The 47,381-nt window shown below is 64.5% G+C and carries 52 protein-coding genes and 2 tRNA genes (1 of these 54 cut by a window edge); 15 read left to right on the top strand and 39 right to left on the bottom strand.

Annotated elements, in window-relative coordinates:
• Positions 1 to 91 precede the first annotated feature (91 nt).
• From B6V76_RS16455 to B6V76_RS20275, 15 genes are all read right to left on the bottom strand, one after another.
• On the bottom strand, positions 92 to 568 hold the full coding sequence (locus tag B6V76_RS16455; protein ID WP_088727945.1) for a DUF6538 domain-containing protein: 477 nt from the start codon (positions 566 to 568) through the stop codon (positions 92 to 94).
• A 62-nt stretch (positions 569 to 630) separates the two neighbouring features.
• Positions 631 to 706, bottom strand: a tRNA-Phe gene (locus B6V76_RS16450).
• A 99-nt stretch (positions 707 to 805) separates the two neighbouring features.
• Positions 806 to 997, bottom strand: a complete 192-nt coding sequence (yacG, locus tag B6V76_RS16445) for a DNA gyrase inhibitor YacG (RefSeq protein ID WP_088720315.1) — start codon at positions 995 to 997, stop codon at positions 806 to 808.
• On the bottom strand, positions 994 to 2,046 hold the full coding sequence (locus tag B6V76_RS16440) for a ribonuclease E/G (RefSeq protein WP_088727944.1): 1,053 nt from the start codon (positions 2,044 to 2,046) through the stop codon (positions 994 to 996). The genes yacG and B6V76_RS16440 overlap by 4 nt, the downstream gene beginning before the upstream one ends.
• Entirely contained in the window at positions 2,046 to 2,615 is a 570-nt protein-coding gene (locus B6V76_RS16435) for a Maf family protein (RefSeq protein WP_075775994.1), read from the bottom strand. Before B6V76_RS16435 ends, B6V76_RS16440 begins: the two co-directional genes overlap by 1 nt.
• Positions 2,612 to 2,830, bottom strand: coding sequence for a translation initiation factor IF-1 (infA, locus tag B6V76_RS16430; protein ID WP_010397442.1), 219 nt, complete (start codon positions 2,828 to 2,830; stop codon positions 2,612 to 2,614). The genes B6V76_RS16435 and infA overlap by 4 nt, the downstream gene beginning before the upstream one ends.
• 82 nt (positions 2,831 to 2,912) lie before the next feature.
• Positions 2,913 to 3,806: a carbon-nitrogen hydrolase family protein gene (locus B6V76_RS16425; protein ID WP_088727959.1), complete on the bottom strand. Its 894-nt coding sequence runs from the start codon at positions 3,804 to 3,806 to the stop codon at positions 2,913 to 2,915.
• Positions 3,807 to 3,814: 8 nt separating this feature from the next.
• On the bottom strand, positions 3,815 to 4,396 hold the full coding sequence (locus B6V76_RS16420) for a GNAT family N-acetyltransferase (RefSeq protein WP_088727943.1): 582 nt from the start codon (positions 4,394 to 4,396) through the stop codon (positions 3,815 to 3,817).
• On the bottom strand, positions 4,396 to 4,803 hold the full coding sequence (locus B6V76_RS16415; protein ID WP_075775992.1) for a ketosteroid isomerase-related protein: 408 nt from the start codon (positions 4,801 to 4,803) through the stop codon (positions 4,396 to 4,398). The genes B6V76_RS16420 and B6V76_RS16415 overlap by 1 nt, the downstream gene beginning before the upstream one ends.
• 4 nt (positions 4,804 to 4,807) lie before the next feature.
• Complete coding sequence (locus B6V76_RS16410) at positions 4,808 to 5,260, bottom strand: low molecular weight phosphatase family protein (protein ID WP_075775991.1); 453 nt, start codon at positions 5,258 to 5,260, stop codon at positions 4,808 to 4,810.
• A 5-nt stretch (positions 5,261 to 5,265) separates the two neighbouring features.
• Complete coding sequence (locus tag B6V76_RS16405; protein ID WP_075775990.1) at positions 5,266 to 5,742, bottom strand: UPF0262 family protein; 477 nt, start codon at positions 5,740 to 5,742, stop codon at positions 5,266 to 5,268.
• On the bottom strand, positions 5,742 to 7,055 hold the full coding sequence (hisD, locus tag B6V76_RS16400; RefSeq protein ID WP_088727942.1) for a histidinol dehydrogenase: 1,314 nt from the start codon (positions 7,053 to 7,055) through the stop codon (positions 5,742 to 5,744). The genes B6V76_RS16405 and hisD overlap by 1 nt, the downstream gene beginning before the upstream one ends.
• A 137-nt stretch (positions 7,056 to 7,192) precedes the next feature.
• Positions 7,193 to 7,672, bottom strand: a complete 480-nt coding sequence (locus B6V76_RS16395) for a DUF2948 family protein (protein ID WP_088727941.1) — start codon at positions 7,670 to 7,672, stop codon at positions 7,193 to 7,195.
• A 51-nt stretch (positions 7,673 to 7,723) separates the two neighbouring features.
• Positions 7,724 to 8,992 (bottom strand): UDP-N-acetylglucosamine 1-carboxyvinyltransferase, encoded by a 1,269-nt coding sequence (murA, locus tag B6V76_RS16390; RefSeq protein ID WP_075775987.1) that lies wholly within the window; start codon positions 8,990 to 8,992, stop codon positions 7,724 to 7,726.
• A gap of 1 nt (position 8,993) precedes the next feature.
• Positions 8,994 to 9,116: a hypothetical protein gene (locus tag B6V76_RS20275; protein WP_256365689.1), complete on the bottom strand. Its 123-nt coding sequence runs from the start codon at positions 9,114 to 9,116 to the stop codon at positions 8,994 to 8,996.
• Positions 9,117 to 9,282: 166 nt separating this feature from the next.
• Here B6V76_RS20275 and B6V76_RS16385 point away from each other — a divergent pair.
• The 4 genes from B6V76_RS16385 (at position 9,283) to B6V76_RS16370 (ending at position 12,352) form a co-directional block, all read left to right on the top strand.
• Positions 9,283 to 9,357, top strand: a tRNA-Thr gene (locus tag B6V76_RS16385).
• 307 nt (positions 9,358 to 9,664) lie between these two features.
• Entirely contained in the window at positions 9,665 to 10,075 is a 411-nt protein-coding gene (locus tag B6V76_RS16380; RefSeq protein ID WP_075775981.1) for an FMN-binding protein, read from the top strand.
• 37 nt (positions 10,076 to 10,112) lie between these two features.
• On the top strand, positions 10,113 to 10,829 hold the full coding sequence (locus B6V76_RS16375; protein ID WP_206184224.1) for an FAD:protein FMN transferase: 717 nt from the start codon (positions 10,113 to 10,115) through the stop codon (positions 10,827 to 10,829).
• Entirely contained in the window at positions 10,826 to 12,352 is a 1,527-nt protein-coding gene (locus B6V76_RS16370) for a hypothetical protein (RefSeq protein ID WP_088727939.1), read from the top strand. The genes B6V76_RS16375 and B6V76_RS16370 overlap by 4 nt, the downstream gene beginning before the upstream one ends.
• Here B6V76_RS16370 and B6V76_RS16365 read toward each other — a convergent pair.
• The 4 genes from B6V76_RS16365 to B6V76_RS16350 all read right to left on the bottom strand — a co-directional run bounded on the left by B6V76_RS16365 (position 12,325) and on the right by B6V76_RS16350 (position 16,265).
• A complete protein-coding gene (locus tag B6V76_RS16365; protein WP_088727938.1) occupies positions 12,325 to 12,642 on the bottom strand; it encodes a hypothetical protein in 318 nt (105 codons plus the stop codon). The two genes, B6V76_RS16370 and B6V76_RS16365, sit on opposite strands and share 28 nt — an antisense overlap.
• Before the next feature lie 138 nt (positions 12,643 to 12,780).
• The gene (locus tag B6V76_RS16360) at positions 12,781 to 13,146 is read right to left on the bottom strand and encodes a DUF1850 domain-containing protein (RefSeq protein ID WP_088727937.1); all 366 of its coding nucleotides are present in this window, start codon (positions 13,144 to 13,146) and stop codon (positions 12,781 to 12,783) included.
• A complete protein-coding gene (locus tag B6V76_RS16355) occupies positions 13,143 to 15,224 on the bottom strand; it encodes a TRAP transporter permease (RefSeq protein WP_088727936.1) in 2,082 nt (693 codons plus the stop codon). The genes B6V76_RS16360 and B6V76_RS16355 overlap by 4 nt, the downstream gene beginning before the upstream one ends.
• A gap of 90 nt (positions 15,225 to 15,314) precedes the next feature.
• Positions 15,315 to 16,265 (bottom strand): TAXI family TRAP transporter solute-binding subunit, encoded by a 951-nt coding sequence (locus tag B6V76_RS16350; RefSeq protein WP_075775976.1) that lies wholly within the window; start codon positions 16,263 to 16,265, stop codon positions 15,315 to 15,317.
• A 186-nt stretch (positions 16,266 to 16,451) separates the two neighbouring features.
• Here B6V76_RS16350 and B6V76_RS16345 point away from each other — a divergent pair, with 186 nt between their 5' ends.
• Positions 16,452 to 17,600 carry an AbrB family transcriptional regulator gene (locus B6V76_RS16345; protein ID WP_346426014.1) on the top strand — a complete coding sequence of 383 codons (1,149 nt, stop codon included), beginning with the start codon at positions 16,452 to 16,454 and terminating at the stop codon, positions 17,598 to 17,600.
• A 5-nt stretch (positions 17,601 to 17,605) separates the two neighbouring features.
• Here B6V76_RS16345 and B6V76_RS16340 read toward each other — a convergent pair whose 3' ends face one another.
• The 5 genes from B6V76_RS16340 to B6V76_RS16320 all read right to left on the bottom strand — a co-directional run bounded on the left by B6V76_RS16340 (position 17,606) and on the right by B6V76_RS16320 (position 21,716).
• Positions 17,606 to 18,241 carry a hypothetical protein gene (locus tag B6V76_RS16340; protein ID WP_233243098.1) on the bottom strand — a complete coding sequence of 212 codons (636 nt, stop codon included), beginning with the start codon at positions 18,239 to 18,241 and terminating at the stop codon, positions 17,606 to 17,608.
• Between the two features lie 46 nt (positions 18,242 to 18,287).
• Positions 18,288 to 18,422 (bottom strand): aa3-type cytochrome c oxidase subunit IV, encoded by a 135-nt coding sequence (locus B6V76_RS16335; RefSeq protein ID WP_075775975.1) that lies wholly within the window; start codon positions 18,420 to 18,422, stop codon positions 18,288 to 18,290.
• A gap of 62 nt (positions 18,423 to 18,484) precedes the next feature.
• A complete protein-coding gene (locus tag B6V76_RS16330) occupies positions 18,485 to 18,979 on the bottom strand; it encodes a DUF6173 family protein (RefSeq protein ID WP_075775974.1) in 495 nt (164 codons plus the stop codon).
• Positions 18,976 to 20,028 (bottom strand): MBL fold metallo-hydrolase, encoded by a 1,053-nt coding sequence (locus tag B6V76_RS16325; RefSeq protein WP_088727935.1) that lies wholly within the window; start codon positions 20,026 to 20,028, stop codon positions 18,976 to 18,978. Before B6V76_RS16325 ends, B6V76_RS16330 begins: the two co-directional genes overlap by 4 nt.
• The gene (locus tag B6V76_RS16320; RefSeq protein WP_088720329.1) at positions 20,025 to 21,716 is read right to left on the bottom strand and encodes an acyl-CoA dehydrogenase; all 1,692 of its coding nucleotides are present in this window, start codon (positions 21,714 to 21,716) and stop codon (positions 20,025 to 20,027) included. Before B6V76_RS16320 ends, B6V76_RS16325 begins: the two co-directional genes overlap by 4 nt.
• A gap of 114 nt (positions 21,717 to 21,830) precedes the next feature.
• Between B6V76_RS16320 and B6V76_RS16315 the strand changes: the two genes are divergently transcribed.
• Positions 21,831 to 22,793, top strand: coding sequence for an L-threonylcarbamoyladenylate synthase (locus tag B6V76_RS16315; RefSeq protein ID WP_088727934.1), 963 nt, complete (start codon positions 21,831 to 21,833; stop codon positions 22,791 to 22,793).
• Positions 22,794 to 22,869: 76 nt separating this feature from the next.
• Here the strand turns inward: B6V76_RS16315 and B6V76_RS16310 are convergent, their stop codons facing one another.
• Positions 22,870 to 23,430, bottom strand: coding sequence for a YqgE/AlgH family protein (locus tag B6V76_RS16310; RefSeq protein WP_075776024.1), 561 nt, complete (start codon positions 23,428 to 23,430; stop codon positions 22,870 to 22,872).
• Positions 23,431 to 23,604: 174 nt separating this feature from the next.
• Here B6V76_RS16310 and B6V76_RS16305 point away from each other — a divergent pair, with 174 nt between their 5' ends.
• A complete protein-coding gene (locus tag B6V76_RS16305; RefSeq protein ID WP_088727933.1) occupies positions 23,605 to 24,462 on the top strand; it encodes a protein-disulfide reductase DsbD domain-containing protein in 858 nt (285 codons plus the stop codon).
• A gap of 24 nt (positions 24,463 to 24,486) precedes the next feature.
• Here B6V76_RS16305 and B6V76_RS16300 read toward each other — a convergent pair whose 3' ends face one another.
• From B6V76_RS16300 to B6V76_RS16290, 3 genes are all read right to left on the bottom strand, one after another.
• Positions 24,487 to 27,855: an efflux RND transporter permease subunit gene (locus B6V76_RS16300; RefSeq protein ID WP_088727932.1), complete on the bottom strand. Its 3,369-nt coding sequence runs from the start codon at positions 27,853 to 27,855 to the stop codon at positions 24,487 to 24,489.
• A 1-nt stretch (position 27,856) separates the two neighbouring features.
• A complete protein-coding gene (locus B6V76_RS16295; protein ID WP_088727931.1) occupies positions 27,857 to 29,317 on the bottom strand; it encodes an efflux RND transporter periplasmic adaptor subunit in 1,461 nt (486 codons plus the stop codon).
• Between the two features lie 162 nt (positions 29,318 to 29,479).
• Positions 29,480 to 30,304 carry a uracil-DNA glycosylase gene (locus B6V76_RS16290; RefSeq protein WP_088727930.1) on the bottom strand — a complete coding sequence of 275 codons (825 nt, stop codon included), beginning with the start codon at positions 30,302 to 30,304 and terminating at the stop codon, positions 29,480 to 29,482.
• A 98-nt stretch (positions 30,305 to 30,402) separates the two neighbouring features.
• Here B6V76_RS16290 and B6V76_RS16285 point away from each other — a divergent pair, with 98 nt between their 5' ends.
• From B6V76_RS16285 to plsY, 4 genes are read left to right on the top strand one after another with little or no spacing between them, the layout of a single operon-like run.
• The gene (locus B6V76_RS16285) at positions 30,403 to 31,368 is read left to right on the top strand and encodes an aspartate carbamoyltransferase catalytic subunit (protein WP_075775967.1); all 966 of its coding nucleotides are present in this window, start codon (positions 30,403 to 30,405) and stop codon (positions 31,366 to 31,368) included.
• Entirely contained in the window at positions 31,361 to 31,846 is a 486-nt protein-coding gene (locus B6V76_RS16280; RefSeq protein ID WP_077701094.1) for a hypothetical protein, read from the top strand. The genes B6V76_RS16285 and B6V76_RS16280 overlap by 8 nt, the downstream gene beginning before the upstream one ends.
• A 10-nt stretch (positions 31,847 to 31,856) precedes the next feature.
• The gene (gene pyrC, locus B6V76_RS16275; RefSeq protein ID WP_088727929.1) at positions 31,857 to 33,137 is read left to right on the top strand and encodes a dihydroorotase; all 1,281 of its coding nucleotides are present in this window, start codon (positions 31,857 to 31,859) and stop codon (positions 33,135 to 33,137) included.
• A 19-nt stretch (positions 33,138 to 33,156) separates the two neighbouring features.
• Entirely contained in the window at positions 33,157 to 33,765 is a 609-nt protein-coding gene (gene plsY / locus B6V76_RS16270; RefSeq protein ID WP_075775965.1) for a glycerol-3-phosphate 1-O-acyltransferase PlsY, read from the top strand.
• A 6-nt stretch (positions 33,766 to 33,771) separates the two neighbouring features.
• On the opposite strand, the gene B6V76_RS16265 is transcribed toward plsY, so the two are convergent.
• Positions 33,772 to 34,503, bottom strand: a complete 732-nt coding sequence (locus B6V76_RS16265) for an SDR family oxidoreductase (RefSeq protein WP_075775964.1) — start codon at positions 34,501 to 34,503, stop codon at positions 33,772 to 33,774.
• Between the two features lie 149 nt (positions 34,504 to 34,652).
• On the opposite strand from B6V76_RS16265, the gene argB reads away from it, so the two are divergent.
• The 4 genes from argB (at position 34,653) to B6V76_RS16245 (ending at position 37,779) form a co-directional block, all read left to right on the top strand.
• Positions 34,653 to 35,531, top strand: a complete 879-nt coding sequence (argB, locus tag B6V76_RS16260) for an acetylglutamate kinase (RefSeq protein WP_075775963.1) — start codon at positions 34,653 to 34,655, stop codon at positions 35,529 to 35,531.
• The gene (locus B6V76_RS16255; RefSeq protein ID WP_240497883.1) at positions 35,524 to 36,174 is read left to right on the top strand and encodes a ferredoxin; all 651 of its coding nucleotides are present in this window, start codon (positions 35,524 to 35,526) and stop codon (positions 36,172 to 36,174) included. Before argB ends, B6V76_RS16255 begins: the two co-directional genes overlap by 8 nt.
• Complete coding sequence (locus B6V76_RS16250) at positions 36,171 to 36,689, top strand: histidine phosphatase family protein (protein WP_075775961.1); 519 nt, start codon at positions 36,171 to 36,173, stop codon at positions 36,687 to 36,689. Before B6V76_RS16255 ends, B6V76_RS16250 begins: the two co-directional genes overlap by 4 nt.
• A gap of 106 nt (positions 36,690 to 36,795) precedes the next feature.
• Positions 36,796 to 37,779: a malate dehydrogenase gene (locus B6V76_RS16245; protein WP_075775960.1), complete on the top strand. Its 984-nt coding sequence runs from the start codon at positions 36,796 to 36,798 to the stop codon at positions 37,777 to 37,779.
• A gap of 132 nt (positions 37,780 to 37,911) precedes the next feature.
• On the opposite strand, the gene B6V76_RS16240 is transcribed toward B6V76_RS16245, so the two are convergent.
• The 10 genes from B6V76_RS16240 to B6V76_RS16195 all read right to left on the bottom strand — a co-directional run.
• Positions 37,912 to 38,703 carry an amino acid ABC transporter ATP-binding protein gene (locus tag B6V76_RS16240; RefSeq protein ID WP_075775959.1) on the bottom strand — a complete coding sequence of 264 codons (792 nt, stop codon included), beginning with the start codon at positions 38,701 to 38,703 and terminating at the stop codon, positions 37,912 to 37,914.
• 16 nt (positions 38,704 to 38,719) lie between these two features.
• Positions 38,720 to 40,039 carry an amino acid ABC transporter permease gene (locus B6V76_RS16235; RefSeq protein ID WP_075775958.1) on the bottom strand — a complete coding sequence of 440 codons (1,320 nt, stop codon included), beginning with the start codon at positions 40,037 to 40,039 and terminating at the stop codon, positions 38,720 to 38,722.
• A 1-nt stretch (position 40,040) separates the two neighbouring features.
• Positions 40,041 to 41,303 carry an ABC transporter permease subunit gene (locus B6V76_RS16230; RefSeq protein ID WP_075775957.1) on the bottom strand — a complete coding sequence of 421 codons (1,263 nt, stop codon included), beginning with the start codon at positions 41,301 to 41,303 and terminating at the stop codon, positions 40,041 to 40,043.
• A gap of 137 nt (positions 41,304 to 41,440) precedes the next feature.
• The gene (locus B6V76_RS16225) at positions 41,441 to 42,457 is read right to left on the bottom strand and encodes an amino acid ABC transporter substrate-binding protein (RefSeq protein WP_075775956.1); all 1,017 of its coding nucleotides are present in this window, start codon (positions 42,455 to 42,457) and stop codon (positions 41,441 to 41,443) included.
• Positions 42,458 to 42,675: 218 nt separating this feature from the next.
• Positions 42,676 to 43,386, bottom strand: coding sequence for an ATP12 family protein (locus B6V76_RS16220; RefSeq protein ID WP_088727928.1), 711 nt, complete (start codon positions 43,384 to 43,386; stop codon positions 42,676 to 42,678).
• Positions 43,383 to 44,048 carry an HAD-IA family hydrolase gene (locus B6V76_RS16215; RefSeq protein ID WP_088727927.1) on the bottom strand — a complete coding sequence of 222 codons (666 nt, stop codon included), beginning with the start codon at positions 44,046 to 44,048 and terminating at the stop codon, positions 43,383 to 43,385. Before B6V76_RS16215 ends, B6V76_RS16220 begins: the two co-directional genes overlap by 4 nt.
• Positions 44,045 to 45,085, bottom strand: coding sequence for an RluA family pseudouridine synthase (locus B6V76_RS16210; RefSeq protein ID WP_088720339.1), 1,041 nt, complete (start codon positions 45,083 to 45,085; stop codon positions 44,045 to 44,047). The genes B6V76_RS16215 and B6V76_RS16210 overlap by 4 nt, the downstream gene beginning before the upstream one ends.
• A complete protein-coding gene (gene crcB, locus B6V76_RS16205) occupies positions 45,082 to 45,459 on the bottom strand; it encodes a fluoride efflux transporter CrcB (protein WP_075775952.1) in 378 nt (125 codons plus the stop codon). Before crcB ends, B6V76_RS16210 begins: the two co-directional genes overlap by 4 nt.
• Before the next feature lie 44 nt (positions 45,460 to 45,503).
• Positions 45,504 to 46,820, bottom strand: coding sequence for a replication-associated recombination protein A (locus B6V76_RS16200; RefSeq protein ID WP_075775951.1), 1,317 nt, complete (start codon positions 46,818 to 46,820; stop codon positions 45,504 to 45,506).
• A gap of 87 nt (positions 46,821 to 46,907) precedes the next feature.
• A protein-coding gene (locus tag B6V76_RS16195) for an acyl-homoserine-lactone synthase (protein ID WP_075775950.1) crosses the window boundary here: on the bottom strand, positions 46,908 to 47,381 show its 3' portion. It continues 117 nt past the right edge of the window; the window shows 474 of its 591 coding nt (coding positions 118-591); the start codon falls outside the window, past its right edge; it ends in the stop codon at positions 46,908 to 46,910.

Below are 47,381 nucleotides of genomic sequence, written 5' to 3'. Positions count from 1 at the left end.
TTCCACTCCTCTTCCAGCCAAGGAAGCGTAGCGGAAAACTCCAGCTTCAAACGGTCCAGTTTCCGGGGATCAGATCAAGTTGGGTCGGACTCTAATCGATGGTGGCGGAAAAATCCCGTGGCAGGTCATTGGCCAGCAAGTCCTTATCGCCACAAACGTCGATGACATACCCACAAGCTCTTTCAGCCGCACGGTGAAAGGTCACCGGTCGGCTCTGCCCTTTGAGCTTGAGATAGATTGCCACTGCCTCAGAAAGGCGAACAGATGCACTGTCATTTACCGTGGACTGCAACAAAGGACCGGGGATATTCGGAGAGGCTTTCCGGATCCTGAGAAGATGCTTTCCAGGCAGATCGCCATCCTTGATTCGTAGGTGATACCAGTACTCGTCAAGCTGCTGTGCAGCCCTCATCGCGCGTGAGGCGGCCACCGAGGCAGACCGTGTCCTCAACGAAAAAGCGATCTTTGCTGTCGAGTAATGCCTCTGAAGATCTTTGGGGATCCTACGTTCAAAGTAGTAGATGCCGCTCTTGCTGAACGAAAAGGGGACCGAATTGTCATACGCCATGTCCTACGCCCATCTGGATTCCTAAGAAAACAGAGGCATATCAATGGGTTGGCGATGAGGGATGGTGCCCGGAGGCGGATTCGAACCACCGACACGCGGATTTTCAATCCGCTGCTCTACCAACTGAGCTATCCGGGCACTTCGACCTTTCGGTCTTGGTGGAGCGGTTACTAGACGAGGGCGCGGGGGGTGTCCAGAGGGATTTCGCAGAAATTTCCGCGATCTTGCGAAAGGTTTTCAGTGCGGCTTGCCGGGGGGCAAATCATCGCCCGCGAGGCCGGTCGGCGCGCGCTCTTCTTCCTCGGCGATATCGCCGGGAATGACGTAGGAGCCGTTCAGCCAGCGCGCCAGATCGACGTCGGCACAGCGCTTTGAACAGAAGGGGCGGTATTTCGGGTCGGCCTCCTTGCCGCAGATTGGGCAGCTCATATCGCCTCCGTCGTCTGGCCCCGCAAGAGACGTGCGAGCGGCACGCGGTCGCGCTTGCGTTGCATCTCGAAATTGCCCAGCGGCGTCCAGCCTGCGAGCGAGGTCTCTGGCTCGCCTTTTACGGCGCGGCGCAGCTGCTGCTCCAGCGCCTGACGGTCGCGCTTGGGCATCGGGGCGAAGTCGATCACGACCTGCCCCCCAAGGCCACGCAAGCGCAGTTGACGCGGCAACTCTCGGGCCGCGGCGATATTCGCCTTCAGCGCCGCGGCGGGCGTCGTGTCGTTGCCGGTATTGACGTCGACCGCGATCAAGGCACGGGTCGGCTCGATCATCAGATGCGCCCCGCCCGGCAGGTCGACCCGCGGGTGCAGAAGCGCTTCGATCGCGTCGGTGACGCCGTGATCGTCGAACCCGCCTTCGATCACCTCGTCGGGCAGGGGTTCGGCCCAGTCGCGCCAGGCTTCTTCATGCGGATCGGGCGCGTCGACGAGCAACTCCGGCCCGCCTTCAGTATCGTTAGTCACGGCCTCGGCCAGCTCGCGCATCGCGGCGACATCTTCTGCCACCTCTTCGAGCGACACATGGGCCGCGGCAGAGCGCAGGATCACGCCCATATCCGAGCCTTCCATCACCGCCTCGGCTGCTGCCTGCAGGTCGGCGCGCAGATTCTCTTCATGGATCCGCCGGGAGACGTTGATGCCGGGCGCGCCGGGGGTGACGATGGCGTAGCGCGACTTGAACAGCACCCGCAGCGTCACAGGCAGCGCCTTGCCGGGCTCGGTGCCGCCGGAGACCATGCAGATCACGGTCTGGCCGGGGGCGAGCCCCTTCACCTCTTTCAGAAAGCCGCGCGCGCCTTCGGGCAGATCGACGAAGACGCCGCCCTGCCCTTTCATCTGGCGACCGATCGTGCCGCGCAGAATCGCGCCGGGGGCAAAGCTGATCTCGTCGGAAGTGTCGATGATCAGGTCTTCGAGTTGCCCGTCGACCATCAGCGCCGCCGCTTCGCGACCGGCGATTTCGTCCAGCAGAACCACACGCCCCTGCATTACACTTCCCCTCGAATGCCCGCGCTTGCGAGCAGCGTTGCGGTTTCTGCGAGCGGCAACCCCACGACCGCGGTGAACGAGCCCTGGATCCACGGCACGAACGCGCCGCCGCGCCCCTGGATGGCGTAGCCACCCGCCTTGCCGTGCCATTCGCCCGAGGCGAGATAGCCGTTCACGTCCTCGTCGCTAAGCGGTTTGAACTTCACCACCGTATCGACGAGCCGCTCGCGCAGGCCCTGCGCCGTGCGGATCGCCACGGCGGTAAACACATGGTGCCGACGCCCGGAGAGCAGCCAGAGGAACTCCGCCGCCTCCTTCTCGTCTTCGGGTTTGCCCAAGATGCGGCGCCCGCAGGTCACCGTGGTATCGGCGCTCAACAGCACCTCGTCGTCGGCCACATCAAGCGCCATCGCTTTCTCGCGGGCCATGCGAGCGACATAGTCGCGCGCGGCCTCGCCTTTGAACGGCGTTTCGTCGATATCGGCGGGGCGCACGTCAAAAGGCTCCAGCCCGAGCTGGGCCAGAAGCTCTCGCCGCCGCGGGCTCGCCGAGCCGAGGATCAGCTTCACTTGAAGCGGTAGTTGATACGACCCTTCGTGAGGTCGTAGGTGTTCATTTCCACCTGAACCTTGTCGCCTGCCAGAACGCGGATGCGGTTCTTACGCATCTTGCCTGCCATATGCGCGATGATCTCATGGCCGTTTTCCAGCTCGACCCGAAACGTCGCGTTAGGCAGGAGTTCCTTCACGACACCGGGAAATTCGAGCATTTCTTCCTTGGCCATGGTCACTCCGTAAATGGTTACCCGCGCCATCTGCGGGCGAGCGTTTAAATGCGCCCGTAAGCCGCGAAATTCAAGGGGAATGTCAAGGCTGAGCGGGGTTTTCCGAGGCGATCCGGATTATTTGGGTCGCATCAGACTGCTCGGACCAATGTTTGTAGGGCAAAACAGCTCCTGCAGTCCGGCTTTGCGCGACGCGATCCAAGTCCACCGTCGCGAAGGTCCAGCCGGGTGAGTCGGGGGCCCCTTCGGCCACGACCCCGCTTTCGGGCCAAAGCCCATCAGGCGGTGCGAAGATCGCAGCCGTGCCGCGGTTCTCGTCCACCGCCGGGCACCAAAGCGCATCGCCCACGGTCGGCGCCTGAACGGTCACGCATTGGTTTTCCAGCGCGCGCGCCATCGCGCCGATCCGTACCCGGTTATAGCCCGCGACGGTGTCGGTGCAGGAGGGCACGAGGATGATCTCTGCCCCCGCCTCGGCCAGCGCGCGCGCCAGCAGGGGGAATTCGCTGTCGTAGCAGATGGTGACCCCGATCTTGCCGAGCGCGGTGTCGAAAAGCACCAGCCCCTCGCCCGCATCGACATGCCAGATCTCGCGCTCGAACCGCGTCATGATCGCCTTATCCTGATGCCCGATCAGCCCGCCGGGACCGAACAGGCTCGCCCGGTTCACGCGCTTAGGCCCTTCGATGACGGTGCCGGAGGGGGCGAGGATATGCACGCCATGTTTTACCGCGAGATTTGCGAACAGCGTCTCCATATCCGCGCGTAATCCGGCGACATGCGCCAGCGCGGCTTCCAGGTCAGCCGCAACCTCTGCACCGCCGAGGCTGGCCAACTCCATCGCGCCGTATTCGGGAAAAACCAGAAGCAGCGCGCCCTGCCCCGCGGCCTCGGTCACCCAAGTCGTAACCTTCGCCGCGTAGCCCGCCCAATCGTCGAACCAGTCGAGCGGATAGGCCGCCGCGGCTATCGTCACATCGCGGCTCACAGCGGGCGTCCCCAGAATTGCAGCGCCTTCTCGGTCTGCTGATCCTCACTCAAATCGGTCCATTTGAACCGCGCGATTACGCCCTCCATCGGCGCATAGCCCCGCTTGCGCCAAAACCCGTCGAGCGGGCGGTAATCGGCGGGCTTCAAGGGATGATCGTCGGGCCGGATCACCGAGCAGAAGACCGAATGACCGCGCCCCAGCTCGCGCGCATGGGCCTCGCGGTGATCGAAGAAGGCGTGACCCAGCCCCTGCCCGCGATAGTCGGACAGCAACACGGATTCAGCGCAGTAGAACACGTCTTCCAGCTTCAGCCCGGTGCCCGCGAAAGGCGCCGCGAAATCACCGGCGTGATCTTCCAGCGGCGTGCCCGTGGCCGCTCCAACCAATGTCGTCCCGTCGAACGCGCCGACGACCACCGCCGCATCGCTCTCGCGGTAGCTCTGGATATAACGCCGCTCATACTCCAGCGAGCCGTCATAGATGTAGGGCCAGTCCCGGAAGACCGCGATCCGCAGCCGCGCCACGTCGTCAAGCGCCGCATCCAGCGCCTCTCCGGTCAACCGCCGCACCTCCATCACGAGACCTGCGCGATCCAGTCGGCGAGGTTGTAATAGGTGACCACGCGCGTGATCTTGCCCTCGTCGAGCGTGAAGAACGCCCCCGCCGGCAGGACATAGCTTTGCCCATGCGCCTCGGGCAGCCCGTCATCGGTCTCCAGATAGACGCCGTTCACGATGAACTCTGCCGCACCGCGGGTGCCGGCATCGTTCGCCATGATCACCATGTCGGTCAGTTGCTCGCGATAGCAGCGGCTCATATGCGCGTTGAATTCGCGGAACGCCTCGATCCCGTGGCGGATTTTCCCCTCGTTCACATGATGCGCAAAGGGCTCGCCCAGCAGCCGCTCCATCGCCTTTGTATCGCCTTCGTTGAAGGCATCGTAGTAACGCGTGATCGTGTCGAGAGCGCGGGCGCGAGGCATGGTCTTACTCCTGAGGGGGGCCGAAACGGTCGATGAGATGACGACGGATCTGGTCGCGGGTATCGCGATAGGCGGCGAGTTTGGCCTCGCGCGTCTCACCAATCCCGGTCGGGTCGAGAATCGGCCAATATTCCACGTCGAGATGGAAAAACCGCGTCAGTTCCAACGCCTGACGCTGCGAGGCGGGCGAAAGTGCGATCACCAGATCGAAGGCCGACAGATCGTCGCCCCATTCCTGCAACTCGGTGAAAGAGCGCGCGCGGTGTCGCTCCAGATTGACGCCGATCTCCGCCATCACCGCGATGGTGAACCCGTCGATCTCCAGATCGGCCTTCACGCCCACTGACTGCACGTAACATTCGGTGCCGTAAAATTTCTTCATCATCCCCTCGGCCATCGGGGAGCGCGTGGAGTTATGATCGCACGCAAAAAGAACGGAGTTGGGGATCTCGCCCATTCCGATTACCTCGGGGCGAGAACGGCAACGAGGGTGAAGAGGCGCCGCGCCGTGTCGATGTCGATCTCGGCCTTGCCTTCAAGGCGTTCCTGCAGGATGCGCGCGCCTTCGTTGTGTATGCCGCGCCGCGCCATGTCGATCGCTTCGATCTGGCTGGGCGGCAGTTTCTTGACCGCCTCGAAATAGCTCTCGCAGATCTGGAAATAGTCCTTCACCGCCTGCCGGAACGGGCCGAAGGACAGATGGAACTCCGCCACTTTCGCGCCGCTCTCGGTTTCGGTGTCGAAGACCAGCCGCCGGTCGCGCACTGCCAGCGTCAACGTGAACGGCCCTTCCGGCGCGGGTTGGCCGTCACGACCCGGGATGTCGAAGCTGTTATCCTCGAGCAGGTCGTAGATCGCGACCTTGCGCTCCTGCTCGATCTCGGGCGAGGGCGCGGGAAGGCCGCTCGTATCCAGCTGGATATGCGAAATCCGGGCCATCACCCCTCCCCTTCGTCATTGAGCGCATCGAGCCGCGCACGCACCGACAGCCCATGCGCCTCGAGGCTTTCCGATTTCGCCAGAATCTCCGCCGAAGGGCCGATCGCTTTGAGCGCGCCGGGCGTCATCTTCGCCATGGTCGTGCGCTTGATGAAATCCATCACCGAGAGGCCTGAGGAAAACCGCGCCGAGCGCGCCGTGGGCAGAACGTGGTTCGGCCCGCCAATATAGTCGCCGATCGCTTCGGGCGTGTAGGCACCAAGGAAAATGGCACCCGCGTGTGTGATCGCTTCCGCCAGCCAATCGGGATCGGCGACGCAAAGTTCCAGATGCTCGGGGGCTACCCGGTTCGACAGCTCGGCTGCCTCCATCAGATCCCGCGCGACGATCACCGCCCCGAAATCGCGCCAGCTGGCGCCCGCGATGGCGCGGCGCTCCAGCGTCTCGAGCCGTTTTTCGACCGCCGCCACAACCGCCTCGCCGAAGGCCTCGTCGGTGGTGATCAGGATCGCCTGCGCGCTCTCGTCATGCTCGGCCTGGCTCATCAGGTCGAGCGCGATCCAGTCCGGATCGCCCGTGCCGTCCGCGATCACGAGGATTTCGGACGGCCCCGCGATCATGTCGATGCCCACGCGCCCGAACACGCGGCGCTTTGCCGCCGCGACGAAAGCGTTGCCCGGCCCGGTGATCTTGTCGACGGCCGTGACCGTTTCGGTCCCGTAGGCCAGCGCTGCAATCGCCTGCGCGCCGCCCATCCGGTAAACCGTATCGACTCCCGCGAGTTGCGCCGCCAGCAGCACCAACGGGTTCACCGCCCCGCCCGGCGTCGGGCAGGCGACCACAAGCCGCTCTACGCCCGCGACCTTCGCCGGGATTGCGTTCATCAGCACCGAAGAGGGATAGCTCGCCAATCCGCCGGGTACATAGAGCCCCGCCGCCGAAACCGGTCCCCAGCGCCAGCCAAGCTCCGCCCCGCTCGCATCGATCCAGCGCGCGTCATGCGGCATCTGACGCTCGTGATAGGCGCGGATGCGCTCGGCCGCCAGTTCCAGCGCCGCGCGCTCCTCGGCAGGCACTTTCGCGACCTCGGCCTCGATTTCGTCGGGAGAGAAAGCCAGCGTCTCGGGCGCCAGCTCTAGCCGGTCGAATTTCGCGGTCAGCTCGATCAGCGCCGCATCGCCCCGCTTGCGGATATCTGCGATGATCTCGGCCACGACAGCATCCACATCGGGACTGTCCTCGCGCTTCATCCCCAGAAGTTCGACAAACCGGGCTTCAAACCCATCTTCGCGCGTGTCCAGAAAATGCGGCATCGACAGTCTCCTTTTCCGCTTTTCGGATTAGAGACTCCCGCCCTGCCCCGCAAGCACGACGCTGCCCGCAAAGGCAATTCCAATTCGACTTGGCGAAAATATCTCCGCCGGAGGCAACCCCGGCGGCAAAACTCGGCTCACTCGGGATGATGCGGCACCTTGCCGGAGGGGGCGCGATAAGGCCGCTCCACATCACGCAGATCGACATCGAGACATTCGACATCCGCCGCCAGCGCACCATCGCCCGCCAGCGTCAGGGTCACACGCCCCGCCCCGTCTTCCGCCTCCTCGAAGGTGACGTCGAGGATCGAGAGCACCACGTCGCGATCCGACCGATCGATGCCCATGCTCGCGACATGGGTGACGTCCGAGATCACCAGCAGAGAGCGCACGCGCTCGTAGGGCCGCTTCTCGGCCTCGGCCTGCTCCTTGTCTTCCCAGCGGAAGCGATTGATCAGCAGCGCGAGACGACGGGATTTCGCCTCCCACGCGATCTCGGTGATCGGCAGCACGGCGTCCTGCACCAGCGCCGCAATCACGGGCAGGTCGTCCTTGGTCTCGGCGCGCAGCGCGATCGCGCCTTCGCCACCCTCTTCGAATTTCGCGTCACGGGTCATTCGGTCACCTCTGCATTCGATATGGGGGAGATGGCGGGGATTGCCAGCCGATCAATTCGCTTTCACGCGCTCGATATGGGCGCCGACGCCCGCCAGCTTCTCCTCGACGCGCTCATAGCCGCGATCGAGGTGATAGACACGACTGACGACGGTCTCGCCCTCGGCGGCCAGCCCCGCGAGGATCAGCGACACGGAGGCCCGCAGATCGGTTGCCATCACCGGCGCGCCCTTGAGCTTGTCGACACCATGGACCGTCGCATGGCCGCCATGGACCTCTATATTCGCGCCCATCCGCATAAGCTCGGGCGCGTGCATGAAGCGATTCTCGAAAATCTTCTCTTCCAGAACGCTGGTGCCCTCGGCGGTGCAAAGAAGCGCCATCATCTGCGCCTGAAGATCCGTCGGGAAGCCGGGGAAAGGCTCGGTAGTCACGTCGACGGCACGAATGCGGCCGTTCTTGCGCGCGACCTTGAGGCCGGTATGGGTCTGCTCGACCGAGATACCCGCCGCATCGAGCTTCTCGCAGAAGCTCTCCAGCAGATCGATTCGCCCCCCCAGACATTCCACCTCGCCGCCGCAGATCGCGGGCGCGAGCATGTAGGTGCCCAGTTCGATCCGGTCGGCGACCACCGGGTGCGTGGCGCCGTGCAGCCGATCCACGCCCTCGATCACGATCTCCGAGGTACCGTCACCCTCGATCTGCGCCCCCATTGCCCGCAGGCATTTCGCGAGATCGACGATCTCCGGCTCGCGCGCGGCGTTCTTCAGCACCGATGTGCCCTTGGCGAGCGAGGCCGCCATCAGGAAGTTCTCGGTAGCGCCGACCGAGGCGAAGCGCATCTCATGCGTCGCGCCTTTCAGTCCACCCTTCGCTTCGGCATGCAGATAGCCGTCCTTCAGCTCGATCTCCGCGCCGAGCGCCGCGAGCGCATCGACATGGATATCCATCGGACGCGCGCCAATCGCGCAACCGCCAGGCAGCGAGACGACCGCATGGCCCAGACGTGCCAGCAGCGGCCCCAGCACCAAATTCGACGCGCGCATCTTGCGCACGATTTCATAATCCGCGACCGGGTTGATCTCGCCATGGCACGAGGTTGCGAGCACCTTTCCCTCCTGCAGCGCGGTCACTTCCGCGCCGAGTGAGGCCAGCAATTCGGTCATCGTGCGGATGTCCGACAGGCGCGGCGCATTGGTCAGGGTCAGCGGCTCATCGCTCAGAAGCGTGGCCGGCATCAGCGCGAGACAGGCGTTCTTCGCCCCCGCGATCGGGATTTGGCCGGAAAGAGGCCCGTTGCCGCGTACGACGATGCTGTCCATTTCAACTGCCCTCGGATTCGTTGTTATTCGGCGGCTTGGATTCGGATTTGCGCGCGCGCGCCTGCGCCTTGCGCCGCTGCAGATTCGCCCGGAGCGCCTGCGCCCGACGCTCTTCGCGGCTCAACCCCGCCTCGCGGGACGTGCCCGATCCGTCTTTCTTACCGCCTGTCATGGCGCCCCGTTTAACCCGCCTGCGAAATCCTGTCGAGAGAGAGCAAGATTTGCCCTTGCACCCCCGCGCGATTGCGTCTAAATCCCCGCCACGGTCGAAGCGACGGACCGAAACCGGCGCTGCTGTAGCTCAGCGGTAGAGCACTCCCTTGGTAAGGGAGAGGTCGAGAGTTCAAGTCTCTCCAGCAGCACCACTTCCCCTTCGAAAATCGAATTCCGTTAGCGTTCCGAGCGCTACATCGCGATCCTGACCCACATTAGGGCGAGGGTTTTCGAGAGGGTCCTCTTGTCTTCCACCACCTGATCGAAGGCGCCGCGTCTCAGCGCCCGTCGGTATGTCACATCACATTTTCACGCACGTTCGCCTCACGCAAAGGGGAACGGGCGCGACTTCAATATCGGGGTCGAGGACGTATCTTTACTACAGGCCACGGGTCACTTGAGCGACCGTCAGATCGAATTCACCGGGCCGGAAACGAAAGGTACGTCAGGAGGTCCAAAATGACGCGTTGGAAGTTACCAAATGCTCTTTCAGCCAGTATTCTCGCGGTGCTGCTAAGTTCGACCGCGGCATCGGCAGGTTTTTTCTCGAGCTTCTCGCAGCCTCAGGCGCTGCCTGACGGAGCGCAGTATCAGGATGGCACATGGACTGGTTCGCCCGTCCGTCAATACTATGGCTATGTGCAGGCCCAAGCCCATGTGAAAAACGGAAAAATTTCCTCCATCGACATCCTGAGGGCACCGACGGATCGCAGGACCAGCCGATATATCAACAGCAAGGCCCTGCCGATGCTCGAACGCGAGATCGTCATGGCGCAGAATACCAACGTCTCCTACATCTCCGGCGCGACACTCACGAGCCAAGCTTTTCTGAACTCGGTCCATGATGCGCTGCGGAAATCCCTGAAATAGCCCGGCCATGACAGTCGAGACGCGGCTCATCATGGGAATGCCGATCACGCTCGACATCCCGAATTCAGAGCACACAGGCATTCACGAGCGCGTGTTCGGTTTCTTCACCGACGTCGATATACGCTTCAGTCCGTTCCGGCCGGACAGCGAAGTGTCGCGCTTCAATGCGGGCGAGGTCGGGAATTCCGCACTCAGTTCCCAGATGCGCGACGTGCTGGAAATCGCGCATCGCATGCGAAAGTTCACGGACGGGTATTTCGACATAAGGCGCAACGACGGGACCATCGATCCCTCGGGTGTCGTGAAGGGATGGGCGATCCTCGGCGCGGCCCAATTGATCGAGCGAGAGGGGTTCGCGGATTTCTGCATCGACGCCGGTGGCGATATACAAGTCGGCGGACGCGATGCGTCGCGACAGGAATGGTCGATCGGTATCCGCAATCCTTTCGCGCCGCAGGAGATCGTCAAAGCCGTCAAGCCGAGGGGACAAGGCGTTGCGACCTCGGGAAACTACATCCGTGGCGATCACATCTATGACCCGCATGATCGCGCCCGCCGCATCGAAGGCCCCGTCAGCATTACCGTAATCGGAAGTGACGTCCTCGTCGCGGACCTGCATGCCACGGCGGCCTTCGCGATGGGTGACGCGGGCATTTACTACATCGAAGACCTCGAGGGCGTCGAAGCCTACCAGATCCACCGCGATGGCACGGCCGTGCAAACGACCGGTTTCAAGGAGTTTGTCTTCTCATGATGAGGCTGATCAGACGTGCGTTGAATGGCGTCACCATGTATCGGTTGATGGTCTATTATCTCGGGCTCCTGTTCGTCGGCGGACTTGCCGCGGGGATGACTGGAGCGACATTCCTCGACCCTGCCGGTCTGCTTTTGTCGCTCGTGCTTGCGGTCGCGAGCGCATGGGTCACGAACCGGCTTTTCAGCATTGTGCTCAAGCTGCCGACGAATTCGGAATCCGTGCATATTACGGCCCTGATCCTCGCGCTCATCATGCCGCCAGCGGATATTGCCGACCCGACGACGCTCGCCGCGATCGTGCTCGCGTCGGTCGCAGCCATCGCCTCGAAATTCATCCTGACGATCGGGCACAAACACATCTTCAACCCGGTGGCGCTCGGTGCCGTCGTCGCGGGGATCGGGCTCAACACCCCGGCCTTGTGGTGGGTCGGCGGCACGCCGCAACTGTTGCCTTTGGTGATCCTCGGCGGGCTGCTCGTCGGCTACAAGATAGAGCGCCTCGGCATGATCGCGGTCTACATCCTGTCGAACCTCGCGGCGGTCATCGCGACGACGCCCCCGGGCATGATGGGCATGGCGCTGCAACAAACGCTCCTCTACTCGCCGCTGTTCTTCGCCGGCTTCGCGATGCTCACCGAGCCCCTGACAGCCGCCCATGGCCGTTGGTCGCGGCATGTCTATGCAGCCATCGTCGGTGTGTTGTCCTGCTCGAACATCCATATCGGGACGCTATATTTCTCTCCTGAAATGGCCTTCCTCGTGGCCAATATCTACGCCTGGGCCGCGAGTCCGAAGGGACGCTTCAAGATGAAGCTGATCGGTGTCGAGGAGATCGCAGCGAACTGCTACGAGTTCGTTTTTCAGTCGGACCGCGCCCTGAAATTCCGCGCGGGACAGTATCTCGACTGGACGCTGGGACTGCCGAAATCCGACACGCGCGGCAATCGCAGAACCTTCACCATCGCCTCCGCCCCCGGGGCGTCTTCGGTGCGTGTCGGCGTCAGGTTCACCCCCGACGGCAGCGAGTTCAAGCGTGGGCTCCTGGAGATGCAGGAAGGCGACCCGATCTATGGCTCCCAGATCGCCGGCACCTTCGTCCTGCCCCGACAACGTGAGAAGAAGCTCCTCTTCATCGCGGGAGGGATCGGAATCACCCCGTTCCGGAGCATGATCGCCGATCTCCTCGAACGCGGCGAGAAACGCGATATCGTTCTGGTCTACGCGAACAGGTCGGCTGACGAGGTCGCATATCGAGAGCTGCTGACGCGCGCGCGAAGCGAACTCGGAATGAAAGTTGTCTACGCGGTTTCCGGAGCGCCCGGCGACGCCTCGACCCTCCCCGGCACGGTGGTCGAGGGCCGAATGGACGAGACGAAACTACGCGAATGCGTTCCCGATCTGGACGAACGGCGTGTCTACGTGTCCGGAGCGAGCGCGATGGTCGCCGGCTTCCGAAAGACACTTCGAAATTGCGGCGTCCGTCGCAGGCGGATTCACACGGATGCCTTTTCCGGGCTTTGATCTCTGGGGAGTTGCCTCAGGTTCGGCAGGCGCTTGACGCGAGGCCGGAGCACGGTGGCTTGCGCCGCCCAACGGGCGGTGGCCGAGAGGACCGGCGCGCGCAAGAGGCGTCCGCCCGGGACCATCGACAGGCTCAGAGGTTCGCGCGCGGTGATGCCGAGGTCTCGTTTGAGGAAGGTTTGCATCGGCGCATTCGGCCCGGCGACTATCCCGGATGAAAAAATATCGCAGGCGGCCTCCAGCGCAGCGCACTGGCTAACCCCTGCGCCGTTTTGAAACGGATAGGTCATGAAATCTCTGAATGAATACAATCATCTATATATGAATCATTCGTATCCGATTTCTGACGCCGTTCACAGTACGATTCACGACAACTCACGAAAAAAACGGCGCGGTCGAGGCCGACCAGTCGCTACTCGGAACTCCGGTCAGTCGCAGGGGGCGATGTGGATCGGGGCCTCGCGATCGGCACCTATGGTTTCGCATTTCTTCGAGCAGAGCGTCCAGCCCGAGATCGTGGCGCCGGAAGCCGCGAGGGTCAGCGCGGGCACATCCGGACCATCGGTCGTCCAGACCCACCAGCCATCCTCGAAATGACCACCCGGACCCGGCTCCATCCCGGCACCCGAGCCTTTCACCGCCGCGCCGACGAGGCGCAGCGTGTCATGGTCGGTCACCTGCCAATGTTCGCGCCAGCCCTCATGCTCGACCGAATGCATCCATTGGAGCGAGAACTGACCATCGCTCGCCAGCGCCACCATCGCGGCGCCGACCATCAGGCAGGAGGCGCTCATGCCATCGCCCGCTTGCGGCCCAGCCAGAGCGCCGCGCCGAACGCGGCGACGAGCGCGAAGCCGATCTCGTCGGTCAGCGGCAACGCCGCGATCAGGGTGAAGCCCGCGACCATAGCCAGCGCGCGCTCCCAGATCGCCAGCGGGCGGCCCAGCCAGCCGATCACCGCAACACCCCAGAGCGACAGCGCCAGCAGCGCCTTGATCACGATGTAGGCGACCGCTGGCCAATAGCCGATCGAGGCGGCGAGTGGCCCACCATCCTGCAGCATCAGCGCGGGCGTGTAGACCGCCATGAAGGGCACGACGAAACCTGCGGCGGCGACCTTGATCGCTTCGAAGCTGATCTTCAGACCGCTCTCCTTCGCAATGGGGGCCGCCGCGAAACAGGCGAGCGCCACGGGGGGCGTCAGGTCCGCGAGAATCCCGAAATAGAAGACGAACATGTGGCTGACGATCAGCGGCACGCCGAGGTCCAGAAGCGCCGGGCCCGCGATCGAGGAGGTGATGATGTAATTCGGGATCGTGGGAATCCCCATGCCCAGCACGATGCAGGTGATCATGGTCAGGATCAGCGACAGGAACAGGCTCGATTTGCCGACGCCGACGATGAACTGCCCGAAAGTGGTCGCGGCCCCCGTCAGGGTCATCACGCCGATGATCACGCCGACGAGCGCGCAGGCAATGCCGACGGGAAGCGCGGTCCGCGCGCCATCAGCGAGGCTGTCGCGACAGAGCGCCAAGGTTTCGCGCCCGCCCTTCGAGAAGACGTTGATCGCGATCAGCACCGCGATGGCCAGCAGCACCGCCCAGATGCCGAATTCGAAGAAAGCCGCCGCGACCAGCGCCAGCACGACCCAGAAGATCACACGCAGCACCTGATTGGGCAGGCCGAGCGCGACCGACCCGCCGAGAATCAGGAGGCCCGTGAGCGACAGGCCCACGGTACCCGCGAAAAGCGGCGTGTAGCCGGTGAACAGCAGGTAGACGAGCACGGCCAGAGGCAGCAGCAGATACCACCCCTCTTTCAGCGCCTTGCGCGGGCTCGGCAGTTCGCATTTCGCAAGGCCCCGCAGATCGCGCTTTCCGGCCTCCAGATGGACCATCCAGAACGCCCCCGCGAAATAGAGGATCGCCGGGATCAGCGCGGCCTTGACGACCTCGACGTAATCGACGCCCAGCGTCTCTGCCATGATGAAGGCCACAGCGCCCATCACCGGCGGCATGATCTGCCCGCCCATCGAAGACGTGGCCTCGACGCCGCCCGCGAAGGCGGAGCGGTAGCCGAAGCTCTTCATCAGAGGGATCGTGAACTGCCCGGTGGTCACGACATTGGCGACGCCCGAGCCCGAGATCGTGCCCATCAGCCCCGAAGACAGGACCGAGACCTTCGCAGCCCCGCCCATCCTGTGCCCGACCATACCGAGCGAGACATCGGTGAACAGCTTGATCATCCCGGCTTTCTCGAGGAAGGCGCCGAAGAGGATGAACAGGAAGATATAAGTTGCCGACACATAGGTCGGGATGCCGTAGATGCCTTCGGTGCCGAAACTCATCTGTTCGATCACCTGCTCGAAGGCGTAGCCGCGATGGTTCAACGGTGACGGCAGGTGTTGGCCGAACATGGCATAGAGGAAGAACGTGCCCGCGATGATCGGCAGCGCCGGACCCATCAGCATCCAGGCGGCGACGAAGACGGTGATCAGAAGCACGCAGCCGACCACGAGGTCGAGCGTGTTCGGATCACCCGCGCGCAGCAGAAGCGGCGTGTATTCGATCCATTGATAGGCGGCGACAGCGACTCCGGCTGCGGCCAGGATATAGGCGATGGAGCGTCCGACCGGACCGAAGCCTCGGGCGATGGCAAGCAGCGGAAAGCCGAGCGCGAGCAGGAAGCCCACATGGACGGCCCGCGCAATCTGGCTCGAGGGGTTGATGACATGGGCGGCGAAGGCGATCTGCCAGACCGAGAAAGCGACCGCGAGCCAGAACAGCGCCCGCCCCTCGCGCGATTGCGGAAAGCCGCCAGCCAGCGGATCGTGCACCGCCGCGTCGACCGCTGCTTCTTCTTTGTTGTCCATGCCTGTCTCCTCCCCCGGTTTGGGCGCATTGGCCCGAACGATCAGGGGCGACCCGAAAAGCGCGCCGCCCCTCACCTGAGCTCTAGCGGCTTATTTCAGCACGCCCTGCTCCTTGTAGTATTTCTCCGCACCCGGATGCAGCGGGATCGGCAGACCCTGCACCGCCGCCTCGAGCGAGATGCCGTTCGCGGCCGAATGCGCGGCCTTGAGCGTGTCGAGATGCTCGAAGAGTTGCTTCGTCATCTGGTAGGCCTCTTCATCCGAAACACCTTCGCGGGTGACAAGGATGTTGGTGATCGCCACCGTCGGCACATCCGCGTCCTGCCCCGGATAGGTACCTGCCGGGATCACGCCTGCCTTGTAGGGCGCACCGAGCTTTTCTGCGATGTCGGCGGGGATCTCGACGAAGGTCACGTCCTGCGTGGTCGACAGATCCTTCAGCGCCGCGTTGCCCAGACCCGAGGACTGGAAAGTCGCGTCGAGCTGGCGGTTCTTCATCAGTTCGACCGATTCCGAGAACGGCAGGTATTCGACCTTGCCCAGATCGTCATAGCTCATGCCCGCCGCGTCGAAGATCTTGCGCGCATTCAGCTCGGTGCCCGATTTCGCCGCGCCGACCGAAAGGCTCTTGCCCTTGAGATCGGTGATCGTGGTCGCGCCGGCATCCTTGAGCGCGGCGAGCTGGATGTAGTTCGGGTAGATCGCGGCGATCGCGCGCAGCTTGCCGAGCTTGGCCTTGAAGCCCGCATCCGCATTGCCTTCCCACGCATCCTTCACCGAGTCGCCCAGTGCGAAGGCCAGCTCCCCCCGGCCCTGTTGCAGCAGGTTCAGGTTCTCGACCGACGCCTTGGTCGATTGCACCTGAACGCGCACGTCCTTCATGTTCTCGCCATAGACTTCGGACAGAGCCACACCGAGCGGATAATAAACGCCCGAGGTGCCCCCGGTCAGGATGTTGATGAAGCTTTCGGCCTTGGCCACGGGTGCGCTCAAAGCAATCGCCCCGGCGACGAGCGCGCCGAGCTTGATGTGTTGGAACATCGTAATCCTCCCATATGTCATTGCCCGCAGTGAAAAGCGGGACCGGCCCCAAAGTGACGGGTTTTGCGCGGGGATCAATTCAATTCACGTCGATGAAACCAGAAAGCGGAAAATTCTCCGCTTGACGTGAACGACGGCGCGCTCGATCGCAATCAGGGTTCCCGAGCGGAAGTTTCGAATTTCGCTATGCGCTTGACGCTACGAGCCCTATCTGCTCGGAAACAGATGATTTTCTTCTTCAAAGCCCCTATGCGCTCTTTGCCTCCCTTCCGATACTCCCCCGCCCGCTGGCCCGCAGCATTGCGTTGGGCCGTGCTGCTTGCGAGCTCCGCAGTTTTGGCTTTCGCGCTGAGCCTCGCGCATCTCTCTGCGGCGTTTCTGCTGGGTCCGATGGCGGCCGCGATCACGCTCGCCGCGAGCGGCGGGGCCGTGCGTTTGCCGCCTCTGGGCTTCGTTGCCGCGCAAGGTGTCGTGGGGGTGATGATCGCCTCGAAGCTTCCCGCCTCGATCCTGCCCGAGATCGCCCGCGACTGGCCTATCTTTCTTGCCGGGACACTCTCGACCGTGCTGGGGGCGAGCGCGCTCGGCTGGGTGATGGCGCGTTCGGGCGGGTTACCGGGGACGACGGCGATATGGGGTTCCTCCCCCGGTGCCGCGACGGCGATGACGCTGATGTCGGACGATTACGGCGCCGATATGCGCCTTGTCGCCGTCATGCAATATACCCGCGTCGCCTGCTGCGCGATCGCCGCAACTGCCGTCGTGCAGCTCTTCGGCGTGGCACAGGGCGGCGAGGTTGGCACGGCAATGGCTCAGGAGGGTCCGACCGACTTCCTCGGCGCGGCGGAGTCGCTTGCGCTCGGAATCGGGGCGGGCTTTCTGGGGGTGCGGCTGCGCATTCCGGGCGGCGGGCTGCTGCTGCCGATGGCCTTCGGCTTGATCGCCAGCGCCACGGGCCTGCTGGAGATCACCCTGCCCCAGACCGTGCTCGCGATCAGCTACGCGGTCGTCGGCTGGGGCATCGGAATGCGCTTTACCCGTGCCGTGCTGGGCCATGCCGCACGGCTTCTGCCGCGCATCCTCGGCTCGATCATCGCGCTGATCGCACTCTGCGCCGCTTTTGCCATGGGGCTCGTCTATTTCGCCGGGATAGAGCCGGTGACCGCCTATCTCGCCACCAGCCCCGGCGGGGCGGATTCGGTGGCGATCATCGCGGCGGGCACGCAGGTCGATGTGCCCTTCGTGATGGCGATGCAGATCGCCCGTTTCCTGCTGGTTCTGGTCGCGGGCCCCGCGCTCGCCCGCGCATTGTCACGCAGGCGAGGTGATGTGTAACCCGTTCACTCGTTGAACTGGGTTTCACCGTGATTGTAGGGCTGCTGCTGGATCATCAACACGCCCGAATTGTCATCGGGATCGTCGTCGTAATGATCCTTCTCGGTGACGCCCGGCAGTTCCCCGAACGCCCGCGACAGCTTCAGCGGCGAGAAGGTGAAGGGAATCTGATCATGTAGCCACGGCATATCGCGCAGCGCGCTCGACACCGAATCCGCACACATCATCTTGTTGACCGAGCCGTTGCGCTCCACCCGCGCCATCAACTGATCGGCCTGCGCCATCGTCAGTGGCATTTTCTGCGCGCGCACGTACCAGCTCTTGCGGGCATGATAGTCGATGTAGAATTTCCGCATCTTCTCGGTGATGCCGAAATGCACGTCGTTGCGCTCGGGTGCCCAGGGATGGTTCCAGGTGCCCGCCGGATCGAAGATGATCCGCTCGCGCCCGTTGATCAGCAATGCCGAATGCCCGCCCGACCCGGTATTGGTCGAGATCACGGTATAGAGCGTGACCGAAGGCGGCTCGTCGGAAACATAGCGATATTTGGCGACCTCGGCATCCGAGGCGTAAATGTGGTCTGCACCGCAGCCGGCCAGGAAAAGCGGCAGCATCAGGCAGACAAGAAGCAGGCGCATCATCTACCTGATCTCCCGTTCTGAGTGTCTCTCAGCTGCGCCGGTCGCGTCAGCCATTCACCAATGCGAGAAACACCAGAAAACAGATGATCACAATCACCGAAACCGTGACGAAGCGAACAAATCCGTTGAATGTTCTCTCTTGGTCACGAATGTCCATGTTGCCCGGTTTGTACTCGGCCATTGCGCGTTCTCCCTATTGCGCTGATCTCCCAGAGGGAAAACTAGCCGAGCTGCGACAGGCTGTCACGTCTCGTCTTGCGGGTTCTTGGTCTCCGGCGCAATTTCTTCCTCCAGCGCACGGGCGAGCCGGAAGCCGATCCGCCGCGGCGCCTCGTCCTCGGCGGGTTTCGGTTGCGCGATCAGCATCACGTTGAGCTGGTTCACATGCTGGATGAGCTGCGTGCGCGCACCGTATTCGTCGGTGCCATAGAAAGTGAGGATGTCGGGATCGAAAAAACCGATCCCCTCGATCTGCAGGACGCCCGCCTCGCCGCCGGTGAGGCCAAGCACGACTTCTTCGTCTTCCTGCAGCTGCTCTTCGAAGTTCTGGATATAGAGCAACACTCGCTCATAGGCCCATTGCGCCGGGCTCTTGTCCTCGGGCCGCGCCCGAGCCAGTTCGGGCGGAAGCGGTTTGACCTCGGCGGTCTTCGGCGCGTTCTCCGAGGTATGCACCACCTTCGCATTCGGAAGGGCAGCTTCCTCATGGGCTTCGGCGGTGGTGCGTATTTCGGTCATTTCAGGCTCCAGAGCCAGGCGCCGTCCTCTCGCAAGGTACGGCTCACCTCTCCTTTGTGCCAAAGATGGTTGAGATGCGCCATCGCTTCGACCATCGCAAGCCCGTGGGTACTCTCGTCGATCTGGCGCTTGAACAGCGGCGGGAAGCAATCGCAAGCGGTGCGCGGGGTGTCGAGATGCTTGCGCAGACGTTTCAGCGCACCCTCGTGGTTCTCGATCATCTGACGCAGCCGCAGCGGCAGCCCGGTGAAAGGCAGCTTGTGGCCGGGCAGCACGAGATGGCGATTCTCCGCGATCTCGGCAAACCGCGCGCAGGAGGTAAGCCAGTCCGCCAGCGGATCGGCCTCGGGTTCGGTCGCGTAAACACCGAGATTGGCCGAGATCGAGGGGAGCAGCTGATCGCCGCCCAGGACCAGATCGTCGTCCAAACTCCACAGCGTCGCGTGTTCGGGCGCGTGACCGTCGCCCATCTTCACCGCCCAACGCCGCCCACCGAGGGTGATCTCGTCGCCCTCCACGATCCGGGTGAAACCGAGCGGCATCGCATGAACGCAATCGGCGAAGTTGAAGGGGCGTTCATTGGCGCGTTTGTCCAGAAGCGCCGCGTCCATCCCGGCGCGGCGGTAATAGGTCAGGGTCTCGGCCACGGGCCGATCCTGCGGATCGAGTTGCAGCATCCGCGCAAACAGCCACGAGGTCCGCGTGGTTATCAGCTCCGCGCCCTGCTCCTGCAGCCAGCCTGCCAGCCCGATATGATCGGGGTGGTAATGGGTCACCAGAACCTTCGTGACCGGCTTGCCACCCAGCGGTCCGTCCATCGCCGCCTGCAGCGCCGCGCGACATTTGCGCGTGTCGATGCCCGGATCGACCAGCGCCCAGCTATCGCCCTCGTCCAACGCAAAGCAATTGACGTGATCGAGCGCCATGGGCAGCGGCAGCCGGATCCACATCACGCCGGGTGCGACCTCGATCGCGCCGCCCGGATCTGGCGGCTCCGCCCAAGGATAGCGGATGCCGCTCGCCGACGCGGGGGTGTCCTCGCCCCTCATGCCTCGAGATCTTCGACGCTGAGCGCGTAGAGCCCCTCGGCCCCCTCCTTCGCCTCGGCCAGCGAGGCCGCATAGGCCGGCATCAGTCGGCGGATATAGACGGCGGCCAGATGCCCGCGCGCGGAATCGCGGCCCTCGGCCATGGCGGCGCGCAGGTGGTAATAGCCCCCCAGCACCCGCGCGAAGGCGTCGAGATAGGGCACGGCACCCGCGAAACGATCCTGCATGCCTTGGCGCACCATCCATTCCGTGTGCTCGCGCAATTCCTCGGCGGCCTGCCAGACGTCTTCGGCCAGCACCGGGAAATCGCCACGTGCGCCCTGCGCCTCGTCCTCGATCTCCTGCAGCAGACGGAAGGCGGCCTTGCCCTCGTCCATCATTTTGCGGCCCACGAGGTCCATCGCCTGAATGCCGTTGGTGCCTTCGTAAATCGTGGTGATCCGCACGTCGCGCAGATATTGGGCAGCGCCCGTCTCCTCGATGAAGCCCATGCCGCCATGGATCTGGATCCCGGTCGAGGCAACGCGGATGCCCATATCGGTGCCATAGGCCTTCGCGATCGGCGTCAGCAGCGCCGCGCGGGCCTGCCAGTTCGCATCGCCGGTCGCACGCCCCATGTCGATCGCCACCGCACAGGCCAGCGCAATCGACCGCGCCGCGAAGATCTCGGCCTTCATGCCCGAGAGCATCCGACGCACATCGGCATGCTCCACGATCGGCGCGAATTGCACCCGGTCCTTCGCATAGGCCAGCGCCTGCTGATAGGCCGCTTCGGCCACGCCGATGCCCTGCGCGCCGACGTTCAGACGCGCGTTGTTCATCATCGTGAACATCGCGGCCATGCCCTTGTTCTCTTCGCCGACGAGCCAGCCGGTCGCGCCCTCGTAGCTCATCACGCAGGTCGGCGAGCCATGGATACCCAGCTTGTGCTCCAGCGAAACCACTTTCAGCGAGTTCGCCACGCCCGGCTTGCCATCGGCATCCGGGATCAGCTTCGGCACCATGAACAGGCTGATGCCCTTCGTGCCGGGCGCCGCATCGGGCAGGCGCGCCAGCACGAGGTGGCAGGTATTCTCGACGCAATCATTGTCGCCCCAAGTGATGTAGATCTTCTGGCCCGAGATCGCATAGGTGCCGTCGTCATTCGGCACCGCCTTGGTCTTGAGCGCCCCCACGTCGGAGCCTGCCCCCGGCTCGGTCAGGTTCATCGTGCCCGACCATTCGCCCGAGATCAGCTTGGGCAGATACAGCGCCTTGATTTCGTCGGAGGCGTGATGCTCCAGCGCCTCGATCTGGCCCTGTGTCAGCAGCGGGCTGAGCTGCAGCGCGAGGTTCGCGCCCGACAGCATGTCGTTGAAGCCGACGTTGAGCGCCTGCGGCAGGCCCATCCCGCCATGTTCCGGGGTCGCCGCGATGCCAATCCAGCCGCCTTCTGCAAGCGCTGCGAAGGCCTCCTTGAAACCGGGCGACGAGCGCACGACGCCGTTCTCCAGTTTCGCGGGCGTCAGGTCGCCGTCGCGATTGGTCGGCGCGATCACCTCGTCGCATAGTTTGCCGCCTTCGGTGAGGATCGCCTCGACCATATCAGGGGTCGCCTCGGCGAACATCTCGGTGGCGGCGACGGGCGCAAGCGGCACGACGTGATCGAGGATGAAACGAATGTCGGTGACGGGGGAACGGTAAGTCATGGGTCTCCTCCGGGCAGCTTGGCAATTGCCGCGCGCGCGTCTATGTCCTGTCGGGTTGCCATCACCCTACCGCAAGGGCAGCCCCCTTCAACTCCAACGCTGCGTCACGACTGCATGAGCCAAGACACGAAACTCCTTTCCGCCGATGCCGACGGCTATGCGCAGGCAGCCGCTCTGCTGCGCGCGGGCGAGCTGGTCGCGATGCCGACTGAGACGGTCTACGGGCTTGCAGGCGATGCGCGCAACGACCGCGCGGTGGCGGCCATCTTCGCGGCGAAGGGACGTCCGAAATTCAATCCGCTGATCGTCCATCTGCCTTCGATCGAGGCCGCCGAAGAGATCGCCACGGTCTCCGACGCCGCTCGAGAGATCGCCGCACGCTACTGGCCGGGGCCGCTGACGCTGGTGCTGCCGCTGCGCCCCGATGCCGGGCTTTCCGATCTGGTGACCGCCGGGCATGACACGGTCGCGATCCGCCTGCCCGCGCATCCGGTCGCCCGCGCGCTGCTGACCGAATTCGGCGGGCCGCTCGCCGCGCCCTCTGCGAACCCCTCCGGCAAGATCAGCCCGACCACAGCGCAGCATGTGATTGACGGGCTGGACGGCAAAATCGCGGCCGTGATCGATGGCGGCCCCTGCGTGGTCGGGGTGGAATCCACCATCCTCGCACTCGATCCGCCCGCGCTGCTTCGCCCCGGCGGGGTCGCGGCCGAAGAGATCGAGGCACTGATCGGTCAGCCGCTGCCCACCGGCGGTGACGCATCCAAACCAAATGCACCGGGGCAGCTCAAATCGCATTATGCGCCGGGCGCGGCCGTGCTGCTGGACGTGACCGCCCCGCGCCCCGACGCGGTCTGGATCGGCTTCGGCGGCGATTGCCCGACCGCCGATCTGAACCTGTCGCCTTCAGGCGATCTGACCGAAGCCGCCGCAAATCTTTTCGCTATGCTGCGCAAAGGCGATGCGCTGGCGAAGACGCGCGGCCTCGACACGCTCGCCTTCGCCCCGGTCCCGGAAACCGGCCTCGGTCGCGCGATCAACGACCGCCTGCGCCGCGCGGCGGCGCCGCGCGACTGATCGCGTCTTCGTGTTGGCTTAAATATCCCGGGGGTGAGGCGCGGACGCGCCGAGGGGGCGGAGCCCCGTTCAGCCCTCAAGCATGACCAGCAGCAGCCGAGAGCGTCCGCGGGTCGATCCCCATGCCTTCCAGCGCGCGCACCCATTTCGTCTCGTGATCGCTATCGAGCGCGAGATCGGCATCGCTGTCGGCGGTGAGCCAGCCATTGTCGAGGATTTCCTCTTCAAGCTGCCCCGGCCCCCAGCCCGCATACCCCAGCGCCATCAGCGCCTGGTTCGGGCCGCGCCCCCGCGCGATGTCTTCGAGAATGTCGCGCGTGCCGGTCATGCGCAGGCGATCGGTGACCTCCATCTGGCCCTCGCCGGTCGTCCAGTCGGGCGAATGCAGCACGAAGCCGCGCCCGGTCTCGACCGGGCCACCGAACAGGATCGGCTGATCGAGGCGGATATCCGCGCCGGGCCGGTCGATATCGAGGCTTTCGAGAAGGTCCGAGAAGGCCGGCGAAGGCAAGGGCTTGTTGATGATCAAGCCCATCGCCCCCTCATCGGAATGGGCGCATACGGCGATCACCGAATGCTCGAATCGCGGATCGCCCATGCCGGGCATCGCGATCAGAAACTTGCCTGTCAGGTCCATCTCGATCCCCTTCGCAAAATGCATCCGGTCTCTATTCAAGGTGGCGCGGGGAAGACGTCGATTCAAGCCGGACGCAGGAATTGTTTGGTATTGTGACGCGCCTGGACAAAATGTTGCACGCTTCTGTCGCGTTTGTGACTTCTGAACGTGCAGGGAAGCGACTAGGTAAAAGATATGACACGTTTGTTACCAGTGATGGGAATTCTGCTCGGTTGTTGCCCGCTTGGCGTGGCGGCGCAGGAAGCTGTTGCGCAGATCGCAGCGCAGGAGCAGGTCGCGCCGCAGGAGGCATCAATGCCCGCACTGCCGACGCCCCCGGGGCTGGAACAGGCGCAGCTGCGCGCAGGCGGAAAAGGCGCGAATGGCGCCCGTATGGCGGCGCTGGAGATCGCGCTCGCTCCCGGTTGGAAGACCTATTGGCGCTCGCCGGGCGATGCAGGCATCCCGCCGCATATTCAGTTCACCGGGTCGAGCAATCTCGCCTCCGCCGTAGTCCACTGGCCCGCACCGGAAGTGTTCGTGTCCTCCGGGATGCGCACCGTCGGCTATCACGACGGCGTCGTGCTGCCGATCTCGGTGACGCCGAAAGCCCCGGACAAGCCGGTGCAGTTGAAAGCCGATGTGATGATCGGGATCTGCGAGAATATCTGCGTGCCGGTCAGCCTGCAGCTGGAAACGGAGGTCACCGCCGACGGCATCACCGATCCGAAGATTCAGGCGGCGCTTGCACGCGAACCACGCCAGATCGACCCGCCGACGCGCTGCGAGACGGAGCCGAAGAAGGACGGGGTGCGACTCACGGCGCGGATCGACCTGCCGCCCGCGATCGGCAAGGAAAATACCCTTCTGGAACTGGCCTCGCGCCCGGTCTGGGTGTCCGAGGCCGACAGCCACCGCGAGGGCGACACCCTCGTGACGAGCGCCGACTTCGTGCCGCCCGACGCGAAGCCCTTCGACCTCGATCCGAGCGATATACGCATCACCGTGCTCTCCGATCGCGGCGCGGTCGAGATCATGGGCTGCACCGAGTAATCACCCCGTCAGGCGTCGGGCTTCTCAGACTTCGGGCGGCGGCCTGTGGCGGATATGGCCGCGCAAAAGCCGCGGCGCGATCAGCCCCGCCCCCATCGCCACCATCGCCGCGATCAGCGCGAAGCCTCCGAAGGCGGGCATCAGCGCCTCCCCCTCCCACATCGCGCGGCCCAGCGTGAGCGCGAAGCCCACCGCCATCAGCGCGGCGACCCCGGCCAGAACGCCGCGCAGCCGTACGACCCGCACGCCGTGACGCACCGCCTGTACCTGCCGCCCGAAATCGAGCTGCACCGCCAGCACCGCAGGCACGACCAGCAACACGATCACCATCCCGAAGCCCAGACCGTAGACCAGCGTGATGACGGTGGATTTCAGGAACAGCGCCGAACTCGACTGTTCGTAAAGTAGCGGCGCGAGGCCCAGAACCGTCGTCAGCGTCGTCAGCAGCACCGGGCGCAGACGATCCGAGACCGCGTCGACGATCGCGGGCACCATGCCGCGTCGTTCGGCATATTCGTCCACCGTTGAGATCAACACGATCGCGTCGTTGATGATGATCCCCACCATGCCGATTCCGCCTACAACGGCGAACATCGACATCGGCAGGTTCCAGATGTAGTGACCCCAGATCGCGCCGACCGCGCCGAAGGGGATCACCGACATCACCACGATCGGCCGGGTCCAGCTCGCGAAGATCCACGCCAGCACGATGTAGATGCCGATCAGGCACATGATCAGGCCCATCATGGCGTCGCTCAGGAAGTCGCGCTCCTGCTCGGCCTGCCCGGTGAGCGTATAGGCCACGCCGCGCTCCTCGGCGATGCGGGGCAGGATGTCGTCGCTGATCCGCGCCATGATCTCGTTGGCCCGCGCCGGGTCGTCCTCGGAGACATCGCCGGTGACAGAGACCTGCCGCACGCCATCCTCGCGCCGGATCGTCGAGAAGCCCGTCTGGCTGCGCACCGAGACGATATCGGCCAGCGGCACCCATTCGCCGCCCGGTGCGCGCAACTGCATCCGGTCGATGAAATCCGCAGCTAGTTCCTGCTCGGGAAGCTCCACCCGGATCGTGGCCGAGCGCACCCCGTCGGGGAAGCTCGCAGCCTCGGTGCCGTTCAGGCGCGCGCGCAATTCTCGGCTCAGCGTCGCGATATCGAAGCCCAGCGCCTCGCCCTGTGGTGTGAGATCAAGGATCAACTCCTGCTTGTCATAGGCGAGGTTGTCCTCCACCGCCGAGACTTCGGGGAATTGCGCAAGCTGCGTCTTCAGGTCTTCGGCGGCCTCCTTCAGGATGCGCGTCTCGCTACCCGAGAACTGGACCGCGATACCGTCCCCTGCCCCGCCGGAGCGGAATCGGCGGAAGCTGATCTCCTCGACCAGCGGCATGCGCGGCGTTTCGGCCTGCAGTCGCGAGACGAAGTCGAAGCTGGAATAGGGCCGGTAATCGGGGTCGATCACCTCGATGGAGATCGAGCCGAGAAGATCGGCATCCTTGGTATCGGCAGAGGCCAACCCGCGCCCCGACGCGCCACCGATCTGTCCCAGCGCGTATTCGACCGGGTTCACCCCGTACTCATCCTCGAACTTCTTCGCGACCTTGGTGACGGTCGCCTGCATCGCGCGCATCATCTCTTCGGTGTCGGCCCGCGTCGCGCCCTCGACCATCGAGAAGGCGCCGTTCACCGTCGATTGTTCCGGCGGGTTGAAGAAGCGCCACTGAACCTTGCCCGACATCACGAAGCTGACCTGCCACAGCAGAAGCGCAATCGCCGCCGCGATCACCGGGTAGCGCCCGATGACGATGAGGCGGGTCAACGGCTTCATCACCACGCGGCGGAACCAGTCGAGGCCTCGGTTCGCCTGCCGCGAAGGCCAGTCGTACCATTTGCCCTCGGAGGTGTGGCGCAGCGCGTGGCTCATATGGTTGGGCAGGATCACGAAGCACTCGATCAACGAGGCAGCAAGCACCGCGATCACCGTGTAGGGAATATCGACGATCATATTACCCATGCGCCCGCCGATCACGGTCAGCCCAGCGAAGGCGATCACCGTGGTCAAGGTCGAGGCGAAGACCGGGGCGGCCATGCGCCGCGCGCCATTCTCGGCGGCGAGCGTGGGATGCTCTCCCAGATGGCGGGCGCGGAAATCGGCATGCTCGCCCACCACGATCGCATCGTCGACGACAATCCCCAGCGTCAGGATGAGCGCAAAGATCGAGATCATGTTGAGCGTCATCCCGGTGAAATACATCACCGCCAGAGCCGCAGCCATCGAGGTCGGGATCCCCATCGCCACCCAGAAGGCCGTGCGCGCATTGAGGAACAGAAACAGCAGCACCAGCACGAGGCCCAGCCCCAGTACCCCGTTGCCCACCAGCAGATCGAGGCGCTGCGTGATCGCGTCGGAGCGCGTGCGCACCAGATCCATCGAGGTGCCCGCCGGCAGCGTCGGCTGCATCTGGTCGATCACGCCTTCGACCTTGCGCTGGATCGCGATCGCATCGCCCGCCGCAGAGCGCGCGACATTGATCACCACCGCCGGATTGTCGCCGACGAAATAGGCCTGATTGCGGTCCCCGCCCTCGACCCGGATATTTGCGACGTCGCCCACGGTCAGCTGCGAACCGTCCGGTTCGGTGCGGATCACCAGGTTCTCGATCTCGGGGGCGGAGCGGCGCTCTTCGCCCGTGCGCACCCGCGTGGCACCGCCCGCCACTTCGCCCGCCGGATCGGTATTCGCCTCGGCGGAGATCACATCGATGATCTGCGTCAGCGTCACGTCATGGGCCATCATCGACACGGTCGGCACTTCGACCACCGTCTCGGGCGCAGCGATCCCGGCGAGCGAGGTGCGCGTGACCCCCTGCTGGTAGAGCCGCACGACCGCCTCGTCGCCCAGCCGGCCCAACTGCTCGGGGGAGAGCGGCCCGGTGATCACCATGTCGGTCACCGTTTCGCGCCAGACGCCGCGTGCGACTTCCGGGTCTTCGGCCCCCTCGGGCAGATCGCCTGCCGAGGCCAACGCGTTCTCGACATCGTTCACCGCGCGGGACATGTCCCAGCCGGGTTCGAAATCGAGACTGATCCGCGCCGAGCCTTCCGAGGCTCGGCTGTCCGAGGCTTCCACCCCCTCGACCGAGATCAGTGACGGCTCCAGCACCTGGACGATGGCCCGGTCGACCTCCTCCGCGCCAGCGCCGTCCCATTTCACCGAGACGGTGATCGATTCCTCGACCGAGTCCGGGAAGAACTGCGCGCGCATCCGCGGCAGGGCAACGAGCCCCGCGCAGATCATCACGACCAGCACGATATTCGCCAGCGTCGCGTGGCGGGTGAAGAGGCCGATCAGCCCGCGGGCGGGCGGCAATTCGCGTGGATCGAGGTCGGAGCGCATCTCAGCCTCCGATCCGGGATTCGAGCTTCTCGACGGTGGCGACGGGCACCTCGTCCTGCTTCAGCTCGGCAAGGAACCGCTGCTTGGCAGTATCAGGCATAACTTTGTTGGTTTCGACGAAGCTTACCAGCTTGGCGCGGCGCTCGGGATCGAGATTGATCGTCTCCGGTCCGGAGGCCGCCTGCGACTGACTGGGGCGCATCGGACGCAGCTTGATTCCACGGCCCAGAAGCGGCGTGCGCTCGGCGACGATCTCGGTGCCGGGCGCGAATTCAGCGCGGATGATGACGGCGTCGCCCTGCCGGCGCAGCACGGTGACATCGGCGGTTTCCAGACGGTCTTCCGGGCCGAGCACGAGAACCGTGCCATCCGCATCGACCGCCGCGGCGGGAATCTCGGCGACATTCTCGAGCGCGGGCTCCTCCAGACGGACGGTCACGAAATCGCCCGGACGCAGATTGCCCAGACCGTCGGTGAGACGCGCGAACAGCAGGCGCCCCGTCACCCCGTCATCGACCGCCGCCGACACGCGCGAAAGCTCTGCCTTGGCGGTCAGCGTCTCCTCGCCCGCGACCAGCTCCACCCCCGCGGGTAGATCGCGCAGCGCGCCCCGCGCGTCGATCAGGCGCGCAAACTGCGCGGTGGAGACGCGGAAGGCGATTTCCAGCGCGTTGGGGTCGATCAGCTTGCCCAGCATCTCGTTATTCGACACCAGCCCACCAGCGACCGCGTTCACCTCGGCCAGTCGCCCGGAAAATTCGGCGCGAATCTCGGTATCGGTCAGTTTCCGGTCGGCTTCGGTCAGGCCGATCTTGGCGCGGGTCAGCGAGGTGCGCGCGGTATCGAGCTGCGCCTGCGCAGTCGACAATGCCGAGCGGCGGTTCAACACCGCCTGATCGGCCGCCGAGGCCGCCAGTTCCGAAGTCTCCAGATTGGCAGCAGAGCCCACCCCGCGCTCAGACAGCGAGCGCTGCCGGTCGAGCGCCTTGAGCCGCAGATCGGCTTGCCGCTGCGCCGCCGTCACGTCGTCCCTCGCGATGGTCAAAGCGCGCTCGGCCTGCGCAAGCGCGGCTTCGGCCTCGGCCACGGTCGCAGCCGCGCTGTCGCGCGCCGCCTGCGCCTCCGCCGGGTCCAGCTTGACCAGAAGCGCGCCCTTCTCAACCTCCGCACCATCCTCGAAATCGGGGGCAAGCTCGACGATCGTGCCTGCCGCCGAGGCGCGCAGTTCCAGCTCGCGGATCGAGCGCACCTCGCCATAGGCGGTCAGCACGGGCGACATCGTCTTGAAGGTGACCGGGATCACATTGGCAGCAAAAATCCTTTCGCGCGCAGTGGGCGCACGCCCGCTCTCGGCATTGCGGGCCTGCATCGCCTGAAAGATCGAGAAGCCGCCCATCGCCAGCAGGCCTACGGTCAGCGCCAAAAGAAACAGCCCCATCAGGGAGCGGGTGAGAAAGCGCATGGCATCTCCGATCAGTCATCAGTGGCGCGGGCGCTCGCGATTGCCCACGGTCGCGCGATTTCCATGTTACCTTGCCGAAATAGGCGCAGGGAATGGTTATCTCTACGCGTCACGGGGCCGCGTCCGTCACTTTTTCACGAAAGCGCGACCGTTTGGCGCGGTTTACACCTGATCGAGACGGGCGCGGATTTGCAGCAGATCCGCCCATGCCTCGCGCTTCGCCGCCGGATTGCGCAGCAGGTAGGCCGGGTGGGCCATCGGCAGCGCAGGCCGCCCGAAGGCCTCGGCCCATGTGCCCCGCAGCCGCAGAATGCCGCGTTTGCCCAGCGCCGCCGCACAGGACGCATTGCCCATCAGAACGATCAGGTCAGGATCGGCCAGATCGACATGGCGGGCGAGGAATGGCAGCATCTGCGCGATCTCGGCAGGCGCGGGGTCGCGATTGCCCGGCGGACGCCAAGGCAGGACATTGGTAATATAGAGCGCCGCCTCGGCATCGGGCGATTGCCGCGAGAGACCGATCGCGCCGAACATCTTGTCGAGCAGTTGACCGGCACGGCCTACGAAGGGCAGGCCCTTCTGGTCCTCTTCGCGCCCCGGCGCCTCGCCGATGATCATAACCCGCGCGGCAGGCTTGCCGTCGGCAAAGACCGTGTTGCGCGCGCCGAGCTTCAGATCGCACATCTCATAGGCGTCGATTGCGGCCCGCAGAGCTTCGAGCGTCTCGGCCTTGCCCGCCGCATCACGCGCGACCACGACCGGATCGGGGCCCTCGATCTTTGCCATCTGCGCCACCGGCGGCAAATCCCGGTCCGCCACGGGCGCAGCCTCGGGCGTCTTCGCCTTGGCCTGCGCGGATTTATCGGGCAGCGCATAGCAGTCGACCGGCGTGTCACCGATGACGGTGTCGACGCCCATTTCCAGCTGCCATTCGAGGGCGGCCAGAGCAGCGTGATAGTCGATTTCCGGGGTCGGCTGAGTCTCCATTGCGCGACCCTACCCCATGGGCGCTGCGACGGTAAAGCGGCTGGACGCCCGCCCCCCCGTTTGCCATAAGCGTCGCAGTCTAACCGGAGCATCGCGCAATGGCTTTTCGCCCAAGGCACCTGCTGGGGATCGAACATCTGAGCCCCGAGGATATCCTCACCGTTCTCGACCTAGCCGAACAATATGTGGATCTGAACCGTCGCACGGTGAAAAAGACCGACGCGTTGGCCGGGATGACCGCGATCAACATGTTCTTCGAGAATTCGACGCGGACCCAATCCAGTTTCGAGCTTGCGGGCAAGCGGCTCGGAGCGGACGTGATGAACATGTCGATGCAGACCTCTTCGGTAAAGAAGGGCGAGACCCTGATCGACACCGCACTGACGCTGAACGCGATGCATCCCGATCTGCTGGTGGTGCGGCACGGCTCGTCCGGCGCGGTCGATCTGTTGGCGCAGAAGGTCGAATGCGCGGTGATCAATGCGGGCGACGGCAAGCATGAACACCCCACGCAAGCGCTTCTCGACGCGCTGACGATCCGGCGCGAGAAGGGCCGGATCAAGCGCCTCACGGTCGCGATCTGCGGCGATGTCGCTCATAGCCGGGTGGCGCGCTCCAACCTGATCCTCTTGGGCAAGATGGAGAACCGCGTACGCCTCGTGGCGCCGCCGACGCTGATGCCCTCGGGCGTGGGCGAATTCGGCTGCGAAGTCTATCACGACATGCGCGAAGGCCTGCGCGACGCCGATGTGGTGATGATGCTGCGGCTTCAGAAAGAGCGGATGGATGGCGGCTTCATCCCGTCGGAGCGCGAATATTTCCACCGCTACGGGCTGGATGCCGAAAAGCTCGCCTATGCCAAGGAAGACGCGATCGTCATGCATCCGGGCCCGATGAACCGCGGCGTGGAGATCGACGGCACCATCGCCGACGACATCAACCGCTCGGTCATTCAGGAACAGGTCGAGATGGGCGTGGCGGTGCGCATGGCGGTGATGGACCTCTTGGCGCGCAACCTGCGGGCAGAGCGCGGGCGCGCTTTGACGGAGGGTACCTATGTCTGAGATCAAGCGCGACGAGGTTCTCAACTACCGCCCCGGCCCCGAAAGCGAATTGCCGCTGGAAGAGGGCGAGAAAGTTCTGGCCGTCTTCACGGCGGACAAGAAACGCTACTGGACCGACCATGCGGTTCTGGCGGTGATCGGTGCGGTGCTGGTCTCGGCGGTGCTGTTCTGGCTCGGCAAACCCGATCAGGTGGTGATCGCGAGCTTCGCCATCGTGGTCGGCATGGCTGCCCGCGGGCTCTATTTCCGCTCGGAGGCCTTCGCGCGGCGCTGGCAATTGACCGACCGCCGCCTGATCGGACCACAGGGCAAACAGGTGATGCTGCTGCAGATTGACGCGGTGCGCTCGCTGATGGGCGACGTGCAGGTCGTGACGAAAAGCGGCGACAAGCATCTGATCCGCCACCTCGCCGATGCAGGCCCGGTGGTGCGCGAAATCGAGAGCGCGCGGGCCGCGCGCAAACTGGTGGCGAAGTGAGGCACGAAGCATGACCCTTTTCCTCGAAAACGCCCGCCTGATCGACCCCGAGGCACTGACCGAAACTACCGGAAACGTGGTGATCGACGGCGACCGGATCGCGGCGATCGGCGACATGTCCGCGCCCGCCGATGCCGAGGTGATCGATTGCCGCGGCAAATGCCTCGCGCCGGGGATCGTCGATCTGGGTGTGAAGATCGGTGAGCCGGGCGAGCGCCACATGGAAAGCTTCCGCACGGCGGCGCTGGCGGCCGCAGCCGGGGGCGTGACCACCATCATCGCCCGTCCCGACACGCAGCCTGCCATCGATAATCCCGAGACGCTGGAATTCGTCACCCGCCGTGCAGCGGATGCGCCGGTGCGTATCCTCCATATGGCGGCGCTGACCAAGGGCCGCGGCGGGCAGGAAATGACCGAGATCGGCTTTCTGAAAGATGCCGGCGCCGTGGCTTTCACCGATGTTACGCGCGTCTCGGATCAGACCAAGGTGCTGCAACGCGCCTTCACCTATGCGGCCCATCTGGGCGCTCTGGTGATCGGCCATCCGCAGGAACCGGTCCTGTCGAAAGGCGCCGCCGTCACCTCGGGCAAATTCGCCTCACTGCGCGGTCTTCCCGGCGTGTCCCCGATGGCGGAGCGGATGGGGCTCGACCGCGATCTGGCGCTGGTGGAGATGACGGGCCTCGCCTATCACGCCGACCAGATCACCACCGCGAAGGCCCTGCCCGCGCTGAGCCGTGCGAAGGCGGCGGGGCTTGATGTCACCGCCGGGGTCTCGATCCACCACCTGACGCTGAACGCGCTCGACGTGGGCGATTACCGAACCTTTTTCAAACTGACGCCGCCGCTGCGCGACGAGGAAGACCGGCTCGCGGTGATCGAGGCGGTGGCGGACGGAACGATCGACGTGATCTGCTCGCTCCACACGCCCGCCGACGAGGAATCCAAGCGCCTGCCCTTCGAGGAAGCGGCCTCTGGCGCGGTCGGGCTAGAGACGATCCTGCCTGCTGCGATGCGCCTGTATCATGCCGGTCAGCTGACCCTGCCGCAGCTCTTCCGGGCGATGTCGCTGAACCCGGCGATGCGGCTCGGACTGCCGCAGGGGCGGCTTTCCGAGGGAGCTCCGGCAGACCTCGTGCTCTTCGATCCGGACGCGCCGTTCGTGCTCGACAGGTTTAAATTGCGCTCAAAATCGAAGAATACCCCCTTCGATACTGCTCGAATGGAAGGCAAAACGCTTGCCACATTCGTCGCAGGGGTGCAGGTTTATAACAACAATAACGACTCATAAATGAGGCGAGGGCAGGCACATGCCGGGAATTGAGAACGGGTCCGCATGGCTCGGGCTGGTGGCTGCACTGGGCTACCTGCTCGGATCCGTGCCCTTTGGGCTCGTTATCACCAAGCTTTTCAAACTGGGCGACCTGCGCAAGATCGGCTCCGGGAATATCGGCGCGACGAACGTCCTGCGCACCGGAAGCAAGAGCGCGGCGCTCGCGACCCTGCTCCTCGACAGCGGCAAAGGCGCGATCGCGGTTCTCATCGCGCGCTATGTGCTGGGAGAAACCGCCGCACAGGTGGCGGGCGCTGCGGCCTTCATCGGTCATATCTACCCGGTCTGGCTGCGCTTTCAGGGCGGCAAAGGGGTCGCGACCTTCCTCGGCACGATGATCGCGCTGGCCTGGCCTGTGGGTCTCGCGACATGCGCCGTCTGGCTGGTGACCGCGGTGGTAACGCGGATTTCCTCGCTCGCAGCACTTGTTTCGGCGGCGGCGACGGTACCGTTGGCCTATTTCCTCGGCTATCGCGAATTGATGATGCTGGCGGCGGGCCTGTCGGTGCTGATCTTCTGGCGCCACCGCACCAATATCGCACGCCTTGCAATGGGCACGGAGCCGAAGATCGGCAAGAAGACCTGAGCCACCTCAGACGTGCTGGCCCGCGTTCACCTCGATCTCGGTGCCGGTGACGTAGCTCGACGCGTCCGAGCACAGGAACCAGATCACATCCGCCACTTCCGACGGTTGGCCGAGCCTTCGCAACGGCAGGTTCTCGACGATCTTCTCGGTGCCGGGGCTGAGGATCGAGGTTTCGATCTCGCCCGGCGCGATCGCGTTCACGCGCACGCCGAGCGGCCCGAAATCATGCGCCATTTCGCGCGTCAGCGCCTTCAGTGCCGCCTTCGACGTGGAATAGGCCGCCCCCGCGAAAGGATGCACCCGCAGCCCGGCGATGGAGGTCACGTTGACCACAGCCCCCTGCGCCGCCGACAGTTCCTCGACCAACCCGCGCGCAAGCACGATGGAGGCGAAGAAATTGACGTGGAACACCTGCCCCCAGGTACGCAGATCGGTGTCGAGCGTATTGAGCCGCTCGCCCTCGGGCCCTTTGGGCGAAATCCCGGCATTGTTCACCAAGGCATGCAGCCGCCCGTCGATCCGGCTGCGAATATCTGCGATCGCGTCGATCACCTCGTCGGGCTTCGAGAGATCGACCTGAATGTGGTCTTCGCGGCCGCCGCCCCACGGGCATTGCTCGGGAAACGGTTGGCGCGAACAGGTAATCACGCGCCACCCCTCGGCTGCGAAACGTTTCACCGTGGCGTGGCCGATCCCGCGGCTCGCCCCTGTCAGCAGCATTACTTTGCGATCGTCCATCACTCGAACTCCCCGTCAGCGCGTTCCCGACCCTAGTCGGTTTTGGTCCGAGCGCAACGGCCCCGATTGCACCCTTCCAAACCCGGCGCGAACGGTCTAGCAAGATGGGATCACCCTGCCCGAGGACCAGCCAGATGAGAAAGCAGACCATGGATCGTGACTGGATTGCCACCGCCCGCACCCTCTCCGAAGCCCTGCCCTACCTGCAACGCTATTCCGGCGCCGTGGTCGTGGTGAAATTCGGCGGAAACGCGATGGGCGACGAAGAGGCGATGGCCGATTTCGCCCGCGATATCGTGCTGATGCGCCAGGTCGGCATCTTCCCGGTCGTGGTGCATGGCGGCGGGCCGATGATCAACGAGATGCTGGGCAAGCTCGGCATCGAGAGCCAGTGGGTCCGCGGCAAGCGCGTCACCGACAAGGCGACCGTCGAGGTGGTCGAGATGATCCTCTCGGGCCTCGTCAACAAGCGCATCGTGCAGGCGATCAACGATCAGGGCGGTCGTGCCGTCGGTATCTCGGGCAAGGACGACGACCTGATGGTCTGCGAGGCGGACGACCCGGAACTCGGTTTCGTCGGTCGTCCGGTCGAGATGAACGTGCAGGTGATCCGCGACCTCTACAACGCGGGCATGATCCCGGTGATCGCCCCGGTCGCGACCGGTATGGCCGATAACGAGACATTCAATGTCAATGGCGACACTGCGGCTGGCGCCATCGCGGGCGCGCTGCGCGCCGATCGCCTGCTCCTGCTGACCGACGTAGCGGGCGTCAAGAACAAGGCCGGCGAAGTGGTGACGCAGCTGACGCCGGAAGACGTCACAGCGATGATCGCCGATGGCACCATCGCGGGCGGCATGATCCCCAAGGTCGAGACCGCGCTGAAAGCGGTCGAAGAGGGCGTGCGCGCGGTTGTCATCGTCGACGGGCGCGTTGCCAATGCCTGCCTGCTGGAACTCTTCACCGAACATGGGGCGGGCTCGATGATCCGCTCGACCGAGCCGCGCGTGAAACCGCGCGGTGAGTGAGACGCCGCCGGTGACTTTTCCGGCGATCGAGCCGCTCGCGGAGGCGCTCGCCCCGCATCGGCTGTTCGTATCGGGGCTGCTGCATGAGGGCAGCGAGACGATCGCGCTGATCTCCCCCGACGAGCCGGGGTTTTGGGCGCATGTTACCGCTCAGCCGGAATTCGCCGAGGACGTTCTCGATCCTCTGGATCGCTGGTCGGCACGGGTGATCGGCGCCATCGCACGGCAATTTGAAGCCCGCGCGCTTTTCCCCTTCACCGGTCCGCCCTGGCAGCCATTCATAAGCTGGGCCTTGAAAGGCGGACAGAGCTTCGCCTCGCCGGTCCACCTGATGTGCCATACCCATATGGGCCTCTGGGCCTCGGTACGGGGCGCGCTGGCCCTGCCCGGCTTGCTTCCGCTGCCCGCAGCCGCAGCCAATCCCTGCCTCGGTTGCCCCGCGCCCTGCGCCACCGCCTGCCCGGTCGACGCGCTCACGGCGGACGGTTACGACACGGCAAGCTGTCACGCGCATCTCGACCGCCCCGAGGGTGCGACCTGTCGCGATCTCGGCTGCCTTGCAAGACGCGCTTGCCCGGCAGGTGAAAGCTATGGCAGGCTGCCCCAGCAATCCGCATGGCATATGAGGCAGTTTCACCCATGACCCCGCTCGGCTATCGCCGCCTGATCCTGACCCGTCATGCGAAATCCAGCTGGGATGACCCGGCGATGGAGGATCGTGACCGCCCGCTGAATGGGCGTGGCCGAGCCGCCGCGCTGGAACTCGGCGATTTCCTCGCCTCGCGCGGGTTGGAGCCGGAAGAGGTGCTCTGCTCCTCGGCCACCCGCACCCGCGAGACGTGGGACCGGGTCGAACGCGCGGTGATCGAGACGCGGCCGCAGGTGAGCTATGTCGAAGACCTCTACCACGCCGCCCCCGAGATGATGCTGCAGGTACTGCGCACCGCCTCCGCGCCGACGGTGATGATGCTGGGCCACAACCCGGGCATCGCGGAATTCGCCCACCGCCTGCCCGCGCGCGCCCTGCACGACCCCGATTTCCGCCGTTTCCCCACCTGTGCCACGCTGATCGTCGATTTCCAGATCGACAGCTGGGACGAGGTGCAGCCGGGACAGGGATCGGTGCTCGATTTCTTCACGCCGACCCGGCGCGGCTGATCGCGGCATTTCTCTCCCATGATCGTGACGTCGGGACACGGTTTTCTGTGGCCAGTCGCGCGCCGGTGCCCTATCTCTCGGGCGTAATCATCACAGGAGGGTTTCCATGTCCGCTCAAACGCCGAAACGCATCGCCGTCACCGGGGCTGCCGGTCAGATCTGCTACGCGCTGCTGTTTCGCATCGCCAAGGGGGATGTCTACGGTCCCGATCAACCGGTGATCTTGCAGCTTCTCGACCTGCCGCAGGCGCTCGACGCGGTGCGCGGCGTCGTGATGGAACTGGAAGACTGCGCTTTCCCGCTGCTCGCAGGGACAGTCGTGACCGATGACCCGGTGACCGCCTTCACCGATATCGATGCCGCGTTCTTCGTGGGCTCGCGCCCCCGCACCAAAGGCATGGAGCGCCGCGACCTGCTGTCGGCCAATGCCGAGATCTTCCGCGTGCAGGGTGAAGCGCTCGACAAGGCTGCCAAGCGCGACGCGAAATGCGTGGTCGTCGGCAATCCGGCCAACACCAACGCGATGATCCTCGCGGCCAACGCGCCGAACTTCCCCACCGAGAACATCACGGCGATGATCCGGCTCGACCATAACCGCGCGCTGACCCAGTTCGCGTCGAAAGCCGATCTGCATGTCGACGACATCGAGCGCTTCGTGGTCTGGGGCAACCACTCGCCCACGATGTTCGCCGATTGGACCGAAGCCGAAGCGAAGGGCCGCAAGCTCTCCGAGATTATCGGCGACGAGACCTGGTATCGCGAAACGCTGATCCCGCAGGTCGCCACCCGTGGCGCGGCGATCATTGAAGCGCGCGGCGCCTCCTCGGCCGCCTCCGCCGCGAATGCCGCGATCGATCACATGCATGACTGGATCCACGGCACCGATGGCAAATGGGTGTCGATGGCCGTGCCGTCGACCGGCCTCTACGGCATCCCCGAGGGGCTGATGGTCGGTCTGCCGGTGATCTGCAAGGATGGCCATTACGAGCGCGTCGAAGGGCTCGAGTTCAACGACTTCCAGAAAGAGATGATGGCACGCACCGTCGGCGAACTGGAAGAAGAGCGCGAAGCGGTTTCCGACCTGCTTTAAATCAGACCCGAATATAGAACAGGGGCGGCACGATTATTCGCGCCGCCCCCTTTTTAATTCTTCGCCTTGGCGGAAATATCCCACGGGGGTCTGGGGGTATGCCCCCCCCCAGCCTCTGCCCGCAGCCTTGGCTCAGTGCCCGAGGATCTGGCTCAGGAACTGCTGGGTCCGCTCGGATTTCGGGTTGTTGAAGAAGTCATGCGGGTTGTTCTGCTCGACGATCTGACCGTCGGCCATGAAAATCACCCGGTTCGCCACCGCCTGCGCGAAGCCCATCTCGTGGGTCACGCAGAGCATGGTCATCCCCTCTTCGGCCAGCTCGATCATCGTATCGAGCACTTCCTTGATCATCTCCGGATCGAGTGCCGAGGTCGGTTCGTCGAAGAGCATGATGCGCGGCTTCATGCACAGCGAACGCGCGATCGCCACACGCTGCTGCTGGCCGCCCGAGAGCTGGCCGGGATACTTGTCCGCCTGTTCGGGGATTTTCACCTTCTCGAGGTAATGCATCGCCGTCGCTTCGGCTTCCTTCTTGGGCGTCTTGCGCACCCAGATCGGGGCCAGCGTCAGGTTCTCGAGGATCGTGAGATGCGGGAAGAGGTTGAAGTGCTGGAACACCATGCCGACTTCCCGGCGGATCTTGTCGATGTTCTTCAGGTCGTTGGTCAGTTCGATTCCGTCGACGATGATCTTGCCCTGCTGGTGTTCCTCGAGCCGGTTGATGCAGCGGATCAGCGTCGATTTCCCCGAGCCGGAGGGCCCGGCGATGACGATGCGCTCGCCGCGCTGCACGGTCAGATCGATGTCGCGCAGCACGTGAAACTGGCCATACCACTTGTTCATGTTCTCGATCTGGATCGCAACCTCGTCGGAGACCTGCATGTGGCTGCGGTCGACCTGACGTTCGAAATGCGGTTCGGTCATTGTGTCTAGTCCCCGATTAATGGTTATCACGCTGCAGTCGACGCTCGAGAGACATCGAGTAGCGCGACATTGCGAAGTTCAGGATAAAGAAGATGGCACCGACGAAGATGAAGGGCTCCCAGTAGATGCCTTTCCAGTTGAAGTCGGCGCGGATGAAGTCCGGGATGCCCTTGAGCGGGTCGAAGAGACCCACGAACACGACCAGCGTCGTATCCTTGAACATGCCGATGAAGGTCGAGACGATGCCCGGGATCGATATCTTCAGCGCCTGCGGCAGGATGATCAGCCGCTGCGCCTTCCAGTAGTCGAGCCCCAGCGCATCCGCCGCTTCGTATTGGCCCCGCGGAAGCGCCGCGAGACCGCCGCGGATCACCTCGGCGATATAGGCCGCGGCGAAGAAGGTCACGAGGATCATCACCCGCAGGATGATGTCGAAATTCGTGCCCGGCGGCAGGAAGTAGTTCAGCAGCAGCGAGGCTACGAACAGCAGCGTGATCAGCGGCACGCCGCGGATGAACTCGATGAAGATCACCGAGAAGGCCTTGACCAGCGGCATGTCCGACTGACGCCCGAGTGCAAGGATGATCCCCAGCGGCAGCGACATCATGATGCCGCCCACGCCCAGCGTGATCGCCAGCAGGAAGCCCCCGAACTTGGCGGATTCCACCGGCTCGATTCCCCAGGGGAGGATCGCCTGCAGACCGCCGATCAGCGGGCCCACCACGAAGAGGAAATAGAGGATCGTCACGAAAGCACCGACCGAGAAGGCCGCGATGGAGCCGATGCGCGACGCGAGCAGCATCAAGATCGCCCCGCCCAGCAAGAAACCCGCGAACACCATGACCGGGGCCCAGCCGGTGCCGCCCCAGAGCAGCCAGACGGCGAGGAACGGGTAGACCGGCGTGAACCACGCCAGCGCACGCGGCACCCAAGTGAAGAGAAGCGGGCCGACCGCCACGAAGAGCAGCAGGAAGGCGAGAATCGGACGCCAGTAGAGCTCCGGCGGGTAGAAGCCGAAGATGAACTGGTGCCACCGCTCGCGGATCACCGCCCAGCAGGCGCCGGTCGCGCCTTCGCCGTAACGGTCGGTGATGATCGTGCGGCACTCCTTGATCGAGTTGGCGTCCCAGACGCCATGCAGGAACCACGGCAGGAAATGCATCACCAGCGTGTAGATCACCGCCACGCCCACAAGGGTCAGCAGCGTATTCAGCCAGCCCGAGAACAGGTTCTCGCGCAGCCATTGGACCGCGCCGGACTGCCCCGCGGGGGCTGGCTGCTGCGGCAGCATCGAGTCGCGGACATAGGCGACGGAATGGGCTTCGGTATCGCTCATCTCACCGCTCCTTCAGCTTCACGCGATTGTTGTAGACGTTCATCACGCCCGAGATCGTCAGCGAGATCGCGAGGTAGATCAGCATCATCAGCGTGATCGCCTCGAGTTCGCGCCCGGTCTGGTTCAGGGTGATGCCGCCCAACGTGCCGCGCAGTTCCAGGTAGCCCACGGCGATCGCGAGCGAGGAGTTCTTCGTCAGGTTCAGATATTGCGAGATCAGCGGCGGGATGATGACCCGCAGCGCCTGCGGCAGGATCACGAGGCTCATCGTGCGATTGGCCCGCAGACCCAGCGCAAAGGCGGCCTCGGTCTGGCCTTTCGAGATGGCGAGAATACCGGCGCGAACGATCTCGGCGATGAAGGCCGCCGTATAGAGCGACAGGCCCAGCCAGAGCGCCACGAAGGAGTTCGACACGTTCGTGCCGCCGGTAAAGTTGAAGCCTTTGATCTGCGGCTCTTCGGGATTGATGCCGAGCGCGATTGCGAGGATCAGCACCGGCCCGAGGATGATGAGGATGCTCTTCCACCACGTGGTCGGCCTCTTCCCGGTCGCCTCCTGTACTTTGGCGGCATGGGTCATAAGCCGCTTGTTCACCCAGATCGAGGCGATCAGCACGATCACGAGCGCGAGGAAGTCGAGCGAGATCGGCGCGAGCGCCGTGTCGAGCGATCCAAGCGAGCGGTCGAAATGCACCGCGGGGATCGCGGTATAGCGGTTGGTGAAGGCGACGGAGTCGAGGATCATCGACGCCTGCGCCTCGCCGGTCTGCTGGTTCACCTTGTAGGCGTTGGGCGACGGGGCCACATCGGTCAGCAGCGCGATCGCCACGAGGATCCAGAGCAGCACCGGGATGTTGCGGAAGACTTCGACATAGACAGTCATCAGCCGCGCCACGAGCCAGTTCTTCGAGAGGCGCAGCACGCCCACGAAGATCCCGATGATCGTCGCGGCGACGCAGCCTAGGAAGGACACCCAGAGCGTGTTGATCAGACCGACCAGCAGCGCGCGGCCGTGGCTCATGTCGTTGTTATACGGGATGATGGCATTGCCGATATCGTAACCGGCCCTCTGCCCGAGGAAGGAGAAATTGAAATCCTTCCCGAGATCGTTGAGGTTCTGGATCACATTGTCCACCAGCCATGCCGCGCCGCCCATCACGAGGATGAAGACGACCACCTGGATCGTCAGGGAGCGATAACGCGTGTCATAGATAAGCTGGCTGAGCCGGAAGCCCTGCTCCGGCGCGTCGGGCGCGCTTGTCATTCTTATTTCCCCTGTTGCCGCGTCGCTGTTTTTGTCAGGCCATTCTTACGGGCCCTTGCGGGGATGTCTCCCCTACGCACGGTCTCTTGAAAACGGATCAGGGGCGCGGATTGAACCGCGCCCCTGCCGGGCCCTCCTTAGCGGAAAGGAGGAGCGTACATCAGACCGCCCTGGGTCCATTGTGCGTTCAGGCCACGGGCCAGACCGATCGGGGTCTGCTCGCCGATGGTCGCTGCGAAGATCTCGCCGTAGTTGCCGTTGGCCTTGATGGCGTTGACGGCCCAGGTCTTGTCGAGGCCGATCATCGCGCCGAGGTCACCCTCGGTGCCGAGCAGGCGGTTGACTTCCGGGTTGTCGGTGCCCTTGGCCAGCTCGTCGATATTGGCCGAGGTCACGCCGTATTCTTCGGCCGCGATCAGCGCGAAGACGGTCCAGCGGACGATGTCGGTCCACTGATCGTCGCCCTGACGGACGGCGGGAGCCAGCGGCTCTTTCGAGATGATTTCCGGCAGGATCACGTAATCCGACGGGTTCGCGAAAGCGGCGCGGGTGGCAGCGAGGCCGGACGCGTCGGTCGTGTAGGCGTCACAAGCGCCAGCGAGGAACTGTTGTTCGCCTTCGGCATTCGAATCAACCGTGATCGGCTGATAGGACATGTTGTTGGCCTTAAAGTAGTCGGCAAGGTTCAGCTCGGTCGTGGTGCCGGTCTGGATACAGATCGACGCGCCGTCGAGTTCCTTGGCCGAGGTCACGCCCGAGTCCTTGCGCACCATGAAGCCCTGACCGTCGTAGTAGTTGGTCGCGGTGAACTGGAGCTTGAGGTCGGTGTCGCGCGAGAAGGTCCAGGTGGTGTTACGTGCCAGCAGGTCCACTTCGCCCGAACCGAGCGCGGTGAAGCGCGTCTGGCCCGAGGTGGGAACATACTTAACCTTCGAGGGGTCGCCCAGCACAGCGGCGGCGACGGCCTGGCAGACCGCGACGTCGAAGCCGGACCAGTTACCGTTGGCATCCGGCGCGGCGAAGCCGACGAGACCGGTGTTCACGCCGCAGATCAGCTCTCCGCGCGATTTCACGTCATCGAGCGTGGCCGCGCCAGCCAGACCGGCAGTCAGCGTCGCAGCCGTCAGCGCGCCGAAAAAGACGGATTTCTTCATTTTTACCTCTTCCTGTTGTCGCCGCTCTGACAGAGCGGTTCTTGGTCCCTCACGGACCTGGTCGATCGTGTCCCATGACACGGAGTAACGAAAGTTTGGTCCATCCGATCAAAGAAGGTCAAGGCTAGTTTCCGGATTTCGTGAGGGTAGCTGCGCAAATCATCGGCAAGTGATGATGCTTTTGGCAGGTCCGTAAGCGGCGTAAGAATCCCGGGCGGTCACCTTTCGGCGAGCGACCAGATTCGAGCCGCGTCACACAGCGCCTCGCGCTTGTGTGCGGCGATCTCGGCCGCCTCTTCGTCCTCCCCCCATTGCGCGATCTGCCAATCCTCGTCGAGCCGCGAGAGCGCCCACGCCTCTTCCGCCGAGAGCCGACCGCGGGCTACCGCCAGCCCCAGAACGAGCGAGCCGGTGATTCCCACGAGATCGTGGAGCGCCGCGAGCGCGAACGGATCGAGGGCTGCGACTTCCGCTTCCAGCCGAGCCAGATGGTCCGCAGGCTGATCGACCGGCAGGATACCCGTCGTGACCTTGAGCGCTGCGCCATAGGTCTGCGCGGCCCACTCCAACAGCGGATCCCATTTCTCGGCCTGAAGATCGACCAGCTCCGCCGGCGCCTCGGCGCGGTAGCACAGAAGATCGGTGCCGCCGAATTCGCAGACATGGGCGACCACCTCGGAATGCTGGCGCGCGACCTTGTCGATCGCGGCGTTGGCCGAACGGGTGACCGGCATCTTGTGGGGCTGGATCGCGCCGTCTTGCGCGTCCCATTCGGCGGCGATCGCCTCGGCATAGGCACGGGTCGGCACGGTCAGCGCGGCTTTCGCCGGCGTCTTCACCGCACGCCCGTCAAGCGCCACGCCGAACCCTTCCGGACGCTCGGTGACGGTGGTTTCTTTCCAGAACCGTTTCGCCGCCCATTCGCTCATGCGCTCATCTCCCACAGGTCCAGAAGTGTCGTTTGCAGCGAGTCGAAATCATCGACCATCCAATGCGCGCCCGCCGCTTCTAGCAGCTGTGGCGCATGGTAGCCCCAGCGCACGCCGATCGTCGCGACGCCCGCGCTGCGGCCCATCGCCATGTCGAAGCTTGTATCGCCGATCATCACCGCGTCGCGTGCGTCCACGCCGGTCTCGCTCAGCGCCGCGCCGATCATCGACGGGTGCGGCTTGGAGGGGTGATCGTCCGCCGTCTGCAGGCTGACGAACAGCCCTTCCAGCCCGTGATGCTCGATCAGCGCGCGCAACCCGCGGCGGGATTTCCCGGTGGCGACCGCCAGCAGCATGTCATCGCGCGCGGCGAGCTTGCGCAGGAGCGCCTCCGCCCCGGGATAGAGCGGTGCGGGAGAGGCGGCGCGGGTGGTCATGTAACTTTGCTTGTAGCCCTCAACGATGCGCGCCTGCGTCTCGGCATCGTGCTCGGGCGCGAGCCGTGCCACCGCGAGCGGCAGCGACAGGCCCACGATCTGGAGCACTTCGGACGCGGCCGGCGCGGGAAGGCCTGCCGCCTCGAACCCGAGCGTCATCGCGTGGGTGATATGATTCTGGCTGTCCGAGATCGTGCCGTCGACGTCGAAGATCGCAAGTTTCATGCTAGATCCTCGAACGGGTCGGCGGGCACGTCTTTCTCGTGCCAGTCCAGCAGGTCCCATGTCCGTTTCATATGTTCGGGCAGCGGCGCGGTCAGGGTGATCCGCTTGCCGCTGATCGGATGATCGAAGCTGATCTGGCGCGCGTGCAAATGCAGCTTGCGGGAGATTTCTCCTCCCAGCTGCGCGCCCCAGCCATCGCCGAGATTCTCCTGACCCGAGCCGCCGTATTTGCCGTCACCGATGATCGGGTTGCCGATCTCGGCCATATGTGCGCGCAGCTGGTGGGTGCGCCCGGTGATCGGCACCAGCGCGACCCAGCTGACCCGCTGCCCGAGGATGTGCAGCGTGAAATAATCGGTAGTCGCGCGCTTGGCGCCCTCGGTCTTGTCGACCTTCGCGGGATGCACGCAGATCATCTTCTCGCCCTCGCCACCTCGGCCATGACCCGGCGCCTTCACGAGGCCGAAGCGGATCGTTCCGGTCTTCGGTTCGGGTGCGCCTGCGACGGCCGCCCAATAGATCTTGCGGGTGGTCTTACCGCGGAACGCCTCTGACAGGCGGCGCGCGACGCGGTCGGTGCGCGCGAGCAGCAGAACGCCGGAGGTGTCCTTGTCCAAGCGATGCACCAGCTTCGGCTTGTCCTTGTAGCCGAACTTCAGCGCCTCGCTCAGCCCGTCGACATGACGGTTGCCCTGCCCCGAGCCGCCCTGCGAGGGCAGCCCCGGCGGTTTGTTGAGCGCGATGATGTGTTCATCCTTCCACAGCACGCAGCTCTGGATGAATTTCGCATCCGCCTCCGAGATGCCCTCGGTCTTCGGCGCGGGCGCGGAATCGGGGATCGGCGGCACGCGGATTTCCTGCCCCGGCGCGACGCGCGAATTGGCCTTTACCCGGCCCTTGTCCACGCGCAGGTCGCCCTTGCGGCAAAACTTCTCGATCATGCCTTGGGACAGATGCGGAAACCGCTTTTTCAGGAACCGGTCGAGGCGCTGTTCGCCCTCTTCCTCGGTGACGGTGATATGCTGGACGCCGCTCATAGCATGGCCCTCATAAGTAGAATGCCCGCGACGAGGCCTAGAAGCCCCGCGCCGACCGACAGTCCGATATAGCTGACTGCCAATGTGACGTCGCCCTTCTCGATCAAGCGATAGGCTTCGAGCGAGAAGGAGGAGAAGGTCGTAAAGCCCCCGAGGAAGCCGGTCGCGAGGAAGGCGTTCCAATGGGTCAGCTGCTTGTCACCAAGGAATACCACGAGCGCGCCCATCAGGAACGAGCCGAGGATGTTCACCGTGATCACGCCCAGCGGGAAGGGCTGCGGGCCGAAGCTGCGCATCATCCCGACGCCCACGAGGTACCGCCCCGATGCGCCCATCGCGCCGCCAAGCGCGACCTGCAAGATCGTAGAAAGCATCGCTGTCTCCTTTGGCGCCGTAAGAGCGGTCACGGGCCTGAATGTCAAGATTTGCGCTGTTCGCGCAGCTTGGCAAACCAGTCGACCCGCTTTTTCAACTCGCGCTCGAAGCCACGCTCGACCGGCTGGTAGAGGACCGGGCGCTTCATCGTGTCGGGGAAGTAGTTCTGCCCCGAGAACCCGTCCTCGGCGTCGTGGTCATAGGCGTAGCCCGCGCCGTAGCCCTGTTCCGACATCAGCTTGGTCGGGGCGTTCAGAATATGCTTCGGCGGCGGCTCCGAGCCGGTCTTCTGCGCCTGCGCCCGCGCCCCCTTGTAGGCGACGTAGCCCGCGTTGGATTTTGGCGCGAGTGCGAGATAGATCACCGTCTGCGCCAGCGCCAGCTCCCCCTCGGGCGAGCCGATGCGCTCGTAGATTTCCCACGCGTGCAGCGCATGGGTCTGGGCCTGCGGATCGGCGAGCCCGATATCCTCCACCGCCATGCGCACGAAGCGCCGCGCGAGGTAGCGCGGATCCTCGCCGCCCTCCAGCATCCGCGCGAACCAATAGAGCGCGGCATCCGGGTCCGATCCGCGCACGGATTTATGGAGCGCCGAGATCAGGTTGTAATGCTCGTCGCCCGATTTGTCGTATTTCGCCGCGCGGCGCATCAGTCGGGTCGAGAGCGCGTCCGTGTCGAGATTGCCGGTCACTCTCCACGCAGCGACCTGCTCGATCAGGTTCAGAAGCGCGCGCCCGTCGCCATCGGCCATCTCCAGCAGCGCCTCGCGCGCCTTGCCGGTCAGCGGCAGGGGACGGCCGAGCGCCTTCTCGGCGCGCTGCGCGAGGCGTTCCAGGTCGGCGAGGTCGAGCCGCTCGAGTACCATGACCTGCGCCCGGCTCAGCACAGCGGCGTTCAACTCGAAGCTCGGATTCTCGGTGGTGGCCCCCACCAGCATGATCGTGCCGTCTTCCATATGCGGCAGGAAGCTGTCCTGCTGCGCCTTGTTGAAACGGTGAATCTCGTCGACGAAGAGGAGCGTGCCCCTGCCCTGCCCGCGCCGAAGCTTGGCAGCTTCGAAAACTTTGCGCAGTTCCGGCACGCCGGTGAAGATTGCGGAAATCTGTACGAAGGCGCGGTCGGAGGCATCGGCCAGCAGTCGCGCGATGGTGGTTTTGCCGACGCCGGGCGGCCCCCAAAGGATCAGCGAGCCAAGCGAGCCCGCGGCCAGCATCGCACCCAGCGGCCCATCGGGGCCAAGCACCTGCTCCTGACCGATCACCTCACCCAGCGTTTTGGGACGGATGCGATCGGCGAGCGGGCGCGGCGCTTCGGGCGCAGGCGCGGAGGGATCGGGGGGCGTGTCGAATAGGTCGGCCATGATGGCGTGAACCTAGTGATTAGCTCGGCTCACGAAAAGCCCCCGTGCGTGTGGGGTCGCACGGGAGCTCTGATCTCCCCCACGCTTTCAATGAAGGTTCTGGGAAAAGTCCATCGACACGACCTGGTTCTTGATCCCGTCGATCTCCATGACCGGCCCCATCGCCGTCATGTCCACTCCAACCCGACCCGCCCAACGCGGCCAATTCGCGTTCAGAAGGGTAAGGGCGGAGCTTGCGCCGAGTTGCCGGGCGGAATTGCCGATTTCCTGCACGAGACGCGCATGGACCTTGCGGCGCAGCGCCATCGGAACGTCATGCGACACGAAAAGACGCGAGCTTTCCCACACGGTCTCGCTGACCGGAGCTTCGTCATAAAGAAGATCGGACGGGATCGTCGCGAGTAGCCCACGCTGCGCGTCGCGGATCATGTAGCTGTAGATCCCGCAGGTTGCCGTCGTGGGCGTGAGACGGTTGCCTGCCAGCACCTTGCCCAGTTCGTCATGGACCACCACCCAGCGGCTCGCCGGGGTGTCATACTGATCATATTCCATGCCCATCGC

The organism is Thioclava sp. IC9 (genome assembly GCF_002213225.1).
In the GTDB taxonomy this organism is placed as follows: domain Bacteria; phylum Pseudomonadota; class Alphaproteobacteria; order Rhodobacterales; family Rhodobacteraceae; genus Thioclava; species Thioclava nitratireducens.
The sequence above is the reverse complement of the archived record's forward strand: the minus strand, read 5'-3'. Positions and strand labels throughout refer to the sequence as shown.

What these genes read in the sequence shown, in the direction of transcription:
- B6V76_RS16330 (WP_075775974.1), bottom strand. Translation starts at nt 18,979, where the DNA reads ATGACCGAAATACGCACCACCGCCGAAGCCCATGAGGAAGCTGCCCTT.
- B6V76_RS16280 (WP_077701094.1), top strand. Translation starts at nt 31,361, where the DNA reads ATGTCTGAGATCAAGCGCGACGAGGTTCTCAACTACCGCCCCGGCCCC.
- B6V76_RS16200 (WP_075775951.1), bottom strand. Translation starts at nt 46,820, where the DNA reads ATGGCCGACCTATTCGACACGCCCCCCGATCCCTCCGCGCCTGCGCCC.
- B6V76_RS16355 (WP_088727936.1), bottom strand. Translation starts at nt 15,224, where the DNA reads ATGGACAACAAAGAAGAAGCAGCGGTCGACGCGGCGGTGCACGATCCG.
- B6V76_RS16250 (WP_075775961.1), top strand. Translation starts at nt 36,171, where the DNA reads ATGACCCCGCTCGGCTATCGCCGCCTGATCCTGACCCGTCATGCGAAA.
- crcB (WP_075775952.1), bottom strand. Translation starts at nt 45,459, where the DNA reads ATGCTTTCTACGATCTTGCAGGTCGCGCTTGGCGGCGCGATGGGCGCA.
- B6V76_RS16340 (WP_233243098.1), bottom strand. Translation starts at nt 18,241, where the DNA reads ATGATGCGCCTGCTTCTTGTCTGCCTGATGCTGCCGCTTTTCCTGGCC.
- B6V76_RS16420 (WP_088727943.1), bottom strand. Translation starts at nt 4,396, where the DNA reads ATGGAGGTGCGGCGGTTGACCGGAGAGGCGCTGGATGCGGCGCTTGAC.
- B6V76_RS16210 (WP_088720339.1), bottom strand. Translation starts at nt 45,085, where the DNA reads ATGAGCGGCGTCCAGCATATCACCGTCACCGAGGAAGAGGGCGAACAG.
- B6V76_RS16395 (WP_088727941.1), bottom strand. Translation starts at nt 7,672, where the DNA reads ATGACCCGTGACGCGAAATTCGAAGAGGGTGGCGAAGGCGCGATCGCG.
- yacG (WP_088720315.1), bottom strand. Translation starts at nt 997, where the DNA reads ATGAGCTGCCCAATCTGCGGCAAGGAGGCCGACCCGAAATACCGCCCC.
- B6V76_RS16415 (WP_075775992.1), bottom strand. Translation starts at nt 4,803, where the DNA reads ATGCCTCGCGCCCGCGCTCTCGACACGATCACGCGTTACTACGATGCC.
- B6V76_RS16455 (WP_088727945.1), bottom strand. Translation starts at nt 568, where the DNA reads ATGGCGTATGACAATTCGGTCCCCTTTTCGTTCAGCAAGAGCGGCATC.
- B6V76_RS16345 (WP_346426014.1), top strand. Translation starts at nt 16,452, where the DNA reads ATGCGCTTGACGCTACGAGCCCTATCTGCTCGGAAACAGATGATTTTC.
- B6V76_RS16405 (WP_075775990.1), bottom strand. Translation starts at nt 5,742, where the DNA reads ATGGCCCGGATTTCGCATATCCAGCTGGATACGAGCGGCCTTCCCGCG.
- B6V76_RS16230 (WP_075775957.1), bottom strand. Translation starts at nt 41,303, where the DNA reads ATGACAAGCGCGCCCGACGCGCCGGAGCAGGGCTTCCGGCTCAGCCAG.
- B6V76_RS16305 (WP_088727933.1), top strand. Translation starts at nt 23,605, where the DNA reads ATGACACGTTTGTTACCAGTGATGGGAATTCTGCTCGGTTGTTGCCCG.
- B6V76_RS16440 (WP_088727944.1), bottom strand. Translation starts at nt 2,046, where the DNA reads ATGCAGGGGCGTGTGGTTCTGCTGGACGAAATCGCCGGTCGCGAAGCG.
- B6V76_RS16265 (WP_075775964.1), bottom strand. Translation starts at nt 34,503, where the DNA reads ATGGACGATCGCAAAGTAATGCTGCTGACAGGGGCGAGCCGCGGGATC.
- B6V76_RS16225 (WP_075775956.1), bottom strand. Translation starts at nt 42,457, where the DNA reads ATGAAGAAATCCGTCTTTTTCGGCGCGCTGACGGCTGCGACGCTGACT.
- B6V76_RS16220 (WP_088727928.1), bottom strand. Translation starts at nt 43,386, where the DNA reads ATGAGCGAATGGGCGGCGAAACGGTTCTGGAAAGAAACCACCGTCACC.
- plsY (WP_075775965.1), top strand. Translation starts at nt 33,157, where the DNA reads ATGCCGGGAATTGAGAACGGGTCCGCATGGCTCGGGCTGGTGGCTGCA.
- B6V76_RS16215 (WP_088727927.1), bottom strand. Translation starts at nt 44,048, where the DNA reads ATGAAACTTGCGATCTTCGACGTCGACGGCACGATCTCGGACAGCCAG.
- B6V76_RS16245 (WP_075775960.1), top strand. Translation starts at nt 36,796, where the DNA reads ATGTCCGCTCAAACGCCGAAACGCATCGCCGTCACCGGGGCTGCCGGT.
- B6V76_RS16315 (WP_088727934.1), top strand. Translation starts at nt 21,831, where the DNA reads ATGAGCCAAGACACGAAACTCCTTTCCGCCGATGCCGACGGCTATGCG.
- infA (WP_010397442.1), bottom strand. Translation starts at nt 2,830, where the DNA reads ATGGCCAAGGAAGAAATGCTCGAATTTCCCGGTGTCGTGAAGGAACTC.
- B6V76_RS16295 (WP_088727931.1), bottom strand. Translation starts at nt 29,317, where the DNA reads ATGCGCTTTCTCACCCGCTCCCTGATGGGGCTGTTTCTTTTGGCGCTG.
- pyrC (WP_088727929.1), top strand. Translation starts at nt 31,857, where the DNA reads ATGACCCTTTTCCTCGAAAACGCCCGCCTGATCGACCCCGAGGCACTG.
- B6V76_RS16300 (WP_088727932.1), bottom strand. Translation starts at nt 27,855, where the DNA reads ATGCGCTCCGACCTCGATCCACGCGAATTGCCGCCCGCCCGCGGGCTG.
- B6V76_RS16365 (WP_088727938.1), bottom strand. Translation starts at nt 12,642, where the DNA reads ATGACCTATCCGTTTCAAAACGGCGCAGGGGTTAGCCAGTGCGCTGCG.
- B6V76_RS16370 (WP_088727939.1), top strand. Translation starts at nt 10,826, where the DNA reads ATGATGAGGCTGATCAGACGTGCGTTGAATGGCGTCACCATGTATCGG.
- B6V76_RS16235 (WP_075775958.1), bottom strand. Translation starts at nt 40,039, where the DNA reads ATGAGCGATACCGAAGCCCATTCCGTCGCCTATGTCCGCGACTCGATG.
- B6V76_RS16360 (WP_088727937.1), bottom strand. Translation starts at nt 13,146, where the DNA reads ATGAGCGCCTCCTGCCTGATGGTCGGCGCCGCGATGGTGGCGCTGGCG.
- B6V76_RS16285 (WP_075775967.1), top strand. Translation starts at nt 30,403, where the DNA reads ATGGCTTTTCGCCCAAGGCACCTGCTGGGGATCGAACATCTGAGCCCC.
- B6V76_RS16335 (WP_075775975.1), bottom strand. Translation starts at nt 18,422, where the DNA reads ATGGCCGAGTACAAACCGGGCAACATGGACATTCGTGACCAAGAGAGA.
- B6V76_RS16290 (WP_088727930.1), bottom strand. Translation starts at nt 30,304, where the DNA reads ATGGAGACTCAGCCGACCCCGGAAATCGACTATCACGCTGCTCTGGCC.
- B6V76_RS16410 (WP_075775991.1), bottom strand. Translation starts at nt 5,260, where the DNA reads ATGGGCGAGATCCCCAACTCCGTTCTTTTTGCGTGCGATCATAACTCC.
- B6V76_RS16350 (WP_075775976.1), bottom strand. Translation starts at nt 16,265, where the DNA reads ATGTTCCAACACATCAAGCTCGGCGCGCTCGTCGCCGGGGCGATTGCT.
- B6V76_RS16320 (WP_088720329.1), bottom strand. Translation starts at nt 21,716, where the DNA reads ATGACTTACCGTTCCCCCGTCACCGACATTCGTTTCATCCTCGATCAC.
- hisD (WP_088727942.1), bottom strand. Translation starts at nt 7,055, where the DNA reads ATGCCGCATTTTCTGGACACGCGCGAAGATGGGTTTGAAGCCCGGTTT.
- B6V76_RS16375 (WP_206184224.1), top strand. Translation starts at nt 10,113, where the DNA reads ATGCCGATCACGCTCGACATCCCGAATTCAGAGCACACAGGCATTCAC.
- B6V76_RS16240 (WP_075775959.1), bottom strand. Translation starts at nt 38,703, where the DNA reads ATGACCGAACCGCATTTCGAACGTCAGGTCGACCGCAGCCACATGCAG.
- B6V76_RS16325 (WP_088727935.1), bottom strand. Translation starts at nt 20,028, where the DNA reads ATGAGGGGCGAGGACACCCCCGCGTCGGCGAGCGGCATCCGCTATCCT.
- B6V76_RS16310 (WP_075776024.1), bottom strand. Translation starts at nt 23,430, where the DNA reads ATGGACCTGACAGGCAAGTTTCTGATCGCGATGCCCGGCATGGGCGAT.
- argB (WP_075775963.1), top strand. Translation starts at nt 34,653, where the DNA reads ATGGATCGTGACTGGATTGCCACCGCCCGCACCCTCTCCGAAGCCCTG.
- B6V76_RS16380 (WP_075775981.1), top strand. Translation starts at nt 9,665, where the DNA reads ATGACGCGTTGGAAGTTACCAAATGCTCTTTCAGCCAGTATTCTCGCG.
- murA (WP_075775987.1), bottom strand. Translation starts at nt 8,992, where the DNA reads ATGGACAGCATCGTCGTACGCGGCAACGGGCCTCTTTCCGGCCAAATC.